Here is a 57671-nt window from a genome sequence, read left to right on the forward strand (position 1 = left end):
GGCGTCGAGCATGGCGATGCGGATCGCCTCGCGCATACCGGGCGCGGACAGGTTCAGGTAGCCCGAGAACGAGGAGGCGTGCTTGAACTGGTCCCGGTGGTAGGCGGCCAGCGCCAGCGCGGCCGAACCGCCCATGGACAGGCCGGCGACCGCGTTGTTGGTCTTGGAGACGCCGTAGTTGGCCAGGAAGTTGGGAAGTTCCTTGGTGAGGAAGGTTTCCCACTTGTAGGTGTACTTCTGGCCGTTGGTGTTGGAGGCCGAGGCCCAGTCCGTGTAGAAGCTGGACTGACCGCCGACCGGCATCACCACGGTGATGTTGTCCTCGGCGAAGGTGGCGAGGGCATTGCCCTCGTCCGGGTTCGACCAGGCGTTCTTGTCATCACCGGCGCGCATGCCGTCGAGCAGGTACAGCGCGGAGGTGCCGCCGTACTTGGCCCACTGCACCTGCACCTTGATCGGTCCCATGCTGGAGGGGACCATCAGTTCTTCGAAACCACCCGCGGGCGCGCGATGCACCGGGCTGAACACCGGAGCCGCCGACGCGATCGTCGGGGTCGCCACCATTGCGGCGGTCGGGATGGCCAGGGCCGCGGCACCCGCGGCGAAAAGTCGTGTGCGCCAGCCGGTGTTGCCGCGACGCAGTCCTGTCTGGGCCCCCTCCGGCATGGCGGACCTGCCGAAACGCATGGATACTGCTCCTCATCTGCTGCTGTGCATTAAGTTGTTCGTCCACGCGCGTCCGAGCCTGTAGAGGCTGCCTATCCGGACACGCGCGTTCGATACCCGCTGCGAATCCCGACAGTCCGAAGCGAGCTGCGCCACCAATGCGGCACTTGCGCTCGCTGGAGACTATTCGACCCCGTAAGGGGTTGGCAAGGTGCTCCATTCGGATGGCGGAAATCCACCGGTGCGCAAGCAGCCGAAATGGTGGCGTGACCATATCGTGAATCGCGGGCAGGCGCGCGGTAACCGGAAAAACCTTGCAGTGAGGGAAGTTTCACACTCGATTCAACCGAGATTCGCACTCAGGTCGGGAAGCATCTTGAAGACCTGGTCCTGCCAGTACTTCCAGGAGTGCACGCCGTCCGGGGTGTAGTCGAACACCGCATTGCACGGGCCGAGCGACTCCATCCGCGCCTGAAAGGCCCGGGTATTGGCCAGCGCCACCGTCTCCAGCCCGGAGGCATTCGTCAGGTTGTAGGCGTCGATCGGCGTGATCACCACATCCCGGGTGCCCGGTATGCCGTTTCCGGTGGAGACCCACAACCGGGTGCCGTTGTCGCGCAGCCGCGGCGCGAAGACCAAAGGATCATTGCGCAGCCACAATTCGCTCCACGGCGGGCCCCACATGGCGTCGATGTTGTAGCCGCCGGCATCCAGCAGCGCCGCCCGCAATGCCTCGCGCATACCAGGCGCCGAAATATTCAAATAACCGGAATACGATGCGGCATAACGGAACTGATCCGGGTGATAGGCGGCGAGCACCAGCGCCGCCGAACCGCCCATGGACAGGCCGAGTACGCCATTGCCGCGCGGGTTGAATCCCAGCCGGGCCGCCATCGCATTGCGCAGATCCCTGGTCAGGAAGGTTTCCCAGGCGTATGGGACAGTTTGGCCATTGGTATTACTGGGGGCCACCCAATCGGAATAGAAACTGGACTGTCCGCCGATCGGCATCACCACATTGATGTTCCACGCGGGCAGCACCCGGGAGATATCGGTGTCGATCTCCCAGCCGGAGAGGTCGTTTCGGGCGCGCAGGCCGTCCAGCGCGTAGACCACGCGCTGGGTATTGCCGTCGTGGGCGCGGAAGATCCGCGTCTTGATCGGGCCCATGCTGGAATCGACCCAGAAATCGTGGCCCGCCGGATCGAACGAGGCTTGCGCGGGCGCGGCCGCCACGGTAAAAGCCAAGGGGAGCGCCAGTGCGCCCACCCCCACGGCCACCCAGCGCCGCAGCCACCCCGACCACTTTCCGCCTACTCGCGCCGACCGCATCGCTCGCCTTCCGCCGATCATCGTTGACCGCAACCGAAATGCTCAGGACTTCCGCTCTTCTATAGGCGCTCGTCCGGGGCCGGACCGGCAGGCCACGCCGGAGATGCCGAAACGTGACTTGCGTCACGTTTCACGGCGATTCGCTCTCACTATCAAGAGAGATCAGGCTCACTGGTGAGTCACTCTCGGCCGCCCCCATCTGGACCGCCGTCCAGGTGCGAAACATGATTCCCGGCAATCGGACCCGATCGGTGTGGCATCCTCGCGGATATGTCGACCCACCTGCTCGTATGCCTCCCGTTCGCCGGAGCGGGCGCCTCGTTCTATCGCAATGAACAGGCACCCGCAGGGGTCGATCTGTTGCCGATCCAATTGCCCGGCCGCGAGGAGCGTTTCGCCGACGACGCGTATCCCGATCTGGCCGCCGCCGTGGCGGATATCGCCGCGCAGGTGCGGAGCAGCGCCGCGCCCGGGCAGCGCGTCCTGCTGCTCGGTCACAGCTTCGGCGCGATCCTGGCCTTCGAAGTGGCCCGGACCCTCGGCTCGGTCGTCGACCACGTGTACGTGAGCGGCTCGCCGGACCCGTGGAATCCGCGCGCCGAACGCGCGGCCGGACTGACCGACGACGAATTCGTCGCGCAGGTCGAGACTTTCGCCGGCTACACCCATCCCACGCTCGCACATCCGGAGTTGCGGCAGATCATCCTGCCCGCGCTGCGCAGCGACGTGGCCATGCACGAGTCGTATCTGGCCGCACCCGACGCGGTCATCGCGGCGCCCATCACCGCGCTGCGCGGCGCCGACGACGTGCTGGTGGCGGAGGCGGATCTGAACGGCTGGAAGCGGGCGACCACGGGGGAGTTCTCGCTGCGAATGTTTCCCGGGGGGCACATGTATCTGGCCGACGGCTTGACCGAAACCCTGGAGTTCATCGCCGCGGCGGCGCGCGTCTCCCATGGCTGATGCGGAGCATCTGGTCGCACTGGTCACCGGTGCGGCCCGCGGTATCGGACGAGCCTGCGCGCTGCGGCTCGCCGAAGCGAATTGCGCACTGGTACTGACGGATATCGGCCACGACACCCCCGGCGTGCCGTATTCGCTCGGATCGGAAAGCCAGCTCGAGCACACCCGGCAGTTGTGTCTCGATGCCGGCGCGGACGCCGAACTGCTGCTCGGCGACGTCCGCTCCGAAGCCGATGTCGAAGCCATGATGAAGCTGGCGCTGCACCGCTTCGGGCGGCTCGACGCGGTGGTGAACTGCGCGGGCATCGTCGGGCCCTCCGGCAAGGGCGTCGACCAGGTGTCCGAACAGGATTGGGCGACCATGCTCGACATCAACCTGACCGGTCCCTTCCGGATCCTGTCCGCCGCCGCGCGCATCATGAAACCGCAGGGTTCGGGCAGCATCGTGAACATCGCCTCCACCGCGGGGTTGGTGGGCTACCGCCACTTCGCCGGTTATGTCGCGTCCAAACACGGCCTGGTCGGGCTGACCAAGGCCGCCGCGCTGGATCTCGCCCCGCACGGCATCCGGGTGAACGCGGTATGCCCGGGCTCCGTGCACGATTCGGCCGAACTCGAAGGCCGCATGCTGCGCGAGGTCGCCAACGCCCTCGACCTGGACGGCGACACCGAACAACTGTTCCTGCGCGACCAACCTTCGAACGCGCTCGTCGACGCCGCGGATATCGCCGAAACCGTCGCCTGGCTGGCCTCCGGCCGCAGCCGCAGCGTGGTCGGCGCGATCATCACCGTCGACGGCGGCTTCACCTCCCGATGATCGCCCCGCGCAGAGAAGGCCGGCCATGACGAAAACGCACCCCGCCCGCCCGGCCGCCGGGCGCGACGCCACCGCCGTCGGCATCGCGGTGCGCTTGCACACCACGCCCACCGACGAAGAACTGACCGGCCTGGCCGCCACCGGCCTCGGCCTGCAACCCGCGGAAATCGGACTTTGGTGCCGGAGTGTGCCTTTCACCGCCGACTCCACACCCGCCGCCAGACTCTCGCGGCAGCAATTGCGGCATGCCCTCGGCAACGATCAGCACGCCCGGCTGACCTGTACCCGCTACCCCGACGGCACGGCGGACGTCCTACTGCTCGCGACGGCGGACCCGCGACCGGCACTGGCCGAATTCGATCGCCTCGGGGCGCGGCCGCTCCCCGCTCTCTCGGAAATCCCCCGCACCGAACTCACGGAAAACTCTGGCGCGCAGGTCGATATCGCATGGGGCGCCGATCACCGAGGTGACGAGCTGGCCGCCGCGATCGTCGCGACGCTGGCCCGCTTCCTGGACACGTCGACACTCGGCGTGGACCTGCGGACGGCGGAAGCGCTACTCACCTCAGCGAACCGACCAGTCGGCGCTAATGGCGGAACCGGCTACGCGGCCTGCGAAATCGACGGCCGCGGATCGATCAAGGACGTGGTGTCGCGACTGGCGGCCGCCGAAGCACCGGCGGACGAACACGAGTCCAGCCGAACGCTGCGGTCGGTACGCATCACCGACTACACCGGCGCACCGGCGCTGTACCTCCCCGGCGCGGACCCGGCACACGACTTCGAAATCGTCATCCGGCCCGCCGCGACGCCGGACGACGCCCCCGGCCCAGCCAGGAACGCGGACGACATCCGGCGCGACTCGGGCAGGGTGACTGTCGAGCCCACCGTGCGCACAGACCCGGCGACCGCCCGGCTCGGCGCGGGCACGGCGACGTCCCCACGAATCGACACGAGCGCGGATACCGTCCGGTCTCGCGAGAATACGGACGCCATCCAGCACAGCTTGGATCCGTATGTAGTCCAGCACAGCTCGGACTGGGGGGCCGTGCGGCTGTGGGTGCGCGGTCCGGCCGGGGAATCGGCGGAACGGCTGCGGTTGCTGACGCGGGCCTTTGCCCATGTCTACGCCCAGCTGCGGCAAGCCGGGCCAGATCTGGCCGTGCGCGATCTCGAATTCGCGGCCCCTTCCGATCCGGCCGTGCCGCCGCCCGCTGGAGGCGGATACGCCGGCGCCGCCGACGGCATGGATCAACCGGCCGATGCGCGCGCGACTGCCCGACCCGAGGCGGTGGCCCCCGTTGACGGAGTGGACACCCCTCCGCTCCGGCGACTCGCGTCGACCGATACCAGCACTGTCCCTCTGGAATTCGGTGCGTCGGCGGTGGCCGGGCGAGTGGAGCGGCGAGTGGTGGCGCACGCTGCGGCGTGTCCCGACAGCGTTGCGGTGGTACACGGGGGCGATGTCATGTCGTTCCGGGAGCTGGACGAACTGTCCGACACCATCGCCGACGGGCTGCTGGAACTCGGTGTGCGGCCGGGGGATTTCGTGGTGGCGGCGGCGGTGAAGTCGGCGCGGTTGTTCGCGGTGATGGTGGGGATCTGGAAGTGCGGCGCGGCGTATGTGCCGGTGGATACCGAATTTCCGGTCGAGCGGGTGCATTACATCATCGAGGATTCGAAAGCTCGGGTCGCCGTGGTCGAGCCGGGGCTGCTGGAAGCGCTGCCGGACGGTACCGCGGCGGTGTCGATCGCGGAGCTGGTGAGCCGGACGCCTGCCGCACCTGAACTGCCGCAGGGGCTTTCGGGTGAGGCGCCCGCTTATGCCATTTATACGTCGGGAACTACCGGACGGCCCAAGGGGACGGTTATCGCGCATCGCAGTGCGCTCGCTCTGATCGACGCGCTGACCGTGGAGTACGGACTTACACCCGCTGATCGCTGGAGCGTTTTCCATTCCCCGGCCTTCGATTTCTCGGTGTGGGAGATCTGGGGCGCGCTGGCCACCGGCGGCGCGGCGGTGGTCGTGGACAAGGACACGGCTCGTGATCCCGCGAAATTCCATGCGCTGCTGCGCGATTCCGGCGTCACGGTGCTGAATCAAACGCCGTCGGCCTTCGCGCATCTGGTGCATCAGGATGCCAAGGCGCCACTGCTGGAGGCGCTGCGGCTGGTGATCCTGGGCGGTGAAGCCTTGCAGGGCGGGAGTGCGTCGGCGTGGCTGGACCGCTATCCGGAGCGGCGCTGCCGGTTGGTGAACATGTACGGCATCACCGAGACCACCGTGCACGTCACGGTTCAGCCGGTCTCCAAGCAGGTCGCGTTGCGGGCCCCGAGTTCGGTGGGCCGGGACATCCCCGGTTGGCGGACCGCGGTCTTCGGTCCGGATCTGCGGCCGGTCGCGCCCGGCTTCCCGGGCGAGATCTTCGTCGCCGGAGCGGGTTTGGCGCTCTACTACTCCGGCAATCCGGCGCTGACCGCCACCCGGTTCGTGGCGGGCCCGGACGGGCAGCGCTGGTATCGGAGCGGGGATCTGGGCCGGGTGCGCCCGGACGGGACGCTGGAGCATCTGGGTCGCATCGACCACCAGATCAAGATCAACGGCTATCGCATCGAACTGGACGAGATCCGCAACAGCATTCGGCGGCAGCCGGGCGTGCGGGACGCCATCGTGGTGTGTAATGCCAACGGCCGCTTCGCGACTCCGCGCCTGGACGCCTACGTCGTCGGCGATCTCGACCTCGCCGAACTGCGCGGCATGGTGGAGCGCACGCTGCCCGCCTACATGCGCCCGGCGACCTACACGCCGCTGCCCGCCATTCCGCTCACCACCAATGGCAAAGCCGACACCGCGCGACTGCCCGATCCGCTCGCACCGGCCCGCCCGGCCGAATCGATCACCGAAATCATGAAAACATCAACGGCACAATCGATTCTGGCTTCGGCATGGCAGACTGTGCTCGGGGCGGAACCGAAGGCCGAGGACAACTTCTTCCTCTCGGGGGGCAATTCGCTGGCGGCGATCCACCTGAGCACCGAACTGTCCGATGCCGGGCTGCCCATGCAATTGATGCTGCTCTATCGGCACCCGGTGTTCCGGGACCTCGCCACCGCCCTCGACAACTGATTATCGAACGACAGGAAAACCATCATGGTGGAAATCATCGGCGTCCTCTTCAACCTCTTCGGCACCGGCGTGGGCATCATTTCCAACGGTTCCGCCGTCATGAACAACCAGCGCTGACGCGCGAGCCGTACACCGGCCCCGTTGCCGGGGCCGGAGCCGGTCAGCCGATATTCGCGGACAGGTCCGGAATCATCCGGTAGGCCTCGTCCTGCCAGTTCGTCCAGGCGTGCAGGCCGTAGGGCGGGAACGAGTACACCACGTTCTGCGCGCCCAGCGTGCTCATGCGGACCTGGAAGGCCCGGGTATTGGCCAGCGCCAAGGCTTCCAGCGGCGCGCCGCGGATCAGTCGATCGGCGGCCGCGCCGAACGGGATGTCGAGATCCTGCTGCATGGGCAGGCCGCTGCCCGCCGCGATCCACAGGCGGGTGTTGTTGGCGATCAGCGTCGGCGCGAACACGAACGGATCCATCCGCAGCCACTGCGGACCCCACGGCGGGGCCATGGAATCCACGTTGTAACCGCCGGCGTCGATCATGGCCGTGCGAATGGCCTCGCGCATACCCGGCGCGGAGATGTTCAGGTAGCCGGAGAAGGAACCGGCGAAACTGAACTGATCCGGGTGGTAGGCCGAAAGCGTCAGCGCCGCACTGCCGCCCATCGAGAGCCCGAACACGCCGTTGCGATACGGGTTGAAGCCCAGCCGATCCCGCAGCGCCCAGCGCAATTGGTCGGTCAGGAAGGTCTCCCAGTCGTACCGGTAGCTCTTGCCCGGCCCGCCGCCCAGCGCCTCGGTCGCGCCCGACCCGGTATTGGCCGCCGAGGAACCGGCGCCCGCCGGAATGCCGAAGAACGAACTCGGCGAATTCCAGTCGGCGTAGAAACTCGACTCGCCGCCGACCGGCATCACCACATTGATGTTCCAGGAGGTCAGCACCTGGGCGACATTGGTGTCGTTCTCCCAGCCGTTGAGGATCTCGGTGGCGCGCTGGCCGTCCAGGGCGTAGACGACGCGATTGGTATTGCCGTCGGCCGCGCGGAAGACGCGGGTCTTGATCGGCCCCATCACCGGGGAGTCGACCCAGAAGTCGAATCCGGACGGGTCGAAGGCCGCAGCGGCGGGTGGCGCTTGATACGCCGTGATCCCGGTCGGCAATAGCAGCGCCGCTGCCGCTATGCCCAATACCGCGCGTTTGACCCCACTACACCGCATCGACCTAGCCCTCTCGTCTGGAGCTTGGACACCGACCCTGCAGAACTGATCTTCGGTACAGAACGAGTATCGGACGCCCATCTCGGCGTGTTCAGCGTGTCGCCACCCGCGAGTCGGGTTGGAGATGGAAAAGAGGCCCCGCGCTCGAAGCGCGGGGCCTCTTCTACAGAGGTTTCGGAGCGGAGCTCCGGCGGGTTGGGTCTAGCCGATGTTCGCCGACAGATCGGGAACCATCCGGTTGACCTCCGCCTCCCAGTTCTGCCAGTTGTGCACACCGGTCCCCGGGAAGTCGTAGGTCACGTTGTTCGCGCCCAGCGTCGCCATCCGGACCTGGAAGGCACGGGTGTTGGCCAGGGCGAGGGCCTCCAGGGGCACACCCTGGATCACCGACATGACGCCGGTGACGTCGCCCGCGCCGGGCACGCCGCTGGCCGCGGAGATCCACAGGCGGGTGTTGTTGTTCTTGAGGATCGGCGCGAACACGAACGGATCCATGCGCAGCCACTGCTGGCCCCACGGCGGCGCCATCGAGTCGACGTTGTAGCCGCCGGCATCGATCATGGCGATGCGCATGGCCTCACGCATACCGGGCGCGGAGATGTTCAGGTAGCCGGAGAACGAACCCGCGTAGCTGAACTGATCCGGGTGGTAGGCGGCCAGGGTCAGCGCGCCGGAACCACCCATGGACAGGCCGAACACGCCGTTGCGGTTCGGGTTGAAGCCGAGGCGGTCGCGCAGCGCGTTGCGCAGGTCCTGGGTGATGAAGGTTTCCCAGGTGTAGCGGTAGGACTTGCCCGGGCCGCCGTCGAACATCTGCAGCGCGCCCGAACCGGACGAGGAGCCGGTGCCCGACCCCGAGGCCGAACCCGAGGAGGAGCCGGCGGGCAGGTTCAGCAGCGCCGAGGGCGCGTTCCAGTCCGCGTAGAACGAGGACATGCCGCCGATGGGCATGACGACATTGATGTTCCAGCTGGTCAGCAGCTGCGCGACATTGGTGTCGATTTCCCAGCCGTTGAGGTTCTGGCCGGCGCGCATGCCGTCGAGGGCATAGACGACGCGAGAGGTATTGCCATCGGCCGCGCGGAAGATTCGCGATTTGACCGGGCCCATGGACGCGGAGTCCACGTAGAAGTCGAATCCTGATGGGTTGAAGGCCGCGTGTGCGGCTCCGGCTCCTGCCACCGACACCCCGAACGGCAGCATTGTCGCCAAAGCGACACCCAGCACCGATCTCTTGAGCCAACCGCTGCGGGATCTCAGACGTCTCTCGCCTCGCATGTTCTGTCCGGCCTTTCCTGTCGTTCTCTCACGCTGTTCCGGTCGTGTGCTCGTGACCACGGGCCGGAGGTCTCGGGGAGCCTATCGTGTGATGGCTAACGGGGCGTTATCAGATCGAGACAATAGTGACCCGCGCCACTCCGGTTCGGAAAAGTGGCGCAGACCTGCGGCTGGATACAAACCGAGGGACAAATCCCGCTTGTCGAATCTCGTCGAATCCATAGCGCCGGGGCATCAGCCGATGTGCGCGGAGAGGTCGGGGAGCATCTTGTAGAGCTGCGCTTCCCAGTTCTTCCAGTTGTGCACACCGAGCGCCGGATAGTCGTAGGTGACGTTCGAACCGCCCAGACTGGCGTAGCGGGACTGGAACGCCTTGGTGCCCATCAGGGATACGGCCTCGATGCCCATGCCCTGCAGGGTGGACATATTGAGCGCGTCGCTGGAGGTCGGCAGGCCGCTGCCCGCGGAGATCCACATGCGAGTTCCATTGGCCTTCAACTTGGGTGCGAAGGTGTAGGCGTCCAGGTGCTGCCACTGGGAGGTGGTCTTGGCCATCGACTCGACATTGAACCCGCCCGCGTCGAGCAGGGCGACGCGGACCGCATTGCGCATGATCGAGTCGGAGAGGTTCAGCGCGCCGGAAAACGAACCGGCATAGCTGAACTGGCCCGGGTAGAAGGCGGCCAGCATGAGCGCGGACGAGCCGCTCATGGACAGGCCGAAGACGCCGTTGCGAGTCGTGCTGAAGCCCAGGCGATCCCGCAGACCGGCGGGAAGTTCCTTGCTGAGGAAGGTCTCCCACTTGTAGGCGTAGGACTTGCCGGGGCCGCCGGCCAGGATCTGCGAGGAACCCGAATTGGTCCGGCCCGCATCGGTTCCGGCGGAGCTGCCCAGGAAGGTGCTGGCCGCCGCCCAGTCGGCGTAGAAGCTGGCCTGGCCGCCGACCGGCATGACCACATTGATGTTCTGTTTGACGAGTTCGCGCGAGACCTCGGTCTCGATCTCCCAGCCGTTCAGGTCGTCGCGGGCGCGCATACCGTCGAGCGCGTAGACCACGCGGTTCGTATTGCCGTCCGCCGCACGGAAGACGCGGGTCTTGATCGGTCCCATGGTCGCGGAATCGACATAGAAGTCGAAGCCGTCGGTATTCAGCGCCGCGCGCGCGGTGGCCGGGAAGGCCAGCGCTCCGGCCAGCAGCGCCGTGCCCGCGAGCGATCCTTTGAGCAGTCCGCGCCTCGTGATCGCGCGTGCGCCGATCGACTGTCCCCCACCATTCACAGCTGCGCCCCGCATCCTTCATCGGCCTTTCGTCTGTTGCGACAACCTTTGCGGCACAAGATCACTCGAGCCGTCAAGAGGTGTGTCCGCGAATGGTATCGCGGAAGATATGCCTTGGCGTTACCGAATCGAGACAGGAGCAGGAAAGCTGCGGGACAAACCGTGACAAACCTGTCAAACGTCCTTACGAACAAGGCAACCCCGCACCCGAGGGTGCGGGGTTGCCAATGTTCTACCCGATCTAGTTGCCCGGCAGGGTGGGATCCACCAATTGGCAACGCTCGATCTCGTATTTCGGCACCCGGTCGATGCGGTACTTGGCGAAGTCCAGGGATTGCTGGACATTGTGCCGCCAGCGATCGAAGGTCAGTGGCGCCCGGGTGGAGGCCAGCAGATCCTGGGTCGCGGGGCAGGACAGGGCGACTCGCGCCTGCGCCGTCCACCGGTCGTCCAGGTACCAGGGCATCCACGGATGCTTGTCCACCATGCCCGCGTCCACGACCACCCAGTCCGGGTACAGGTTCTTGTCGTGCCCGATGCGGCCGTCGGTGAGCCGTTCGGTATGCGCCGCAAGCGGATACGCCAGGCCCATCTGGTCGATGACGCGCACGTCCAGCGGCACGTTCATCGAGGTCATGCCCAGGTTCAGGAAGAACACCGTATGTCCCGCACCGCCATCGGGAATGGGCTGCGGCGGCGGCGCGACGTACCAGAACATGAACGACGGCGAATTGAGCAGCAGTCCGCCGTCCGGGGTTTCGGCGATGTTCTTGACCATGGCCCGCATGCGCGGATAGTCCAGGTAGTCCTCGGCGCGAATCGGGTGATCGTGACCGGTGTTCAGCACGTAGTACACGCGCTCGTCCACGATGCCCGTCGAGCTGATCTTGGTCCCGGTCTTGATGGCCGTGGTGTTGGCCGCGAAAAGCGCCCATCCGGCGGTGCCCAGGAAGGCCGCCAGCACCACCGCGAAAACCCAGTCCGGCTTGCGGTTCTCGGGCAGCCGCAGCGGAATCACCGCGACCGGGAGGATCAGGCAGAACAGCTGCGGCAACAGCATGCGGCCGTGCATGAAGTCGCCGCCGACGCGGATCTCGTAGACGGTGAGCAGCAGACCGCTGCCGACCATCAGCGCCACCACGGCGGTGGGCGTGCGCAGCCAGAGGCTGAAACGGTGAATCCGGGTGCGCAGGTCCGGCTTTCCGCCGTCCGCGGTCCCGGCCGTGCCCAGCGCGTGCCGGCCGCCGCGCGGTGTCGAGCGCCGGGTCCAAGCCAGCGCGCCCGCGGTCACCGTGAGCAGCGCCAGCGGCACCAGCAGCCAGTACGGGCCGACCAGGTTCCAGAAATAGACCAGGCCCTGCGACCATTTGGCCCCGCCCGCGTCCTTGGCGACCGCGGTGTTCGGGTAGGGCAGGCCGTAGTAGCCCATCCGCCAGATCTGGTAGGCCACCGGCAGGATGCCCGCGACCGCCACGATCAGCGCGCGGAACACCCAGGGCCGCAACCGGGTCTCGGGCACCGGCGCCAGGAAGATCATCATCAGCGCCAGCGCGCCCACGAGGGTCATCTCCGGCCGGATCAGCGGCGACAGGCCGGCCCAGAAGACCAGCGCGAAAAAGCCTGGCAGGCGCACCTTCTCGGCCTGCGACCAGCGCACCAGCGCCCACCACAACACCGCCAGCCAGAAGATGACCAGGCTCGATTCCAGCCCGGAGCTGGCGTAGTCACGCGAAGGCGGCAGCGCGATGTAGACGAGCACGCCCGCGGGCAGCAGGAACTGCGAGGACGAACCGCCCCACAGCCGCGCGGAACCCACCATGGCGAACACGACCGCCAGCACCGACAGCGTGAGCGCGATGCCGAGCACCACGTACTCGAGCCGGATCTGGGTGAGCCAGCTGAAGAACCAGACGATGTAGGTCCAGGCGGTGCTGGTGTTCGCCTCGACGCGCTCCCCCGCATTGAAGACGGGACCGTTGCCCGCCAGCAGGTTTCGCACCGTGCGCAGCACGATGAGACCGTCGTCGGCGATCCAGCGGCGCTGCCAGCCACCGGCCGCGAAAAGGACCGCTGTCAGCGCGATCCCACCGACGAAGGTAGCGCGGGATAGTCGAGACAGCCGTGCGTCGTTCGCACGGCGACGGGCGCGACCGACCGGCAACTGTGCCGTCGGCGCGCCCTCTACTCGCTCTTCTCCCTCTACCACGTCAGGTGAGATAGACAGCGACACCTACCGCTCCGATCCAGGCGATTGCGAGGAACTGGAGGATCCGGTCCCCCAGGGCGATCTCTTCCGGTTCACCGGCTTCGCCGCCATCGACATCGACGGCGTACCGGAGGATGGCGATGGTGAACGGGATCATCGACACCGCGAACCAGGTGTTGTTGGCGTGATCCGGTTCGAACGCCCACAGACCGTAGAACACCACCACGGCGGTGGCCGACAGGGTCCACACGAACCGCAGGTAGGTCGGCGTGTAGTACTCCAGCGACTTACGGATCTTGGCGCCGGTGTCGAGCGCGATCTTCAACTCGGCGTAGCGCTTTCCGGCCGCCATGAACAGCGAGCCGAACGCCATGATCAGCAGGAACCACTTGGACAGCTTGATGTCGGCGGCCGCGCCACCGGCGACCGCGCGCAGCAGGAAGCCCGAGGACACGATGGCGATATCGAGCACGGCCTGATGCTTGAGGCCGAAGCAGTAGGCCAGCTGGATGGCGATGTACACGGCCATCACCACGGCCAGATGCCAGCTCGCGGTGAAGGACAACAGGATCGAGCCCGCGAGCAGGACGAACGACAGCCCGTAGGCCAGGTTCACCGGCACCACGCCGGCCGCGATGGGCCGGAAGCGCTTGGTCGGATGCGCCCGGTCGGCCTCCACGTCGAGGGCGTCGTTGACCAGGTAGATACCGGACGCGGCCAGGCAGAACACCAGGAACGCGATGGCCACGTGCCCGATGACGGTCCAGTTCGCGATGATGAAATCGCCGGTGGCGAGGTTCTTGCCGGCCACCATGGGCGCGGCCAGCACCAGCACGTTCTTGACCCACTGCCGCGGCCGCATGGCCTTGACGAGACCACCGGCGAGCGTCTTCGGCGGTCCCTTGATGACCGCCTCGTCTAGGTCGGTGCTGGTCGGCTCTTCGCTCATGTCAACAAGGGCTCTTTCCTGGGCGGTCAATTCGCGAGTCTCTTTTCGGCGGCAAGCACAGCGGCGGCTGATGCGGCACCCAGCGCCGAGCCGGCGAGCACGTCGGAGGGGTAGTGCACTCCGAGGACGAGCCGGGAGAGCAGCATCGGCGGGACGAGCACCGCAGGCAAGGGTAGCCCGGTGAGCCTGCCGAGCAACACAGCCGCCGCCGTGGTGGAGGTGGCGTGCGAGGACGGGAAGCTGAGCTTCGACGGCGTCGACACGTTGACCTGCACCGACGGGTGATGCGGGCGCTTGCGGCGGACGATCCGCTTGATCACCACGGACGCGGCGTGCGCGCCGAACGCGCCGACGGCGACCCCGGCCCACTCGCGGCGGCGCGGCTTGTCGACGAGCGCGCCGACCGCGGCGATGCCGATCCAGCCGAGCGAATGCTCACCGAAATGCGACATCCCGCGCGCGACCTTGATCGCCCCGGGCTGCTGCCCGATGGTGCCCTGCACCAGATTGAGGATCTTGACCTCGCCGGTCGCGGGCGGCACTGTCTCCGGAGTCTCCGGGACGACGTGCAGCCCGCGGTCCGCGTTCGTCGCGGACTCTGCAGCGGTCATTTGCGCTCTTCTCCTGAAGTGGATTCGGTCGAGTCGATTCCGAAGACGTTCTCCCACGCCGACTTGCTCGTGAGATGCGCGTGCGCGCGACGATACTGCTCGCGCACTTCGGGGAAACGCTCGGCCAGCTCCCGGCGCAGGCGCATGGCTTCCTTGAACAGCTCGGCGGCCTTGCGCGGATCGCGCTTGCGGTAGACCACGCCCCGGCCGTCGGCGGTGGTGACGGTGACGCCGTCCACCTGCGACAGCAGGAACCAGCGGGCGTCCAGGGTGGGGACGTTCAGCTGCGGGGTCTCGTGGTGCGCGGGATCGGCCTTGCGGAAGTTGTGCAGCACGCCCTTGCCCAGGCGCACCACCTTGGCGAGCGGATTGCCCGGTTCACCGACCGCGCCGACCGCGGCCCGGGAGGCCATGGGCAGTTCGGTGGAGGACGGGACGACCACGGCGTCCGGGTACTCCTTGCGCATGGCGTGGATCTTGCCGAGCGCGGTGGGGAGCAGGCCGAACAGCTGGTCCGGGCCGGCCAGGTAGTCGCGGATGGCCTCGTTCTGGATGGCCACCGTCGAATATTCCAGGCACAGCAGGTGTTTCAGCGTGGCCTTGACGGTGTTGACGACCATGGGGCGGCCGTCGTTGGGCAGGTGCAGCGAGGCGACGACCAGGCGGTTGCGCAGGTGGAAGTACGCCTGCCAGTCGATGGCGTCGTCCTTGTCGCTCCACGCCATGTGCCAGACGGCCGCGCCGGGGAGGGTGACAGTCGGATAGCCGGCGGCGCGGGCGCGCAGGCCGTATTCGGCATCGTCCCACTTGAGGAACAGCGGCAGCGGCTGACCGATCTCCTCGGCCACCTGACGCGGGATGACGCAGGTCCACCAGCCGTTGAAATCGACGTCGATGCGCCGGTGCAGCAGCTTGGAGTTGTCGCGGTCGCGCAGCGGGTTCTTGGCGAAATCGTGGTCGTATTCGACGTTCGGGGCCGCGGTCCACATGAAGATGGAGCGGTCCACCACCTCACCCATGACGTGCAGGTGCGAACGTTCCTGCAGGTTGAGCATCTGGCCGCCGGTCAGGATGGGCGACTTGGCGAAACGCGAGAAGGCCAGCGCGCGCAGGATGCAGTCCGGCTCGATCTCGATGTCGTCGTCCATGTAGACGATGAACTCGGCGTCGGTGGTCTTGAGCGCCTCGTACATGACGCGGCTGTAGCCACCGGAGCCGCCCAGGTTGGGCTGGTTGTGGATGGCGAGCCGGTCACCCAGCGGCACAACGGCTTCGGCGAAGCCCGGTTCGTCCACGACCTTCTTGGTGCCCTGGTCGGGGATGATGACGGCCTTGATCTTCTCCAGCACCAGCGGGTCAGAGCCCAGCGCCGCAAGGGTTTTCACCGCGTCGGTCGGGCGGTTGAAGGTCGGCATGCCGACGGCGATGCTGCCCTCACCCGGGGCCTCGATCGGCGCGTACCAACCGCCGCTGCGCATTTCGACGTGCGAGTCGGTGGTGATGTCGAACCAGATCCAGCCACCATCCTCGAACGGGCCCAGATCCACCTCGAATTCGATGAACGCCGCGGCCGCCGCGCCATCGCCCGGGGTGGTGAATTCGTTGCCCTGCACGTGGATTCGCGATCCATCAGCCTTGGACCGGTAGACATCCACCCGCCCGTGCCCGGACAGTTCCAGCCGCAGCACGACCGACTTCAGCACGCTCCAGCGCCGCCAGTAGCTGGCCGGGACCGCGTTGAAGTAAGTACAGAACGACACTTCGGATTCGGCGCCGATGGCCAGCGCGGTGCGCGTGATGGCGTGCGCGCGCCGGGCATTGGTCTCGGATTCCTCCAGGTACAGCTTCCGCACGTCCAGCGGTTCGCCCGGCCGGGGCAGGATGATCCGCTGGAGCAGGGACTTGGCGCGGCTGTCGGTGCTCATGGCTTCCAGCTCGAGTTGGGCGGTCATTCGGCGGTGTCCACCAGCGCTGCTCCGGTTTCCAGGTGCGGGCGCAGCACATTGTCGAACATGCTCAGCGCCGCGCCGATCGCCATATGCATGTCCAGGTACTGGTAGGTGCCCAGGCGGCCGCCGAAAAGCACCTTGGCGGAGGCGGTTTCGGCCTTGGCGCGCTCGCGGTAGGCGAGCACCTTGGCCCGGTCCTCGGGGGTGTTGATCGGGTAGTACGGCTCGTCGCCGGTCTGCGCGAAACGCGAGAATTCGCGCTGGATGACCGTCTTGTCCTTGGGGTAATCGCGTTCCGGGTGGAAGTGCCGCGATTCGATGATGCGGGTGTAGGGCACATCCGCGTCGTTGTAGTTCATCACCGAAGTGCCCTGGAAGTCACCGGTGTTCAAGACCTCGGTCTCGAAATCGATGGTGCGCCAGCCGAGTTCGCCTTCGGCGTAGTCGAAGTAGCGGTCCAGCGGGCCGGTGTAGACGATCGGCGCGTCCGGGTTCTGGGCGCGAATCTCCTCGCGCACCTCGAACCAATCGGTATTCAGCCGGACTTCGATGTTCTCGTGCTCGGCCATCTTGGTCAGCCACGCGGTGTAGCCGTTCTTGGGCAGGCCTTCGTAGCTGTCGTTGAAGTAGCGATTGTCGAAGTTGTAGCGGACCGGGAGCCGGGAAATGATGCTCGACGGCAGTTCCTTCGGATCGGTCTGCCACTGCTTGGCGGTGTAATCGCGGACGAACGCCTCGTAGAGCGGGCGGCCGATCAGCGAGACGGCCTTCTCCTCGAGGTTGGTGACGTCCTTGGAGTCGACCTCGGCGGACTGGTCGGCAATGAGTGCTTTGGCCTCGTCCGGGGTGAAATACCGGCCGAAGAATTGCGAGATGAGGCCCAGGCCCATGGGGAACTGGTACGCCTGGCCCTTGTGCATGGCGAAGACGCGATGCTGGTAGCCGGTGAATTCGGTGAACTGGTTCACGTAATCCCACACCCGCTTGTTCGAGGTGTGGAACAGGTGCGCCCCGTATTTGTGGACTTCGATACCCGTTTCGGGTTCCGCCTCCGAATACGCGTTGCCGCCGAGGTGGTAGCGGCGATCAATCACCAGCACGCGCTTACCGAGCTGGCTGGCAGTGCGTTCCGCGACGGTCAGTCCGAAGAAACCGGAGCCGACAACAATGAGATCGAAGGGGGATGCGACGGTCACGGCTGCCCAGACTACCGGCATCTCCGTTCGGCGCGCGTGGGCTCCGGGTGCTGCGGATTTCGGAGGATACGGCGGGACCGGGAGTTCGTCATCTCGCTCACCGGGACGGGCTCCAGAAATTTTGCTCAGAGTTCACCAAAGTGCTGACGGACACGTCATGAGAGCTGTATTACATAGCTGCGAACTGATCGTCCGACCAGTTTCTTACGCCGTGTTGCAGTTGCCCGCCCGCAGCCGACGCTCGACCCGGAAGACCTATCTACATGCGGTTTCACCGTCTCGCCCCGCTAGTCGGCGCGTTCACCCTGTCGGCCATCCTCGGCTCGGCCGCCCTGATTCCCGCCGCCGCGCCCGCCCGCGCCGCCGAGGAATCTCTCGCCACCGTCGAGGTCGCCGACACCGTCGGCCTCTGTGGCGATGGTGCAGCAACCTTCGATGACATCATCACCACGGCCGCCACCGCGATTCGCTCGGTGGTGCCGGCGGGTCAGCAGTCCGCCTACGACCGGCAGGTGAACGATTTCCGGCTGAGCATGGCGCAGGTGGGCGTGCACCGCCGCGGCCTGCCCGCCGATCCGGCCGATTCCGGCGGCCGGCTCCAGTTCCTGGACGACCCGATCGTCACCTACTTGGTCAATACCCTCGACGCGGTCCGCACCGGCAATATCGACAAGACCGTCTCGGTCTCGCAGCTGACCGTCAACGAGGTCATCGAGGTCTTCATCCTGGCCACCCGCATCGTGAAGATCCCCGCCCAGCTCGGCGCCAGCCTGGTCCCCACCGTCGGCTTCGTCCTCAAGCCCATCGTCGGCGCCCTCTTCAACGGCGTGAAGTCCCTGGCCCGCGCCGTCCAAGCCCAGGTGGCCCGCACCTGCAAGGCCCCCAACGCCTACGAAAAGCTCCAACTGGACCTCCCCGACGAACACGTAGCGGTCCCCCAGCCCCTCCTCGACCTCGCGAATCAGCTGGTCAAGGCCGACGGCTCCTGCACTCCCCTGGCCGAACTCAAAACCTCCGACCTGGTCGAACGCACCCGCACCTTCCTCACCACCCACCCCGAACTCGGCATCGACGCCCCCACCGTCCACGCCAACGCCGAAGCCCTCCAAGCCTTCCTGCGCGACAACCGAGTAGCCGAGATCGTCACCCTCCGCCGCATCGAAGAACTCGGCCCCCTCGTCAACGCCATGGACTACGGCCCGCTGACCTTCCTGGCCAACCTCGGCTTCGACATCTACGAAGGCAAAGCCCTCAACACCGTCCCCCTCGGTGAAGTCAAGGTAGAGAACGCCTTCGACCTCATCACCCTCACCCTCGACACCACCAGCCTCCTCCTCACCCTAGGCACCACCATCGCCGGCTTCACCGGCGTAGCCTCCACCATCACCACCCCCTTGGGCATAGCCCAAACCCTCGCCTTCGCCCCCACCACCTACGGCATGCCGATCCTCCGCGGCGTCATGCAATCCATGTGCGCCGCATAGCGAAACGCCGAGCGCCTGCACGATAATGCGGACAAGCAGCATCGTGCAGGCAGTATCCGGGGGTAGAACCTAGGACTCGACGTCCATCGCAAGCTGCTGAACACAACCGAACCCTTCGACATGGAAATCGAACTCATCGGTCTGGGTGATTGAGTGGTCCCGGCCTAGCCGGTCCCGGGTGTAAGAACTCGGGTCAGAGACGGGTGGCGGCGAAGGCCCTCATGGCGTCTCGGACGTATACCGCGGTGCCCGCTTCGTGTTTGTCGTAGTTGGCGGCGAAGCGGGGGTCGGCTACGTACATTTCGCCTAGGCCGGTGAATTCTTCGGGCTTGGGGCGCTTGCCTTGCCAGCCCAGCGTGACCCAGTCGTAGTGGCGCTGGACGATTTCCAGGACTTCGTCGCTGTCCACCGGGAGGCCAGCGGCGTGGGCTCGGCCGTAGTCGGCGGCGATGTCGAGGTGGGTTTGGACGTGGGACTGTTTGTCCGATTCCGTCATGGAGCGCCACCAGCGGTCGCCGCGCTCGTAGGCGTCCCTACCCCACTTCTCGATTACTTCGTCCTTGTATTGGGTGTGGTCGAATCCGTCGAATACTTCATTGGCCATGAGTGGCTCACCTGCTTTCGTTTTGCGCAATGTGGTGCGTACCGAGGCGATCTGACGCGCGAGGCGGGCCTGCTCCTGCTGGAGCAGTTCCAGGTGCGTGTGCAGGGCGGCGGCGGTATCCGTTTGGCCCGCGAGGATTTCGGCGATGGCCGGGAGGCCCAAGCCGAGTTCGCGGAGCAGCAGGATGCGCTGCAAGCGGACGAGCGAATCCTGGCCGTAGTAGCGGTAGCCGTTGTGGCCGATCCGGGTGGGCGGCAGCAAGCCGAGTTCACCGTAGTGCCGCAGGGTGCGGCTGGTGGTTCCGGCGGCTTTCGCCAGTTCCTGGATGGACCATTCGGTCGCCACTGACGGTCCTTTCTTCGCTCGTTCGCCTCGACGAATTCAGGATGCAAGTTGACGTAGCGTCAAGGTCAAGCCTGTTCAGTATGCGCCGGGCAAATCGGTCGGCACATCGGTCACCGACCGGTCCGCTCTTGATTCTGTATGGTTGCCGTGACAAGATCGCCCGGCGCGTTGGGCTACAGTAGTTTTCGTTCGTCCGCGCGAATTCACCTTCTGTTCAACCTTTGGGGAAAAGGCAACACATGTTCACAGCGGGCCGTGCCCGAATTCTGTATCGGGCGGTCGCGCTGGTAGCGGCCATGACTGCGCCGATGCTGGTGCCCACCGGTGGTGCGCAGGCGGCCGGTCCGGCTGCTTTGGGCGGCGGCTCGGGCGTTTACGTCGAGGACCTCACCACCAAGGACCAGGTCTCCGAGTGCACGCTCACCGCCATCGGCTACGACCGGGAGAACCGGCTCGTCGCCATCACCGCGGGGCATTGCGGTGAGGTCGGGGCGCGCCTGCTCGCGGAGAAGTCCACCAAGTCCGGTGTGATCGGCGTGATCTCCGAGAAGAGCGAAGACAACGACTGGGCTGTCATCGAACTCAATGCTGATCGGGTGGCTCCGGTCCGCAAGGTCGCGCAGTCGGTGATCAACGGCATCGGCTCGAACCCGAAGGTCGGCGACACGGTCTGCAAGAACGGCCGCACCACCGGCTACACCTGCGGTCTGGTGTGGGAGTCGAATCCGGAGTACTTCCGCTCGCAGGTGTGCGCCAATCACGGTGACTCGGGCGGGCCGGTGCTGATCGGCGATCGCCTGGTCGGCATGGTCGTGGCGGCCACCAACTTCACCGCCGGGCCGATCAATATCGAACTGCCGCTGTGCAAGGGCGCGGGCGACATCATCCACGAGCCGGAGCTGGCCACCAGCATCACCATGGTGCTCGCGGATATCGACGCGCACGGCAAGGTGGGCGCGGGCTTCCGGGTCTTCTGATCCGCGGCTGAACGACGCAGCAAGGGCGCGACCGGGAATCTCGGTCGCGCCCTTCGTCTTTCCATCCTCCGGGCGTATCTCGTCCCGCCCTTCGTCGTTCCCGGAATCTCCCTAGTACCCGACGGTGAACCGGGTCCGGTGATGCTTGGGCCGCTCCGCCTCGTCCAGCAGGGCGACGGCCATGTCTTCCATCGAAATCGCCGAATTGCCTTCGTCATCCACGATCAGCTCGTCGGCCCCGAGCCGGTAGGAACCGGTGCGCACCCCGGGCTCCAGCATGGCGGCCGGGCTCACGTAGGCCCAATCCACGCTGCCCCCATCGGGCTGCCGCGCCGCGCCCTGGAACACCGCCAGCTGCCGGTTGCAAGCCTCCGCGATCGGCACCCAATCGGCTGGGAAATCCGGCTGCTCGATCACCGTCTTACCGGTCCCCGGCACGGTGAGGCTCCCCGCCCCGCCGACCACCAACAGCCGGATCTCGCTGTCCGCCAATCCTTCCAGCAGCGCTTCCGCCGCCCGCACCAGCTCGCTCTCCTGCCCGGCGACCGGCCGGGTGGCGCTGATGACCAGGTCACTGCCCGCGCTCAATTCCGCGACCTGCGCCGGATCGGACACGTCCCCGGTGCGCCGTTCCGCGCTCGCGGGCAGATCGACCAGCCCGGCGCGCTGCCGCGCCACCGCTACCACCTCGTGCCCCCGCTCGATCGCTTCCCGAACGGTCCGGCTGCCGACTCCACCCGATGCCCCGAAGATCGTGATACGCATGGCTTCTCGTGCTCCTTCGTGTTTCCGTATTGTGCGGTATCGCCAGGTCAGGCGGCGGTCTTGGCGTTCGAGCGGTCCTGTGCGGCAGCATCATTCGTCACGGTGACGACCGCGGCCGGCTTGGGCGCGGCGGCCATCTGCCCGAGCAGCGTGCCGCCCAGCGCGATCACCATGCCGAGCATCTGCAGCGGGGTCAGCGACTGTCCCAGTGCGGCCCAGCCGATCACGGTGGCCGACAGCGGGCTCAGCAGTCCGAGGAAGGCGACCGAAGTGGCATCGGCCTTGGCCAGCCCGCGGAACCAGATGGCGTACGCGGCAGCGGTTCCGATCAGGCCCAGGTACAGGTAGCCGCCGATATTGGTGAGCGACAGCGCCGGCGGCATGCCCTCGACGGCCAGCGCCAGCGGCAGCAGCACGATACCGCCTGCGGTGAGCTGCCAGCCCGTCATGGCCAGGGGGCCAACACCTTCCGGCCGTCCCCAGCGCTTGGTCATCACGGTGCCGGCGGCCATCGAAGCCGCGCCCAGCAGTCCCGCGATCACCCCGACCGTGTCCAGGGCCGCACTGGCCCGCAGCACCACCAGCGCCACACCCGTCATGCCGACGATGGCCGCCACGAGCTTCCGCGCGGTGATCTTCTCGTTCAGCGCGACCGTGGCCAGCCCCAGCGCGATCAACGGAGCCGCGGCCCCGAGCACCCCCGCCACGCCGCCCGGCAGCCGGTAGGCCGCGAGGAACAGCAGCGGGAAGAAGGCGCCGATGTTCAGGACGCCGAGCACGCCGGCCTTCCAGATCCACTCGCCCTGCGGCAGCTTGCGGGTCACGGCCAGCAGCAGCAGGCCGGCGGGCAGGGCCCGCATGAGGGCGGTGAACAGCGGCCGGTCCGCGGGCAGGAACTCGGTGGTGACGGCGTAGGTGGATCCCCAGACCAGGGGCGCGAGGCCGGTCAGTGCCAGGGTTCCGGCGTATCCGGTGCGGCTGATGTTCATCGTTAGCTCCTCATTGATAATCTCAACGTTGAAATAAAAACATCCAAGTACTTCAGTGTCAAGTATATTGATGTTGAGATTTTCAATCGTGAGAGGAGTCGCCGTGTCCGACGCCGTCGATCAGATCCGCGCCGCCTGGAGCCGCATCCACCCTGACGTGGACTGTTCCTATGTGGAGGTGACCGGGCGGGTCACCCGGATCGCCCGCATCATGGACCGCGAGTTCGCCGAGTTCTTCAAGGGGCACGGCATGGAGTTCTGGGAGTTCGACCTGCTCTCCACGCTGCGCCGCAACGGCGGGGACGATGGGCTGACCGCGGGCGCGCTGAACAAGGCGCTCATGGTGACCTCGGGGGCCGTCACCAATCGGATCGATCGGATGGCCGCCAAGGGGCTGGTGGTTCGCGTCGCCGATCCGTCGGATCGCCGTGCCGTGCGGGTGCAGCTCACCGAGGCCGGGCGGGACCTGGTGGACAAGCTGCTGCCCTTGCACGCCGCCAATGCCGAACGGCTACTTGCCGATTTCGCCGGATCCGATCGCGAGGCCATCGTGCCCCTGCTGCGCGCGCTCGCCGAGGCGCTCGGGGACAAATCGCTGTCCTGAGTACCTGCGCGTCAGCCACGCGCCGATGCCCGCGCCGGTCGCGTTCATCAGCACATCGTCGATGGAGGACCAGCGGCCGAGATCCAGGACGTATTGGGCGGTTTCGAGCCCGGCGGACAGCAGCGCGCCGACCGCGAGCATGCGCGGGACGGTACCGAACCACGGAAATCGCAGGGGGAGAAGGAATCCCAGCGGAATGAACAGAATGGTGTTGGCCACCACCTGCACCACGGTGTTGGTCGACGCCTCGAGCAGGGTGTCGATCAGGTCGACCAGCGGGAACAGGATGACCTTGCGTTCGCCGTGCGCCGGGGTGAGGATCATCCAGATCCAGGGCAGTGTGCCGAGCAGTATTCCCGTCTCGGCGACTGTCCATCGAATGGCCGCGCTGCCCTCTTGTCCGCGCCGGATGCGCCACCGCGCCACCCACCACCCGGTCGCCGCGACCACGGGGACCGCCAGCGCCCACACCACGAGCACGGTCCCCCACGCATCCCACACCTGCCGCACCCCATCCAAGGTAGCGGCGGTGTCAGCCCGCGGCCGCCACGTCGAACCCGTCGTCGTCCGTATTCACCTCGAGCACACCGTGTTCCGTGGCCCAGCCGCAGATGGCGGCCAGCGGCGCTTCCAGCGTGCGCCCCAGCGCGGTCAGCTGGTATTCGACGTGCTGCGGCGCCGACTGCTTGTACACCTGCCGCTCCACCAGCCCGTCGGCCTCCATCCCGCGTAGGGTCTCGGTCAGCATCTTCTGCGTGATGCCCGGCAGTCGCCGCCGCAGCGCCGCGTGCCGATGCGGCCCGTCCATCAGCGCATACACCAGCAGCACCCGCCATTTGGCCGCGAACCGCTCCAGCGCCTGCCGAGTCGCACAGGACTCCTCGAGAATGTCGGGAATGACGAGGCTCATCGAAATCTCCACGGAAGGGCACTTCAAAGTGCCTTCTATCGGCACCGAGCGCAGGCTCATACGGTCATCCCTACCGTAACCACGAAAGGGAATCCGGACATGAGCAACGCCTTCCGCATCCACACCTACACCGCCGCCGAATCCGGCATCTTCGTCAACAGCTACCTGATCGAAACCCCCAACGGCGTGGTCCTCATCGACGCCAACCTCCTGGTCTCCGACGCCCACGCCCTGGCCGCCCGAGCCAAGGCCCTCGGCAAACCCCTGCTGGCCGCTTTCGTCACCCACCCCCACCCCGACCACTTCAACGGCCTCCCCTACGTGGTCCCCGAGGACGCCCCCGTCTACTCCACGGCCGAGGTGGCCAAGGTGATCGCCGAATCCGCCGAAGCCAAACGCGCCCAATGGGGCCCGACCTACGGCGCCGAATGGCCCGACCGCTACCGCGTCCCCAACGTGCACCTGGCCGACGGCGAATCCATCGAAATCGACGGCATCACCTTCACCATCCACGAGGTAGGCCCCGCCGAAAGCCACGCCGACAGCTGGATTCTCGTCGAATCCGGCGCCACCCGCGCCGCCTTCATCGGCGACCTCGCCTTCTTCGACGGCATGCACTCCTACCTGACCGACGGCCACTCCACCACCTGGCTCGAAGCCCTCGACACCCTCACCCCCACCCTCACCGGCCTCACCCTCTACCCCGGCCACGGCCCCGCCGGCACCGTCGCCCTCCTCCAGTCCCAGCGCCAATACCTCCTCATGTACCGCGAAACCGTAGCCCGCCTCCTCGGCGACGCCGACTCCCTCACCGACGCCCAAAAGGAGGAGTTGTCCACCCGCATGGCCGAATTCGCCCCCGAAGCCGCCCTCAACTGGCTCATCCCCCTCGGCGCCGACCCCGTCGCCGCCGAACTCACCACGGCCCACGTCCACTGAGCCCGGCAACGCCTACTGCCCGTTGCAGCGCAAGGGTCTCCCAATCCAGGCGGGCGGTCACCGCCTCCGGCAGTACGGCGCGGAGTTCACCGGCTGCGTCGGCTGGACGAGACATAACCTGCCGAAAGTAGGCGTCATGCGGGTTGGGCGGCTCCTCGGCCATAAGGAGGCAACATAGTCGACCTCGATTGCCGCACAGATGCTTTCAGTTGGACGCGCGCTCGCGACACGCATGGTTGGCCCTTCAGGCGGCGACGGAGTGGCCGATGATGATGTTGCCGAGGGTGTTTCGGGCATAGACCTGCACGGTGTCGGAGGCGTTGGGCGACCGGTCGGCCGGTGCGATGTGGTTGTGGACGGCGCCCTGGGCGACGTTGGTTTCGACTCGCGCGGCGCTGCCGGGACGGATTCCGACTTCGAGTTCGCCGACGGAGGTTTCCAGGCGCAGGATGCCCCGGGTGGCCTCGCCGATTCGGATGTCGCCCTTGGCAACCGTGGCGGTGACGGAGCCGACGGGACGCTCGACGTAGATGTCACCGGCGGAGACTTCCAGGTCGGATTCGCCGAGGGCGCCCAAGCCGATCAGGCGGCCGACGCCGGCGGTGGCCTTCAGGGCGGAGCCGGTCGGCACCTCGACGGTGACTTGGATGGACGGGTTGCCGCCGAAGGCGGTTTTCGTCCGCCAGGTCTTCAGCGTCTTCACAGTCAGGACGCCGGCGGTGAAATCGACCTGGGTTTGTTCGGCGGCGCGGACGTCGGCCTTCTTGGCGGGGTCGGCGGGATGGATGTGGACGACTGCGTCGGTGCGGTCGGAGGCAATGACGGTGACCTCGGCGGAGGCGACCTCGACGGTGGCGGTGATCGGGGACTGGGTGTCGAACTTCAGCATTTCGGTGCTCCTTGACGCGGTGTTTTGCGGTTGATGAGGAGTACTTTCACGGGTTCGGCTGATGCCGACCTGATATCGGCCTGACGTGGCTACTGACGTCTTCGACGGGCTTGGTGATGGGTGCCGTCGTTCACCGACCCTCATTCCCTTCCTCTGGCCGACAACGCGCCACTGATGCATAGTGTTTCGCCGAGGGCCTCCGGCCCGAGATCAATCAGGAGTACACCCAGTGACTTTGCGCAACACCGTCCGCACCGTGCTGACCAGCGCCGTCCTCATGTCCGCTGTCGCCGTGGGCGCGGCCGCCCCCGCCGGCGCGGGCGTATCCCCCGCCCCCGTGGCAACCACCGCCGACTCCGGCTCGGCGTCTGGCAGCGCATCCGCCATGCAATCCCTGCTGGACGCGATCACCTGCCCCTTCGTGAAGTTGCACTGCTGAAAGAGGCGCGCCTGGCACCTTCACGGCTCCGTCGATCCCACGCCGCATCACAGATCGGTTGTCCGTGAAGGTGTTGGAGAGTTTCACTTCAACGTTGCGTGCATCAGGTAGACGTTGTAGCTGTTCCAGGCGGACATGGTGAAGTACAGGTCTTTGCTGGTGGACCAGGGGTGGAGGAAGCCGCCGTAGGCCGTCGGGTAGTCGTCGGTGTTCAGGAGTGGGGTGGGATCGGACCAGGCGCCTTGGGGTTCGGTGGCGGTGCGGAGGAGGAATTGGCCTCGGGTGGTGTCGAGGTAGACCATTTGCCACCGGGAGGAATCGGCGTCGTAGCGGATGGAGAGTTCGCTGGCGGTACCGGAAACCAGTGGGGTGGCGTGGAATTCATTGGTGGCGTCGGCGGCGACCCAGGTGCCGTCTATCCAGTATTGGTAGGCGGATTTGTTGAGGACCTGGGTGGAAGGGACCCGGGCCAGGCCGATTACGCCGATGCGGCCGTTGGGGGTGCCGAACATGTAGACGTAGTCGCCCTGGGGAACCATGGTGGCTACCTGGAAGCGGCCGAGACCGAAGAGGTTGTCCCATTGTGCCCATTGGGATTTGGTCCAGGTGCGACCGGCGTCGTCGGAGTAGGCGATGCCGCCGTGGTTGGTCCACCACATGCCGGGGATACGGCTCCAGTGGTTGATGGACATGTAGGTGAGGTACTGGCGGGCGCCAACGGCGAAGCCGGAAGTGGGGATGGTGGTCTGCTCGAAGTTCTTGATTTTGCGGCTGTTCAGGATTTCGGCGGCGTGGCAGCGGCGGTCCTGGGCGAAATCATCGAGGGTGAGGCCGTCGGTGAGGTCGCGATCGGTGCTGTAGGCGATGACGTTGCTGCGCCAGTCCTGTTGATCGGTGCCGGCGCCGCCGGGTTTCCAGCCCTTGCCGAAGGTGTCGCCGAAGACGACGGCGATCTGACCGGGCGCGGATTCCCACATGAGCCCGAGGTCGGTGCCGTCCACCGACCAGCGCATATCGGTACGGTTGGTGGAGCCGGGGCCGGTTATCTGGTTGACCAGGCGCAGCGAATCCAGTTGGGACGGCGCGGGGACCGGGGCAAGCGGTGCGGGCGCGGCGGGCTGTGGATCCGCGATGGGGGCGGGCTGCGGTTCGGGTGTTTCACCGCCGGGCACCACGATCGGGATGGGCTCGGATTCGAGCTTCAGTTCGGGCAGCGTCAGGCTGCCGCCGCCGGGAATTACCGGCGATACGGTGGCGGAATCGCGGACTTCGGGGCAGGGATTGGCGCACGGGTTCTCCGGCAGGGCAGCCGATTCGATGCGGGTGTTGTCCTGCTTCGGCCCCGGAATCTGAACGGTTACCACCTGCGGCACCGGAATCGGGATGGTCGGCGCCGATTGCGGTTGCGGCGACGCCGGATTGGATTGCCGGGCCAGCGGGTCGAGTCCCGTTTCGCCGCAACTGTTCACCGGCGCGGGCGCCCAGGGGTGTGTGGGGGCCGCCGTGGCGGGCGACGCGGGCAGCAGGGTAGCGCCGAGCAGCAGAACACCGGAAATGCCTAGGGCAGCCGAGGTTTCGGCAGCATATTGCGGGCGGCGGGGCCGAAATCCCATGGATGCGCGTCTCCTCCACGATCGAACCGCATCACCGTACCGTCCAGCAGGCGAATTCGAGCGCAGCCGACGCGTTTATCCGACCGGTTGTGAAGGTTTCGACACCGAAGGGGGCCGTGCGGCACGGGCAGGCCGCCGCTGCACGCCGGGGCTTGAAACCTCTACTTCCGCAGCTGAATCAGGGAAATGGGTTGGCGGGTGCGGAGGTGGTGAATGCCGGGTGCTGGGGTGCGGATGGTGGGGTTGGGGTGGAGGCGGTGCTGGGGGCGATGGTGTTGGGGAGGGGTGGTTTGGCGGTGGTTTCGGGGGTGGGGTCGGTGAATCGGTGTGAGTTCGCCAGGAGGCGCAGGGTGGTGGGGCCGGCGGGGAGGCCGGTGGAACCGGAGGGTGGGAGGGGATTGCGGACTCGGGTTCCTGGATTTTGGTGGGGGCGAATTTCGGTGGGGGTGTTGGATTCGATAGGGGGCGTGGGGGTTACGCCGTAAGAGTCTGTCTGGTCCGGATAGGTTTGATCGGAATAGGTGGGGTCGGTGTAGGTGGGGTCGGAGTAAGTGGGATCCGAGTAAGTGGGGGCGGCCGGGTCTGATTCCGATGGTTCGGAGGGGTTCGGATTCAGTAGGTCCGGGAAGAGGGGGAAGGACGGGAGGGCGGGTTGGGCGGCGGGGAAATCGGATAGGGCGGGGCCTATTTCGAGGTTTTCCGCGGGGGTGCCGCCGTCGGGGGAGGCTGAATACTCGGCGCGCAGGACGTGGTTGTCGCGGGAGAGAACGCGGCCGGAGGTGGCCAGGACGGCGTCGGTGGTGCGGGTGTCCTCTTTGTCGGTGCCGGGGTACATCTGGCAGTCGGTGGTGTCGCAGGTTTCGGCGTAGGCGTAGCGGTGTTCGGCGAGGGCATAGGAACGGGCCGCGATGGCTTGGGCGCGTAGGGCTTCCGAGCCGCCCTGGTCGGCCCAGTTGGGGACCATTTCGGCGGGGACCACGCCCATGAGGTAGTCGTCCACGTCCACGTCGTTGACGGTGCGGTACTTGCCGTTTTCGAGAGCTACGCCCAGGACGCCGCGGTAGGCGCTGCCGCCGCACAGCTGGAGGTGTTCGGCGGCGGGGCGGTTCGTGCCTTCCATCGATGGATAGGCCCAGGGGTCGTCGGTGCTGCCCTCCCACAGGGTTTCGCCGTCACAGCCCTGCGTGATGCGCACGTCGGCGCCGGTGGGGGTGGGGGTCAGCACCGCCGCCTGGCCGGGGATCACGCGGCGGCCGGCGACGTAGAAGACGGATTCGGAGATCACGTCCAGGGTGCTGTCGTCCTGGGCTTGCAGGCGGACGCGGACCGTGGTGGGGCCGATGTCGGCCAGCTCGGCGCCGGGGTAGTAGTGGGCCAGGATGGTGTCGGCGGTGTCGCCGCCGACCGAGCGGTCGAAAGCGCCGGTCTGGCTCATGCCGCGGCCGTGACCGGGACCCGCGGTGAAGGTGAAGGAGCCGTCGGGCCAAGCCCAGAGCAGGGCGGCGGTACCGCCGGCCGCGGTGGCGACGGTGACGGACAGGGCGATCAGGCTACGGCGTCTGCGGCGTGCGTGTAGGTACCCGTTCGGCATGTCATACCCGTTCTGTTTGGAGCTGAGGCTACATTCGAGTTACCCAAGGCTAAGCCTCAACCATACGTTCAGGGACTGTGACAGTTGGGACTAGTGTGATCGCTGAGACGCTCGGAAGCAACCTTGCAGGCCGGGTGCCGTTAGACAGATTTACCTGGAATGGGAGATGCACGTGCCGTACAGCAGAGCCAAACACTCGTATGTACTCCCCGTAGTCACCATACTGGCCATTACCGCACCGTTCGGGGTCCTGGCGCTGAGCGACTCCCCGGAAGTCAAACCCGCTGATCAGAGCAATCTGGCAGCAATACCGGCCAAGCTGGCCGAGGTGGCGCTGGCCTCCGCACCGGACGTGGTACTGCCGCTGCGGCAGCTGACCGGATTGAACCTGCCCGACCTACGCCTGTCGGATCTGCGAAAACTACCGCTGCCCAGGTCGATTCCGGTGCCCGCCGGGCTACCCGTGCCGTCCGGGGTCCGACTACCCAGCGAGATACCGCTACCGAATCTCGGCGGTGTCTCGAAACCCAGCGGGTCCCCCGGATTCATCGCCGAACCCGGACCCGTCGCGCCGGCGGAAACCCCGGCCGCACCCCAGCTCGAAGGCGATCCGAACACTCCCGCACTGGCGCCCGGCGCCGTGCCCGGCGACCTGATCGACCAGGTCGGCGCCCAGGTCAAGGAACTCACCCGCGACACGCCCTTCAGCATGGTCGCACTCACCGCCGACAATCTGGCGGGCACCAGCTCCAAGATTCGCGCACAACGCGCCGACGGTACTTGGGGCCCTTGGTATTCCACCGACGAAGCCGACGGACGGCAGCGCGTCGCATCCAAACGCACCGGCACCGAGCCGATCTATGTCGGCAGCACCAAGGCCGTGCAGGTGCTCACCACCCGCAAGCCGGTGTCCGAACCCGCGCCGCTCACCGACCATTCCGGAGATCCCGCGCAGATCAATTGGGAGAAACTGGCCGCGGTACTGATCGATCCGGGCCGGGGGGCCATCGACGAGAACCTCACCCAGGTCGCGGCGGCGCTGCCGGGCGGCGGGCCGAAGGTGATCACGCGCGCGCAATGGGGCGCCGACGAATCGCTGCGCTGCGAGGAACCCACCTACGACGATGCGGTGAATGCGATCACCGTGCACCACACCGCCGGGCGCAATGACTACTCCAAGGCGGAATCGGCGGGCATCGTGCGCGCCATCTACTCGTATCACGCGAAGACTTTGGGCTGGTGCGATATCGGATACAACGCACTGGTCGACAAATACGGGCAGATCTTCGAAGGCCGATACGGCGGGCTGGACCGCGCGGTCGAAGGCGCGCACGCGGGCGGATTCAATATCAATACCGCCGGTGTGGCATTCATGGGCAATCACGAGGAAGAACCGCCGACCGATATCGCCGTGCAAGCCATGGGTGATTTCATCGGCTGGCGCGCCAAGGTCGCGGGAATCCAGCCCGAAGGTTCGACCACCATGTATTCCGAAGGCAGCGATTACACGAAATACGCACTGGGACAAGCGGTCAAACTGCCGAATATCTTCGCGCACCGCGATGTCGGAAATACCTCCTGCCCCGGCGACGCCGCCTACGAATTGATGGACAAGATCCGCGCCATCGCCGAGAAGACCGCCGGCACGGTGCAGGGCGGTTCACGGGCGCCGTCCCGGCCGAAACCGGAACAGCAGGCCGGGAATCAGCACACCGCGCCGCAGACCCAGAACGACACCGAAGCCGATCTGGCCACGCTCGCCGATCTCACCGGCAAGCTGCTGGACATGGTCGGGCGGAATCCGGTGGCCGGGTATTGGAATCAGCAGGGCGCGGCGAACGGTCCACTGGGACAGGCGAAGTCGGAGCCGATCGCGACCGAGGACGGCGGGCAGTACGCCGAATTCGTGAACGGGTACGTGTATTCGACGCCGGACGGGCGGGTGTTCGCGGTGGTCGGGAAGATCCTGGAACGCTTCCGGCAGCTGGGGGCGGGTACCGGGATGCTCGGGTTGCCGGCCAGCAACGAATATCAGGTGCAGGACGGCGTGCGCGCCGACTTCCAGCGTGGGTCACTGATTTTCAACCGGCTCACCGGAATCGTCACCACCGTGCTGAAGAACTTCGGCAGCAATCCGGTCACGGTGCCGGGCGGGTCGCCCATCCCGGACACGCTGCAGAGCGCGCCCGCGGCCGGATCCGAGATTCCCGCACCGCTGCCCGAGGCCGCACCACCGGCCCCGGCCGCACCGGAACAGCCCGCGGTACCGGAACAGCCTGCGGCGCAATAGCATCCGTCACACGGACGAGGAGGCTACGTCCACCAACGCTCGAGGACCTGCGCCACGCCGTCCTCGTGGTTGGGGGCGGCCACCTCGTCGGCGGCGTCCTTGGCCTCCTGATGCGCATTGCCCATGGCCACCCCGTGCCCGGCCAGCCGCAGCATCGGAACGTCATTGGGCATATCGCCGAACGCGATCAGCGCCGAATGCTGCACGCCGAGCCGCTGCGCCACCGTCGCCAGCCCGGTGGCCTTGGTGACGCCCGGCGCGGACAGTTCGATCAGCCCGTGATCGGTCGAATAGGTGAGATCGGCCCGGCCGCCCAGGGCGGGCTCCAGCACGGCCCGCATATCGCCGCTCAGCGCCCCCGGCAACCGGATCAGCATCTTGATGGCGGGCGAGGCGATCACCTCGGACCGCGACACCCGGGTGTCGTCCGGGTTCAGCCAGGCGTGCTCGTACTCCGGCGAACTCACGAACTGCGGGGTGGCGGCATCGTGGGCGCTCTGCCCGACGCGTTCGGCCGCCAGCCCGCACCCGGGTAGCAGCCGTTCCGCCAGGTCCGCGGCCCAGGCCAGCGTCTCCACATCCAGGGTCCGCGCCGACAGGATCCGATCGGAGGCGCTGTCGTAGATGACGGCCCCGTTCGCGCACACGCACAACGGCGCGTAGCCGAGACCGTCCACCACCGGATCGATCCAGCGGGGCGGTCGGCCGGTGGCGAGCACGAACGGCACACCGTCCGCGATAAGGGCGTCTACCGCGGCTTTCGTGCGCGTGCTCACCTGCTCACCATTGTCGATGAGCGTGCCATCGACATCCGTGGCGACCATCTTGGGTTTGGGCAGGTGAAAGAGAGTCACCGCTATGACTGTAGCGCGAATGAACGGTCCGTTACCGGGACTGCGATCGCCTCGTCACCACATCGGAAGCATTGCCGGACAATCGCGGGCTCGATGGCGCGGACCGGCGCGGGAAGCGGGGGAGAGCTAGCATCCGGCTGGTGGATGTACAGGTGATTCCCGGCCGGATGGTCGAAGTGCCGACGGCGGACGCGACCGGCATGGACCGGCGGGCGTTCGGCGAGTTCATCGGACCGCAAGGCGAACTGGCGTCCTACGCGCTCGGCTGGATCACCGGCGGCGACGAACAGGCCGGGCGGATGAGCGTCGGCATCGGGGCCGGGAACGAAGGCGGCGGGACCTTTCACATCGTGGTGTTCCCGCACGACGGCACCCACGCGTACGGGCTCGTGGACACGCCGTTCGAATCGGTTCCGCAGGGCGGGCGGGACTTCACCCGCGCGGAAGGCCTCGCACACCACGACCTGCCGTTCATCTGGTGGGTGGTGGACCGGGTGATGGAACGCGATCCGCGCGCCTGGTGGATGAAGCATTGGATCTGGCGCACCAATTGCATTCAGACCAAAGAGGTCTTCGAACAACAGGAGCCGGTGCTGCTCGTCACCCACGACGCGGACGACGGCATGTGGCAGCTGATCGGAAGCTCCGACGCGGGGCCCGGGGCGAAGCTCGGGCACCTGTGGCATGCCATCGACGAGGACCCGACATTGATGGAAGTGCTCGACCTCGAAGCGGGGCAACGCGCCACGCGCGACGGTGCGGGGGAGCGATGGACACGCGGTACGGGGCAGTGGTCCCTATGATCTGGGGCTAAGACTCGACCCCGGAAGGGAATGATGGCCGGTTTTCTGCTGCGACGTGCGCTGAACTATGTCGTGCTGCTGGTGCTGGCGTCGTTCCTGGTTTTCTCGTTGGCGTCATGGTCGTTCCGGCCGCTGGACAGTCTGGAGGCGCGGAATCCGCGGCCCCCGCAGTCGGTGATCGATGCCAAGCGAGTCGAACTGCATCTGGATGATCCGATTCCGCAGCGGTATCTCACCTGGGCCAAAGGCGTGGTGACGGAGGGCGACTTCGGGACCACGCTGGCCGGGCAGCCGGTCAGCGAAGAACTGCCGCGCCGGATCGGGGTCAGCCTGCGACTGCTGATCATCGGATCCCTGCTGGGCACGCTGCTGGGCGTGCTCGTCGGCGCGGCCGGAGCGATCCGGCAATACAAGTTCAGCGACTACTTCACCACCGTGCTGTCATTGCTGATCCTGAGCACCCCGATCTTCCTGCTCGCGACTCTCCTGAAATACGGTGCGCTGGAAGTCAATACGCTGACCGGCAAACAGATCTTCCTCTATACCGGGGAAACCTCAGCGAATCCCGTACACGGGCTGTGGAATCAGATCGTCGATCGGATCCAGCACATGGTGGTGCCGACGCTGGGCCTGATTCTCGGCGGAATGGCGGCTTACAGCCGATACCAACGCAATGCGATGCTCGACGTGCTCCAGAGCGACTTCATTCGCACCGCCCGCGCCAAGGGCCTGACACGCCGCCGGGCGCTGTACAAGCACGGTCTGCGGACCGCGCTCATCCCCATGGCCACCCTGTTCGCGTACAGCCTGGCGGGGCTCATCACCGGCGCCACGTTCACCGAGAAGATCTTCGGCTGGCACGGCGTGGGTGAGTGGCTGATCGACTCGATCAATCGCCAGGACTTGTATCCGGTGGTCACCATCGCCACCTTCGCCGGACTGATGGTGCTGATCGGCGGGCTGCTGTCCGACATCGTCCTGGCCATTCTCGATCCCCGGGTGCGTGTGGCATGACCGAAACCGAGATCATCGTCCAAGGCGCGCCGGAACCCGCCGCGGCCGGTCGCGGCAAGCTGGTGCTGCGCCGATTCCTGCGCAACAAGGCGGCGGTTTCCGGCGCGGTAATCCTGTTGACGCTGCTGGTAGGAAGTTTCGTGCTGCCGCCGCTGCTGCCGTACGACTATCAACAGCTCGATTACACGGCGCTACTGAAGCCGCCCAGTGCCAAGCATCCCTTCGGGACCACCCAGATCGGCCAGGACGTGCTCGCGCAAACACTGCGCGGCCTGCAACGTTCGCTGATCATCGGCTTCAGCGTGGCGTTCATGTCGGCCATCATCGCCACCATCGTCGGATCGGTGGCCGGCTTGATCGGCGGCTGGCCCGACAAGGCCCTGATGTGGGTCGTCGACCTACTGCTGGTGGTACCGAGCTTCATCATCGTGGCCATCTTCGCTCCGCGCACCAAGGGCAATGCCTCGATCGTGCTGCTGATCCTGCTGCTCGGCGGCTTCGGCTGGATGATCAGTGCCCGCATCGTGCGCGGGCTCACGCTGAGCCTGCGAGAACGCGAATTCGTCCGCGCCGCACGGTACATGGGAGCCTCGACCCGAACGGTGATCGTCTCGCACATCGTGCCCAATATCGCCTCCATCCTCATCATCGACACCACGCTGGCGGTCGGTGCGGCCGTCCTCGGCGAAACCGGCTTGAGCTTCCTGGGATTCGGCGTGCAGCCGCCGGACGTCTCACTGGGATCGCTGATCGCCGCCGGCACCGCCTCCGCGCTCACCTACCCGTGGCTGTTCATGTTCGCCGGTGGCCTGCTGATCACGACGGTGCTGTGCGCGAACCTGGTCGGCGACGGGCTGCGTGACGCCTTCGATCCCACCGCGCAACGGGCTCGCTCGCGGCGCAAGGAACGCAAGGCCGGGGACGGCGCTGCTGGAAAGGCGAAGGCATGAGCGAGAATTCGGCCCCCAACCTCCGTAAGACCACCACCGCGCCGCTGCTGGAGGTCTCGGACCTGCACGTCTCTTTCCCGAGCGAAGAAGGCCGAGTCGACGCTGTGCGCGGCGTCAGCTATACCGTGAACGACGGTGAGGTACTGGCCATCGTCGGCGAATCCGGTTCGGGCAAGTCGGTATCGTCGCTGGCGGTCATGGGCCTGCTCCCGGAACAGGCCCGCATCCGAGGTTCGATCCGGCTGCGGGGCCGGGAGCTGCTGGGCTTGGGCGACAAGCAGTTGTCCACCCTGCGCGGCAGCAGCGTGTCGATGGTCTTCCAGGACCCGCTGTCGGCGCTGACCCCGGTCTATCGGGTGGGCGACCAGATCGCGGAAGCTCTGCTGGCACACGGCAAGATGAGCCGGTCCGAGGCGAATGCCAAGGCGGTGGATCTACTCGGCCTGGTCGGCATTCCCGATCCCGAACTGCGCGCGCGGGCCTTTCCGCACGAGTTCTCCGGCGGCATGCGGCAGCGCGTGGTGATCGCCATCGCGATCGCCAACGACCCCGAGCTGATCATCTGCGACGAGCCGACCACCGCGCTGGACGTGACGGTACAGAAGCAGATCCTCGACCTGCTGCGCAAGGCGCGCGACATCACCGGCGCGGGCGTCGTGATGATCACCCACGATATGGGGATCGCGGCCACGCTCGCCGACCGGGTGGCCGTCATGTACGCGGGTCGCATTGTCGAAACCGCAGCCACCACAGAGCTTTTCCGATCTCCCCGGATGCCGTACACGGTGGGCCTGCTGGGCTCGATTCCCCGCCTGGACGGCCCGCCGCGCACGCCGCTGATCCCCATCGTGGGGTCGCCGCCCGCGATGCACGCACTGCCTGGCGGCTGCCCCTTCGAGCCGCGCTGCCCTATCTCGATCGATGACTGCCGCGCGGCCGAGCCGCCGTTGCAGGACACCGAACCCGGACATCGCGCCGCCTGCATCCGGACCGCCGAGGTCGGGACCCGGGAGCTTTTCACGGCCTATCGCAAGGAGATTCCGGAGCCGGACGAGGTCGCGGAGATCGACGCCCGCGATGTCGTGATGAAGGTCAGCGACCTGCGCAAGACCTTCCCGCTCACACGGGGCGTGGTGTTCAAGCGGCGCATTGGTGAAGTGAAGGCAGTGGACGGCATCGGATTCGAACTGCACGCGGGCCGCACCCTGGCCATCGTCGGCGAATCCGGATCCGGCAAGTCGACCACGCTGACCCAGATCATGGAGTTGCTCCCGCCGGAGAGCGGCAGCATCGAGATCCTCGGCAAGGACGTCGCCACCCTCACCAAGGCGGACCGGCGGAACATTCGCCGTCGCATGCAGATCGTCTTCCAGGATCCGGCATCCGCACTGGATCCCCGGCTGCCGATCTCGGACGCCATCGCCGAGCCATTGCGGATCGACGGTCGTTCCCGTGACGAGATCTCCCGTCGCGTACCGGAATTGCTGCGTCAGGTCGGGTTGCGGCCCGAACACGCCGACCGTTATCCGACCGACTTCTCCGGCGGGCAGAAGCAGCGCATCAGCATCGCGCGGGCGCTGGCGCTGGAGCCGGAGATCCTGGTGCTGGACGAGCCGGTTTCCTCGCTGGACGTTTCCATTCAGGCCGGCGTGCTGAATCTGTTGCGCGACTTGCAGATCGAACGTGGCCTGTCGTATCTGTTCGTCTCCCACGATCTTTCGGTGGTGCGCAATCTGGCGCACGACATCGCCATCATGAAAAGCGGGCGAATCGTGGAATACGGTCCGGCCGAACAGATCTTCTCCGCTCCCCGCGACGAGTACACCCGTGCCCTCATCGACGCCGTCCCGCTGCCGGTGGTCACCGGATGAGCGGACCGCAGGTTTCCGAAGTGATTCAGTACAACTCCGACGGAAGGGGCGACCGATGAGGAAACGCTCGACAGGTATGCGGCTAGCGATTCCCTTGGTCGCGGTGGCATTGGCGGTGGCCGGCTGCGGCGGTGACGATTCCAGCGCTCCGGCGGGTTCGGCGGCCTCGCTGGGCACCACCAACGACATCAATCCCCACGATGTCGCCGACCTGCGTGACGGCGGAAATCTGCGGGTGGCGCTGACCGCGTTGCCGCAGAACTGGAACGGCATGCAGAACGACGGCAACGACGTGGACACCGGTGCGCTGCTGAAGGCCACCATGCCGCGCGCTTTCAAGATCGACGCCGCAGGCGTGCCGACGGTGAACACCGACTACTTCACCTCCGTGGAGTTGACCAACACCAACCCGCAGCAGGTCACCTACACGATCAATCCCAAGGCTGTCTGGTCCGATGGCAACCCCATCACCTGGGAGGACATCGCCGCTGAGGCGCAGGCGCTGAACGGCAAGAACAAAGAATTCCTGATTGCCTCCAGCAATGGATTCGATCGGGTCGAGAAGGTCGAGCGGGGCGTAGACGACCGTCAGGCCGTCCTGACCTTCAACAAGCACTTCTCGGATTGGAAGGGCCAGTTCGCGGGCAACTCCTTCCTGTTCCCGAAGTCGGTGTCGGCGAATCCGGAAGTATTCAACAAGGGCTATGTGAACGACCCGACGCCGAGCGCTGGGCCGTTCATCGTCAAGACCATCGACCGTGCGCAGAACCGCGTCATCCTGGGCCGCAATCCGAACTGGTGGGGTGCGACGCCCAAGCTCGACACCATCACCTACAGCGTGCTGGACAGCGCCGCACAGGTTCCGGCCTTGCAGAACAACGAGATCGACGCGGTCGGCATCGGCAATCGTGACGAGCTCAAGACCGCCAAGAGCACGCCCGGCGTAGTCATCCGCCGCGCGCCCGGCATGTCGTGGTCGCATCTCACGTTCAACGGCGCACCGGGCTCGATCCTCTCCGATCCCGCTGTGCGCGTTGCCATCATGAAGGGCATCGACCGACAGGGAATTGTCACCGCCATCCAGAACGGACTGGTGGAGAACCCGAAGCCATTGCAGAACCACATTTACATGGCGGGTCAGAAGGGCTACGAGGACAATTCCTTCGCCTTCGACAGCCAGGCGGCGGCCAAGGCGCTGGACGACGCCGGTTGGAAGCTGAACGGCGATGTACGCGAGAAGGACGGCCGCAAGCTCGTCGTCCGCAACATCATGTACAACGACCCGAACTGGGTGCAGATCGCGCAGATCATCCAGCAGAACCTGGCCCAGATCGGCGTCAAGACCGAGATCGTCACCAAGCCCGGCAAGGGCTACTTCACCGACGTGATCCAGCCGGGCGATTTCGACATGGCGTTCTGGGGCTGGCTCGGCGACCCCTTCCCGTTCGGCAGCCTCACCCAGATCTGGGGCTACGACCCCAATGATCTGCAGGGCAACTACGGCCGGGTGGGCAGCCCGGAAGTGAATGCCAAGATCGAGGAGACCATCTCGGAGCTGGATTCCGAGAAGGCCGTCAAGCTCGCCAACGAACTCGACAAGATGATCTGGGCCGAAGGCCACTCCACGCCACTGTTCCAGTCGCCCGGCAATGTCGCGGTCCGCGACAACCTCGCCAACTACGGTGCGGTCGGCATGGCCAGCGTCGACTACACCAAAATCGGCTTCCTGAAGTGATTCCCCGGATGGGTCACCCCCTGGCCTATCCGCTGCTCGTGACGATCGGCACCCTGGTGAGCATGCTCGCCTGGGTGCCGTTCGCCGATCCGGAGCAGTTCGGGATGCTGCTGGCGCTGGCCGTAGTGGTGCTGGGCTACAGCGGAATTCGGTTCGCTGTCGCCTTGGGCCGGCTGCCGTTCGGGATGCCGGCGGCGGAGCATCGGCATGTGGCGGTGCGGCGGGTGCGGCAGCAGTACCGGCTGACCAGCCGGAGCTGGCTGGAGTTCACGTTGGGCGGGAAGACCCGATGGCTGCCGGTGTATTTCGATCCGGCATTGACCACGCTGACCCAGGAGGATGCCGAATTGTCCTCGCGCAGTGTGCATATCGGCGGTGGACGGATCTATCCGTCAGGGCGCGTGCGGGACCGGGAACCGGTGGGCCGGTTGATCGACAATCCGACGCGGCCGGATCCACAGGCGGTGGCGGTGGCGGGGCAAGCCGCTCGGGTGGGGCGGCGTTTGCTGCTGGATGCGCAGTCTGCAGTGGTGGCGCCCATCGCGGCGTTGTTGTGGGTTTATGTGGCGGGTGGCGGGACCGGTGCTTTCGTCGCGGCGACGGCGGTGGCGGCGGCCACCGCGACTTGGTTGGCGGCCATTCGTGGGTCGGATCCCAGCTGAGCCCTGTCCTGAGCGAGGAGGCGACGCCTCAGCTCGACGGTTCCGGACCATCGAACACATTGCGTTCACGCAGTTCGGTGGCCAGTCCCGCCGCGGTCACGAAGTCCTTGTCGTCGTGAACCACGACGAGTCCGTGATAGGCGGCCGTGGCGCAGATCTGCAGATCGACGGCTGAGAATGCCTGATGGCTGCCGTTTTCGGCGGCACGCCATTGAAATCCGGCAATCCAGGTGCCGGCGGACTTCGGTACGGTGACCTCGTTGTAGAGCTCCTCGTACATCCGGCAGTACTCGGAGTACTCCTTCAGATTTCTTGCCGAGCGCAGGAATTCGATGCGCTGTGGATAGCAGTGATGCAGTTCGCCGTCGAGTGCCGGAACACGCCACTGTTCGAATGCGGTGCGGTCTCGGAGAATTCGCCGAAGAGCTGAGGAATCGAGCAAGTAGCCGATCACGGTTGCGGGGGCTCCTTTTCGGCTCGGTGTGCGGCTTCCGCACCTTCCAGATCCCATGCCTGAGCGAGCTCGAAGTAGCGATCGTAGGCAGTTGCGCGGGACAGGCGCTGGTTGTACTCCCGCAGGGCGGCGGCAACGGCCGCGGTCTTGGTGCGGTGCCCGCCGAGCCGCTTGGCGGTTTCGAGTTCCTCGTCGTCGATCTCGATGTGCGTTAGGGACATGCCGCCTCCTTGTACATAAAACTGCCCTATCACTCCACAGAATTGTACATAGATCCGAGTTCAGGATCACGGGTTGCCGATGTCCACTGTGAGGAAACGCGCCGATAGGATCGGGGGATGAGTGCTGGGGCCGAGGATCGGGAAGTGCCGGCGGATACGCCTACCGGGGTGGATCTGGAGCGGGTGATCGGGCGGCAGGTGCGGGCGCTGCGGGTGGCCAGTGGGTTGTCGGTGGGGGATATGGCGGCCAAGGTGGGGATTTCGAAGGCGATGCTCTCGAAGATCGAGAATGCGCAGACTTCTTGCAGTCTTTCCACTTTGGCTCGGCTGGCCGCGGGGTTGGATGTGCCGGTGACCTCGTTGTTCCGCGGGGCGGATACGAAGGGGGAGGCGGTTTTCACGCGGGCGGGGCACGGGTCGGCGATCGTGGGGCGGGGGTCTCGGGTCGGGCATCATTACGAGTTGCTGGGGGCATTGCGTGGGCAGCACAAGCGGCTGGAGCCGGTGCTGGTGACGTTGACGGAGGCCAGTGAGACGTTTCCACTGTTCCAGCATGCGGGGACGGAACTGCTGTACATGCTGGAGGGGGTGATGGTCTATGGGCACGGGGACGCGGAATACACGCTGCGGACGGGGGATTCGCTGCTGCTGGACGGGGAGAAGCCGCACGGGCCGCACGAATTGGTGCGATTGCCGATCCGGTTCCTGGCCATCACGGCATATCCGGACAACTATGTGGAGGATTGAGTCACCCAGGCGGTCATGACGTCGGCCAGGGCGGCCGCGCCGCGGTGGCAGTCGATGGGTTCGGCGTGTTCGGCGGGGGAATGGGAGACGCCGGTGGGGTTGCGGACGAAAAGCATGGCGGTGGGGACGATTTCGGAGAGGATGCCCGCGTCGTGACCGGCGGCGGTGGGGATGACGGGGAGCTCGCCCAGGTGGGATAGGGCGCGGGCCAATCGATTTCGGGGACCGTCGGGGAATTCGACTATGGGGGTGATGGATTCGGGGGTGACCGTCAAGGCCGTGCCCTCGGCGCGGGTGTGGTCGTGTGCGAGGGCGGTGATGCGCGCTACCAGGGCTTCCAGGGTGGGCTGGTCGGCGGCCCGGGCGTCGAGCCAGGCCCGGACCCGGGAGGGGATGGCATTGGTGCCGTTGGGGGAGACCAGGACCTTGCCGAAGGTCGCGACCGCTTGTCGGGCGGCGGCTTCCGTGCGGGCGGTGTGGACGGCGGCGGCGAAGGCCAGCATGGGGTCGCGGCGGTCGACGAGCCGGGTGGCGCCGGCATGATTCGCCTCGCCGGTGAAATCGAATTCCCAGCGGCCGTGCGGCCAGATGGACGAGGCCAGCGCCAGCGGATGGTCGACCAGGTCGAGGGCTCGGCCCTGTTCGATATGCAGTTCCACGAAGACGCCCACGCGATCGGCCAGGGCGGGGTCGGGGCCGAGCTGTGCGGGGTCGCGGCCCGCCCGGGTCAGCGCCTCGGCGAGGGTGATGCCGTCGATATCGCGCAGCCCCAGGGCGCGACCGGGGTCGAGCACACCGGTACTCAGCTGAGAGCCGATGCAGGCCACGCCGAACCGAGCGCCCTCCTCGTCCGAAAAGGCCACTACGGCAATGGGTACGGCCGGTTCGACACCTCGGACGCGCAGCAGGTCCACGGCCGTGAACGCGGACACGATCCCCAGCGGGCCGTCGAACGCGCCACCGTCCGGAACCGAATCCAGGTGCGAGCCGGTGACGAACGCGCCCTTCGGATCACCGACCCAGCCGCGCGGGAGCCACCACGCCCACAGGTTCCCGTTCCGGTCCTCCTCCACCTCCATGGAGCGGGTCGCCGCACAGCCCCGGAACCATTCGCGCAGTGTGAGATCCGGGTCGGACCAGGCATAGCGGCGATAACCACCGGTGCCCGCCCGGCCGACATCCAGGATCTCCGTCCACAGCGGGTCGAATGCCTTCGCCGCACCGCCGGTATCGAGCACGTCGGTCATGCCACCGCTCCCGGAATCCAGCTGGTCCCGGCCAACGGCACCCGCGCCATGGCGGCCGCCTCCACGGTCAGCGCCACCAGATCCTCCGGTTCGAGATTGCGCAGATGCGATTTCCCGCAGGCCCGGGCCAGTGTCTGCGCTTCCATGGTGAGCACCCGCAGGTAGTTGGCCAGCCGCCGCCCGCCCTCGACCGGGTCCAAAGTGGCCGCCAGTTCCGGATTCTGGGTGGTGATGCCCGCCGGATCGCGCCCGTCCTGGAAGTCGTCGTAGAACCCGGCCGCCGAACCCAGGGCCGCGTACTGCGCGGCGAAGCGCGGACTGTTGTCGCCCAGGGCGATGAGCGCCGCCGTCCCGATGGCCACCGCGTCCGCGCCCAGCGCCATCGCCTTGGCCACGTCCGCGCCGGTCCGGATACCGCCGGAGACAATGAGCTGCACCTTGCGATGCATCCCCAGCTCCTGCAACGCCCGCACCGCCTGCGGAATCGCCGCCAGGGTCGGAATACCCACGTGTTCGATGAAAACGTCCTGGGTGGCGGCGGTTCCGCCCTGCATGCCGTCCACCACCACGACATCAGCTCCGGCCTTCACCGCGAGTTTGACGTCGTAGTAGGTCCGGGTAGCGCCGATCTTGATGTAGATCGGCTTCTCCCACTGCGTGATCTCCCGCAGTTCGAGAATCTTGATGGCCAGATCGTCCGGCCCGGTCCAGTCCGGGTGCCGGCAGGCGCTGCGCTGATCGATGCCCTGCGGCAGGGTGCGCATGGCCGCCACCCGATCGCTGATCTTCTGCCCCAGCAGCATGCCGCCGCCGCCCGGCTTGGCCCCCTGCCCGAGCACGACCTCGATGGCATCCGCCTTGCGCAGATCGTCCGGATTCATGCCGTAACGTGACGGAAGATACTGGTACACAAGGTACTTCGACTGCCCGCGTTCCTCGGGCGTCATGCCGCCGTCACCGGTGGTGGTCGAGGTGCCGACGGCGCTCGCGCCCCGGCCCAGCGCCTCCTTGGCCTGACCGGACAGCGCACCGAAGCTCATACCGGCGATGGTCACCGGAATATCCAGGTGCAGTGGATGTTTCGCGAACCGGTCGCCCAGCACCACGTCCGTGTCGCAACGTTCCCGATAGCCCTCCAGGGGATAGCGGGACATGCTCGCGCCGAGGAACAGCAGGTCGTCGAAGTGCGGGAGGGGACGTTTCGCACCCCAGCCGCGAATATCGTAGATGCCGGTGTCGGCGGCGCGCTGGATCTCGGCGATGGCCCGGCGGTCGAAGGTCGCCGATTCGCGTAGGGCGGGGTCGATCTGGGTCATGGTCAGTACGCTCCGGCATGGTCGACGTGGAAGTGATACAGCTTGCGCGCCGATCCGTACCGGGTGAAATCGGCGGGATCGGCGTCGAATCCGGCTGCTGACAACAGTTCTCGCAATTCCGCGAGGTGCTCGGCGCACATGGGTTTGCGCACGCAGTCCGCGCCCAGCGAGGCCACCGTGCCGCGCACGTAGATGCGCGCCTCGTACAGCGAATCCCCCAGCGCCTCACCGGCATTGCCGAGCACCACCAGGCGGCCGGCCTGCCCCATGAAGGCGCTCATATGCCCGATATCGCCGCCCACCACGATATCGACGCCTTTCATCGAAATCCCGCACCGCGCACCGGCATTGCCGTCGATGACCAGCAGGCCGCCGTGTGCGGTCGCGCCCGCCGACTGGGAGGCGTCGCCGTGGACCCGGACGCTGCCGGACATCATGTTCTCGGCCACGCCGACGCCCGCACTGCCGTTGACGGTGACGTTCGCGTGCTGGTTCATGCCCGCGCAGTAGTAGCCGACATGCCCGTCGATGGTCACCTCGAGCTCGCGGTCCAGCCCGCAGGCCAGGGCGTGCGCGCCGCGCGGGTTCGTCAGGGTGACGGGTCCGGGCGCGGTCAGGAGCGCGGAATTGACCGCGCGCGTGCCGGATTCGGCCACATCCAGGACGGTGCGTTCGCTCACGATCGCCGCCATACGTACACCTCTTCCGGTTCGGGTTCGAAGATCCGGGCCTGTTCGATGCCCGGTAGATCCGCCAGCGCGCGGTATTCGGAGGCCATGGCCACCCAGCGCTCGGTTTCGGCGATGATCGCGGGCTTGCAGGCGATGGCATCGCGGACCACGGCGAAGGAATCGCTGGTGGAGACGAGCAGGGTGTAGAAGCCGTCGAACACATCGTTGAGCAGCAGCAGGGATTTCTCCAGGTCCGCGCCCTGCGCCAGCTGGCGGGCGACGAAGCGGGCGCCCACCTCGGTGTCGTTGGCGCTGTCGAATTCGACTCCGGCGCGCTCCAATTCGTGCTTGATGCTCATGTGATTGCTGAACGAGCCGTTGTGCACCAGGCATTGGCCGGGGCCGACGGAGAACGGGTGCGAGCCCTCGGCGGTCACGGCGGATTCGGTGGCCATCCGGGTGTGCGCCACGCCCTGCCAGCCTTGGGCCTGCGGAAGGCCGAAGCCGTGAGCCAGGTCCGTCGGATTGCCGATGCCCTTGAGCACGGTGAGGGTTTCGCCGAAGCCGATCACCCGCACGCCCGGGACCAGGGCACGGATCGATTCCGCGAGCGCGTACGCCTGACCGTCCGCGCAACTGCCGACCTCGGCGGGGCCATTGACCAGCATGGTCGGCGCGAACTCGCGTGCGGTGATGGGCACGCCCAGCCCGGCCGTCAGCTGCTCGGCGAGTTCGCCCGCCGGCAACGGACTGTCCAGCAGCGTGACCGTGACCGTGCCGGGCGGCGACCACACCGGATCGCCGTACACCGCCATTCCGGCGGAATCCGGTCCCCTGTCACACATTTGATCCAGCATCCCGGTGAGCAGTTCACCCAGCCGGGGATACAGCGCGGGATCGCGCAGGTGCAGGCCGACTATGCCGCACATATTGTCCTCCGATACCTGTGGGTTTCAGGGGTTTCAGGGGTTTCAGGGGCGAAGCCCCTGAGAGCCCCGAGAGTTGAAACGATCAGAAAGCCGTCAGATAGTGCTCGATCTCCCAGGCGGAGACCGTGTTGTGCCAGGCGAAGAACTCCTCGCGCTTGCGGGCGGCGAAGTACTCGGCCACGCCCGGACCGGCGATATCCAGCGCACCGGTGAGAATCGGATCGGATTCCAGCGCGTCCATGGCGTGCACCAGCGTCATCGGCAGCATGTCGCCGCGCTGCTCGCCGGGCGCACCCGGATCGAGCGCACGATCGATACCGTCCAGCCCCGCCGCCACCGAAGCCGCAATGGCCAGATAGGGATTCGCCGAACCGTCCGCGCCGCGCAATTCGACCCGGTGCTGATCCGGCACCCGCAGGTAGTGCGTGCGATCGTTCCCCCCGTAGGTGGCATAACGCGGCGACCAGGTGGCACCGCTGGCAGTGCTGGTCGCGCCGATTCGCTTGTACGAGTTGACCGTCGGCGCGATCACCCCTTGCAGCGCGCAGGCGTGCTCCAGCAGCCCGGCGAGGAATCCGTACGCCGTCGGCGACAATCCCAGCCCGCGCGGATCGGCGGCATCCGGGAACAATGCCCGGTCCCCGTCCCACAGCGACAGGTGCATGTGCATGCCCGAACCGGTCCGGTCGGTGAACGGCTTGGGCATGAAAGTGGCCTTCATCCCCCGCTTCTCGGCGATCACCGACAGCAGATAGCGCGCGGTGATCACCCGATCCGCTGTCACCATGGCATCGGCATAGTCGAAGTTCTGCTCGAACTGCCCGTTGCCGTCCTCGTGGTCGCTGGCGTAATTGCCCCAGCCCAGCGAGTTCATCGCCGTCGACACCTCGGCCAGATGGTCGTACATGCGGGTCACGTCGCGGGCGTCGTAACACGGTTGCAGGCTGACGTCGGCGGTATCGGCGGGCGTCAGGCCCCCGGCCGCCTTGTCCACCAGGAAGTATTCGATCTCCGCCCCGACGTTCACGGTGTAACCGCGTTCGGCGGCGCGGGCCAGGGTGCGCTGCAGGATCACCCGCGGCGCGAACGGCCACGGCTCGCCTTCCACGTGCGGCGTGCAATGCACCATGGCCAGACCGGGTTTCACGAATGGGATCGGGGTGAAGGTCTCGGGATCTGGGATCGCGATCAGGTCCGGATCGCGCGGCTGCTGCCCGATCATCCCGGCCGCGTATCCGGCGAAACCGACGCCGTCGGCGGCCAGCTGCTCGACCGCCTGCACCGGAACCAGCTTGGCGCAGGGTTTTCCGGACAGGGTGGTGAAGACCGCCAGGATGAAGGTGGTGTCGGTGAGCCGGGCCTGTTCGGCCAGGCTGCGATGGGTTGCGATGGGGGTGACGGTGGCGGCGGTGTCTATGGCCATGTCGGCTCCTGGAACAGGGATCGGATAGCGGTCAGCGCATTTCGCCCGCGCCCCGATAGGGGTGGGGGCTGAGCAGGGGTTTTCCTTCGGCGAAGCGTTCGTAGCGGAAGTCGGCGGGATCCACGTCCGGCAGTTCGGTGCGGCCGTGCAGCAGCAGATCGGCGACCAGGCGGCCGACCGCGGGCGAGATCTTGAAGCCGTGGCCGGAGAAACCGGTGGCCAGGAACAGGCCGGGCACGGGGGCGGGGCCGATGATCGGGTTGTAGTCGGGGGTGACGTCGTACGCGCCGACATAACTGCCGGTGACGCGTGGATCGGGCATGTGCGGCAGGCGGTGCCCGAGTTTGGCGATGACCTTGTCGACGGCGTGCGCGTCGGCGCGGTTCACGAAATCGTCCGGGTCGAGGTATTCGGGGGCGGCGTGATCGCTGTTGCCCGCCAGCACTTCGCCGTTCGGTTCGCGGCACAGGTATTGCAGGCTCGCCAGATCCGACAGCACCGGGACCTGGCCGAGCGGTTCGCCCTGGTCGATCAGGATGAGCTGGGCGCGTTGGGCTTTCACCTTCACCTCGACGCCGGCGGTGGCGGCCAGCTCCGGGGTCCACGGTCCGGCGGCCAGCACCACCGTGCCCGCGTGCACTTCCGTCCCGTCGGCCAGCTGCGCGCCGGTGACCCGGCCGGCATCGGTCAGCAGCTTCACCACCTTCGCCTGCTGCCGGATGCGCACGCCGCGCTGCCGGGCGGCGGCCGCGAAACCCATTCCGGTCAAATAGGCTTCGCCGCGCCCGCCGCGCGGTTCGTAGGCCATTCCCGCGAAGTCGTCGGTGCGCAGTCCGGGCCAGAGTTCGGCCATCTCGCCGGGGCCGATGAAATCCACCTCGATGCCCAGCGCGCGTTGCATGGCCACGTTCGCGCGCAGCGGTTCCAGATTGTCCGCGCCCACGCCGACCACATAGCCGCACTGGCTGAATCCCAGGTCGTCGCCGAGGATTTCGCGGGCGTTCTCGAAGAACGGCACCGACCACCACGACATGGCGGCCAGCGACGGCGCGCCGTAGTGGCAGCGGACCACGCCGCTGGATTTGCCGGTCATGCCCGAGCACAGGGTGGCACGTTCCAGCACCAGGATGTCGGTGGCGCCGCGCTCGGCCAGGGACCAGGCGATGGCCAGGCCCTCCAGGCCGCCCCCGATGATCAGGAACTCGGCGGTATCGGTCATGCGTGTCCTCGGTTTCCGATCTGTCTGCTGTGGTGAATCGCTGTTGATTGATAGGAAACCAAGGATTCGTGTCGGCGGCATTACGCGGGCATCACGCGACCGTGTCCAAGTCCGCACCGCAATGGGCTCGCCACGCCCGAGTCCAGGCGTTCGGGTTTACCCACCTTTCACAGCGGCGTACCCCGGCGCAATACGCGGGGTGGTTCACTGCGACGCAACGGTGATTCCTACGAAGGAACGCCGTTCGAATGGAATCTCTAAGTCAGGTGAACTATGGAGCAAGCAGTAGCCGCGGCCGATACCGCATGGATGCTCGCCGCCTTCGCCGCCGTGTCGATCATGGTGGCGGGGCTGGCGCTGTTCTACGGCGGCATGGTCAGCGTCAAGAACACACTCAATATGGCCATGATGGTCTTCGGAGCACTGGCCGTGGTGGGCGTGCTGTGGATCGTCGTCGGCTACTCGGCGTCCTTCGGCGATTCCCTCGGGGGCGCCGGCTTATTGGGTGATCCGACCGAATACTTCGGGTCGTCCAAATTGCTCGACGCACCGACCACGCCGGGCTTGCCGCCGGCCATCTTCTCGGCCTTCCAGCTGCTCTTCGCCGCCATCACGGTCGCGCTCATCGCGGGCGCGGTCGCCGATCGCATGAAGTTCGGCTCCTGGATGATCTTCGCCGGGGTGTGGGCGCTGCTGGTGTACTTCCCGGTCGCGCACTGGGTCTTCGCGTTCGACAGCAAGGACGGTTCGGTCCACGGCGGGTGGATCGCCAACAAGCTCAAGGCCATCGACTTCGCGGGCGGCACCGCCGTGCACATCAATGCCGGTATCGCGGGCCTGGCGCTGGCGCTCATCCTCGGCAAGCGCAAGTCGTTCCCGAATCCGCCGCGGCCGCACAACCTTCCGCTCACCATGCTGGGCGCGGGCATCCTGTTCTTCGGCTGGTTCGGGTTCAACGGCGGTTCCGCGCTGTCGGCCGGCAATTCGGCGTCGGTGGTCGTGCTGAACACCATCGCGGCCTCGTGCGCCGGTATGTGCGGGTGGCTCGCGGTGGAGAAAGCCAAAGCGGGACACGCGACTTCGCTGGGTGCGGCATCCGGTCTGATCGCGGCGCTGGTCGGCATCACCCCGGCCTGTGGGGCGGTCACGCCGATCGGCGCGCTGATCGTGGGCGCGCTCTGCGGTGCGGTGTGCTGCCTGGCGGTCTCGCTGAAATACCGCTTCGGGTTCGACGATTCGCTCGACGTGGTGGGCATTCACCTGGTGGGCGGCATTCTCGGCACCGTGCTGATCGGCTTCCTGGCCTCGGGCGCCGCGCCGAACGCGGTGTCGGGCCTGTTCTACGGCGGCGGCGTGGATCAGCTGTGGCGGCAGAGCGTGGCCGCGCTGGCGGTGCTGGTCTACACCTTCGTGATGACCATGATCATCGCCAAGGTGATGCAGCTGTTCGGCGGCATCCGGGCCGATGAGGATCACGAGGACACCGGGCTCGACCTGGCCGTGCACGGCGAGACCGCGTACGTGCTGGACCACAGCGAAATGCCCGCCGCCAAGCCGGAACCGGAAGACGCGGTGGCGGCGGCCGAAGCCATCACCACCCAGGCGGCGGTCGGCGTCGAATAACAGTGGCCCGCACCATCGTTCGGATTGGTCCTCCTCATCGGCCCGAACGATCGGTGTGCAGGTCTGGGAGGGGTGTGATCAGCACGGGAATGCCGGACCGTGCCGGTCCGCCCCTTCCAGGTCACCGTTGTGACGAACCGGGGGTTCGGGGGTGATACCCCCGAGCCCCCTTTTACTTGCGCGAAGCGGTCATTCGGAACGCTGGGCGCGGCGCGCGGCCTTCTCGGCCGCTTCCGCCTGATCGAGCGCGTTCGCCTCTTCGAGAGTCGGTGCGCTGCCGCCCAATCGCGCGGGGACCCAGTACGCGCCCTGCTCGTGCTTGTAATCCTTTTGCAGGTCCAGGAGCATTTCCTGCATCGTCCGGTGCAGCTCTTCGGTCAGCGCCGACGCCGGTTCATACGGCTGGATCGGCTTGCCGACGGCGATCGAGATGGGAGTGTTGGTGCGGCCCAGGCGCTTCGGGAAGCCCTTGGTCCAGACCCGCTGCGCGCCCCAGATGGTCATCGGGATGATCGGCACCCCGGCCTCGATCGCCATCCGCGCCGCGCCCGACTTGAATTCCTTCAATTCGAAACTGCGGCTGATGGTGGCCTCCGGGTAGACGCCCACCAATTCACCGGCGCGGAGCCGGTTCACGGCCTCGTGGTAGGAGTCGGCGCCCGCGGCGCGATCGACCGGAATATGCTTGAGCGCCCGCATGATCGGGCCGCCCACCGGATTGTCGAAGACCTCCTTCTTCGCCATGAACCGGATATAGCGCTTCGTCGTACGCGCGGGCAGGCCCGCGTACGTGAAGTCCATGTAGCCGGTGTGATTGATGGCGATGACCGCGCCACCGGTCGCCGGAATGTTTTCGTCGCCCTTGACGGTGAACTTCAGGCCCTGCAGCGCGAAGACGGTGCGAGCCAGCCCGATGACGGGGAAGTAGACGGGTTCCACAAGTCCGCTAGCCTAGTCGCTGCTTCACCGCAGGCCAGTGACCCAGGCAACACCCGCACCCGGCTGTGAGTCCGACCGGCCATCAGGACACGAAAGAGGTTCGTACGAGTGGAGAAAGCCCGGACTGCACGGCTCGGTCGCGGACGCGGCGGATGGTTGGGCGGGGTGGCGGCGGTGGCCTGCCTGCTGGCGGGATGTGATGCGGCGGTCGGGGTGCCGGGCGAGGGATATGACAGCGCGCGGGCCGAGGCCGGCGCGAGCGCTACCGGCGGTCCGGCCCAGCCGCAGTACGGAGTGGTCATGTCGGAGGTACGGGACAGCCCGGGGGCGGTGCGGGCCATCGCCGGGTTCGCGGTGCTGGTGCGGACGCAGAGCATCGCCGAATTGACCGAGCGCTGCTGGAACATGGCGCCCAAGAACGTGCGCGATATGTACGGTGATGCGCAGGCCATCATCGATGCACTGGGCGTGCAGGGCGTGGCCGAGGATTCGACGGTGCGCTGGTACGGGGAGAAGGTCACCGTGGTCCTGCCGGATCGGGCCATCGCCACCGGGCAGACGGTGTGCCCCTATGTGTACAAGGCGGGCGCGCCGATCGCGGTGAACGATGCCGACGCGCGGCACACGGTGCGGCGCTTCCTGGCCCGGTCGATCGGGAAGCCGCTGTCGCCGGAGGATCAGGAGAGCGCGTATCCGCTGGTGTGCGCCGCGACACCCGGCTGGAATCCGAACCGGACCGGCGCGTCGGGCCTGCCGCCGCTGGCGGGCAATCCGGGGCGTACGACGGGGGTGGCGGCGTTCGTGGACGGCTCCATCGAATCCGAATGGCCGCGTGGGAAATACATCACCGTGACCGTTCCGGTCACCACCACCGCGGGAATTACGAAAAAACAGACATACACCCTCGAGTCGGGCGCCGAGGGTTACTGCATCGGCGACCTGTCGGGGTAGCCAGTAGTCTTGGTGGCTGGTAACGGTCAGGGAGGAAGAAGCTCGTGCAGATCACCAGCGTCGGACACGCCGGTTTCCACATCCGAACCGCGGCCGGGACGATCCTCTGCGATCCATGGGTCAACCCCGCGTATTTCGCCTCGTGGGTTCCCTTTCCGGACAATACCCAGCTCGACTGGGACGACTTGGGCAACTGCGATTTCCTCTACGTATCGCATCTGCACCGCGACCACTTCGATGCCGAGCATCTGAAGCGGCACGTCAACAAGGACGCGACGGTGCTGCTGCCGGACTATCCGGTGCCGGACCTCAAGCGCGAGCTGGAAGCGCTCGGGTTCCACAAGTTCTTCGAGACCGAGGACTCGGTCAAGCACACCGTGACCGGGCCGGGCGGCGACCTGGACGTCATGATCATCGCCCTGCGCGCGCCCGCGGACGGGCCGATCGGCGACTCCGGGCTGGTGGTCTCCGACGGGGAGACCGTGTGCTTCAACATGAACGACGCGCGGCCGGTCGACATGGATGTGCTGCACGACGCGTTCGGGCACGTCGACATTCACCTGCTGCAGTACTCCGGGGCCATCTGGTACCCGATGGTGTACGACATCCCGGCCAAGACGAAGGCCAATTTCGGCAAGCAGAAGCGCCAACGCGGCATGGACCGCTGCCGCTCCTATATCGAGCAGGTCGGGGCCACCTGGGTGGTGCCGTCCGCCGGGCCGCCGGTCTTCCTCGACGACGAGCTGCGCTACCTGAACGACGATCACGGGGACGAGGGCAATATCTTCCCCGACCAGATCGTGTTCCTGGAGCAGATGAGCATCCACGGCAATGACGGCGGACTGCTCATGATTCCGGGCTCGACGGTGGATCTGACCGGCAAGACGCTGAATTCGCTGTCGCATCCGGTGGTGCCGGACACCATCTACGGTGACAAGGCCGCTTACATCGAGGCCATGGCGCAGCGGTTCGCGCCGATCATCGCCGCAGAGAAGGCGTCCTGGGCGAACGAGGACGACGGGCCGCTGCTGGGCCGGCTCAAGGATCTCTTCGAGCCGATCATGGCGCAGAGCGATCTCATCTGCGACGGCATCGGCTATCCGGTCGGGCTCGTCATGGGCGCGGAGACCGTGGTGCTGGACTTCCCCAAGCGGGTGGTGCGCGAGCCCATCGAGGGAGAAGGCAAGTACCGCTACGGGTTCCGGATCGACCCGGTGCTGGTGCGGACGGTGCTGCGCGACAACGAACCCGACTGGGTGAACACCATTTTCCTGTCCACCCGATTCACCACCTGGCGGATCGGCGGCTACAACGAATTCCTCTACACCTTCTTCAAATGCCTGACCGACGAGCGCATCGCGTACGCCGACGGCTGGTTCTCCGAAGCGCACGACGATTCCGCGTCCACCGAGCTGGCGGGCTGGGAAGTACAGCGCCGCTGCCCGCACCTGAAGGCCGATCTGTCGAAATTCGGCGTGGTGGAAGGCAATACCCTCACCTGCAATCTGCACGGCTGGCAGTGGGATCTGGAATCGGGGCGTTGCAAGACGTCCAAGGGCCACGAACTGCGCTCGCGCAAGCTCTGATCACACGACTCCGGCCGGCGCAGGGCGTAGGCCGGAGGAATTCGTCACCGCCGGGGGCTATTTCGCGGGCCGGACCGCTGCTACGGCGACCGCGACGAAGGTCAGTGTGCATCCGAGGACGGTGGTTACCGACAGGCCCGGGCCGGTCGGCACGATCAGGTCGAGCAGCAGCGACATGAACAGCTGACCGGCCACCGAGGTGAGGCCCAGCAGCAGTACGCCGATCCACCGCACGGCCAATACGGCGGCGGCGATGAAGACGACGCCGATCGAGCCGCCCAGGTAGAGCCATGGTTCGGACGGGAATCGCATCGACCAGCCGGAGCGCGATCGCAACAGCGCTTCGGCCAGCAGTAGCGCCACCGTGCCCACGGCGAAATTCGTGAAGGTCGCCGAGAGCGGGCCGCCGACCGCGCCCACCCGGCCGTTCACCGCCTGCTGCCAGGCCAGACCGATACCGGCCAGGGCGGGCAGGATGATCAGGATCGCCGTGGGTGTGCCCCGCAGCAGGTCCGAAGCGGGCCCCGCCACGGCGTGACCCGCGCGGCCCGCCGCCGTCAGCGCGACCGCCGCCAGGGCCAGGATCGCGGCCACCAGTCGCCAGACCGTCACCGGGGTGCGCCCGGCCGGGCCCAAGCCCAGCCGATCCACCACCAGACTGCTCACCAACTGCCCGGAGACGGCCGCCACGGTGAAGACGGTGACGCCGAGCATCACCACCGTAAGTCCCTGGGAGGCAACGAAGAACGCGCCGCACAGGCCGCCGAGCAGGTGCCACCAGTGCAGGCGCGGTTCAGCTCTGCCCGAATCGACCGAATCTCGATCGGCGCTCAGGGCTGCGCGGACTTTACCCAGGCCGGCTCGCAGGTTCGGGCTGACGGACAGCAGCAGAAGCAGGACGGCCAGGCCGGAACCGAAGCTGATCGCCGCGGCGGCCACGCCGTCGCCCAGGCGCTCCCCCAATTCGCCGTTGACCCGGGCCTGCACCGCCACCCCCGCGCCGATGGACAGGCCCAGACCGAGCCCGGCCCAATAGCGGCGGGGATCGGTCTGGGAACCGGGCAGTCTGGTCGAACCCATTGGTCGATTCTGCCCGGTTCGATTCCGGGCTACTTCCGCGACTCTGGATTCCACCGGAACAGTCGAGATCGACACCTGGCATGCGGTGGCGGCGATTCGGGGACCGCCGGGGAATTCCGCGAAAGGCACCGGCGTACCCGGGAAGCCAGCGCGCCCACGGTATTTCGACGGCGCTCGGGGTGGGCGCCGTGACAACCGATGCGGCACGGCCGAATACCGGTTGCGGCGCATTCGGGAATTGGCCGGGCGCAATGCGCGGACCGTGAGAGACCTGGTGGAACCGCTGGTCGCCATCGAATTACAGGAGACGCGGCGGGGCTAGCGTGAATGAAACGCATTGCCTCAGTACGGTTATGCCCGTGAGCGAAACGAGAACTTACGCACTCCACGGGGTCGCGACCTGGGACGCGCTCGATAACGCCTGGAATTCGTGGGGGCGCAAGGACCGCCGGGTCATCGCGCAGCAGAACAGCCCGGGTTTCATCGACGGACCGGAATGGCCCGCATTGCGCCAGGCGCATCTGATCGTGCGCCGCGAGGATGCGGTGATGGTGGCCAGCAGCGGGCTCTCCGATCCGGCCGAATGGGATAATTCACCTAATACCAACGGTTTCGAGCTCGAGGTCTACGCCATCTCCCCCGATGTGCCGGTCGACGCCACCACCGCCGAAGTGGCGGCGTCGTGGCTGGGACAGACGGTCATGACGGTGTCGAACGTGGTGGCGCGGTACGGGTTTCAGGTGATTCAGATGCTCGAGCACTACGGGCTCATCACCATTCCGGTCGACAATGCCGTATTGCCGCGCGAGGCCGCCGATATCTATCTGGATGCGGACGGGCAGATGGTGGTCATGCTCGGAGTCACCGACCGGTCGGTCCCGACGTTTGTCGAAGGACCGCTTTCCCGGATCCGGCTGGTCAATATCAAGGTCCTGACCGCCGCCGAGGGACAGTTCTGCGTCGACTCCGAACTGGGTGAGATCGAAGCGCAGCAGGAGCTAGCCCGGCGCTTCGCCGCCCAGGGCGATCCGCTCTGGTCCAGCCTGCACCGGCCCTCCGTCGCCTGAACCCCGCTCCCCCGCCGTCTCCTCGTGCTCCGGACGCGGCGGCAACCAGGCGGGGATCAGCAGGGCGATGAGCAGCAACGGGATACCGAGCACGGCCACCACGACCGGGATCGACAACCACGTGGACGCGACGCCCACGAACGCGAACACGATCAAGGCGATCACCTCGGTGACGACACCCGACACCGAGGTGACGGTGGCGCGCGCCGGACCCGCGATGGCGTCCTGCAGGCGCGCCGCGGCGATCACCTCCGCGTTGTAGTCGATGCCGTAGGCGACGCCGATCGCCGAAAAGCCGGTCAGCACCAGCACATACGTGAACTCCGGTGCCGTGGTCGCGGCGCCGGCCACCAGCGCGCCGGTGATGAACAGCGCGCCGGCCACCGCGACGGCGAGGGATACGGTGCGGGTGCGCAAGCCTTCGGTCCGGCCCGCCAGGGCGGCGCCGGCCAATGCGCCCGCAACCGTCAGACCGACCAGTAGCGCGGTGATCGATGGTGCGACGCCGGTGGAATCGGCCAGCAGCGCGAAGTATTCGTCATAGGCGGTAATACCGTTCAGCAGCGCGGCCAAGATGACGCCGCGGCGAACCATGCGAACCCGGAAGGCTTCGCGGACTCCGGTGCGCAACATGGTGAGGTACCGTGAACCGGCGCTCCGCGGATCCGCCGTAATCGTGAATTCCCGCTCGGATTCCCCGATGCCGGAATCGAACTCGATGCCGGGGTCACTCGGCACGACATCCGCGCCCGGGCCGGCCGACGCGGACTCGGCGGCTTCCAGTCCTTCTTCCAGGTCCTCGATATCGCCGGCGGACACCGCCTTCGGCGCGCTCGGCAGCGCGATCGCTGACAGCGTGTGTACAACCGCGATCAGCACGCTCACCCAGCCGACCAATGCGTAACCGCCCCGGGCATAGAGCGGTGCGGCGGCGAGAATGCCGATCAGCGCGGCGAATTCGGTCGCGGCGCGAATATAGCCCGCGATACGGGGATATTCCGCCGTCGCGTGGCGCGCCGCGAGGTCGTCGTAGAGCAAGGCTTCGAAGGTGCCGGAACGCAATGCGCCGGAGGTTCCCCACAGCACGAAGCCGACGGCGAAACCCAGGTAGGACGGCAGCACGGTCCAGACCGCGAAGCCTGCCGCGAGCAGTACGCCGGACAGGATGAGCAGGCCGCGGCGGGAGACGGTGTCGGCCCAGGCTCCGGACGGGATCTCGAGGATGAACGCGGTCGCCGACCAGATGGCCAGCAGCGAGGAGATCTGGGCGGTGCTCAGGCCGTATTCGGCGAACAGCAGCGCATACAGCGCGTAGAGCGGAATGAGGTCGGCGGTGAGGGCGAACAGCACCGCGCTGACCGTGAGTGCGCGCACCGAAAGCGCGCCACCGTTTTCAGAACGGCGGGCGGCGGTACGAAGGGCGGTGAGGAATCAACAGCCGTAGACGAGCAAACGCATGCGGTCAGCGTCGCGCGCGCTCACTCGTCCGTCAAGGGGTTATCGATCGGGATCCAGCCGTTGGTGTTCGGCTCGTGGTCGGCCAGCGCCGCGCCGACCAGGCCGTGCCGGTCGTTGAGGTCGTTGATCAGCTCCGACACCGGGTGCGAATCGCTGTAGTGGTAGCCCTGGGCGAGCGCGAAACCGAGTTCGGTGAGCACGGCCGCCTGGTGTTCGGTCTCCACGCCCTCGGCGATGACCTGCAGGTCCAGGGACTTGCTCAGCGCGGCGATGACGCCCAGCAGCGGCGGCGCGGGGGAATCGGAGCGGATGGCGGCCACGAAGGACTGATCCACCTTGAGGATGTCCGACGGCAGCGTGGCCAGGCGGCTCAGCGAGGAGTAGCCGGTGCCGAAATCGTCGATGGCGATCCGGACGCCGCGCTCGCGCAGCTTGTGCAGGTTGGCGATGGCGGTATCGGATTCGGCGGCCAGTTCGGACTCGGTCACCTCCAACACCAACTGGTCCGCGGGCCAGCCGGTTTCGGTGAGGATGCCGGAAACCCGGTCCGCGTAATCGGTTTCGGCCAGTTCGAGACCGGACACATTGACGTTCAAGGTCAGGTCCAGCTGCGCGAAGGTCTCCTGCAAGCGGGCCGCGTCGGCGCAGGCGCGGCGCAGCACCAGCTCGTCCAGATCGGAGATGAGGTCGTATTCCTCGGCGACCCGGATCAGGCCCTCGGTGGTCACCTCCGGCTGCGCCTGCGAGGACCAGCGCAGCAGCGCCTCCACGCCGACCGCGCGGGTGGCGCCATCGGTGAGCGAGACGATGGGCTGGTACTGCACGTCGAG

52 protein-coding genes (2 of these 52 only partly in view) are annotated in these 57671 nt (G+C 66.7%); 20 read left to right on the forward strand and 32 right to left on the reverse strand.

Annotated features, from left to right (window positions below):
* Together LTV02_RS30805 and LTV02_RS30810 are read right to left on the reverse strand one after the other, a co-directional pair.
* Nucleotides 1-666 carry the 5' portion of an alpha/beta hydrolase gene (locus LTV02_RS30805; RefSeq protein WP_408639433.1) on the reverse strand. It extends 339 nt beyond the left edge of the window, so 666 of the gene's 1005 nt are visible here — the first part of the coding sequence; its start codon is at nt 664-666; the stop codon falls past the left edge of the window.
* Nucleotides 667-1008: 342 nt separating this feature from the next.
* Nucleotides 1009-1998 carry an alpha/beta hydrolase gene (locus LTV02_RS30810; protein WP_233035259.1) on the reverse strand — a complete coding sequence of 330 codons (990 nt, stop codon included), beginning with the start codon at nt 1996-1998 and terminating at the stop codon, nt 1009-1011.
* A gap of 270 nt (nt 1999-2268) precedes the next feature.
* On the opposite strand from LTV02_RS30810, the gene LTV02_RS30815 reads away from it, so the two are divergent.
* Genes LTV02_RS30815 through LTV02_RS30825 form a run of 3 tightly spaced genes read left to right on the forward strand, consistent with a single transcriptional unit; the run spans nt 2269 to nt 6905 of the window.
* Nucleotides 2269-2961, forward strand: a complete 693-nt coding sequence (locus LTV02_RS30815) for a thioesterase II family protein (protein WP_233035260.1) — start codon at nt 2269-2271, stop codon at nt 2959-2961.
* A complete protein-coding gene (locus tag LTV02_RS30820) occupies nt 2954-3778 on the forward strand; it encodes an SDR family oxidoreductase (RefSeq protein WP_233035261.1) in 825 nt (274 codons plus the stop codon). The genes LTV02_RS30815 and LTV02_RS30820 overlap by 8 nt, the downstream gene beginning before the upstream one ends.
* 25 nt (nt 3779-3803) lie before the next feature.
* Nucleotides 3804-6905, forward strand: a complete 3102-nt coding sequence (locus tag LTV02_RS30825; protein ID WP_233035262.1) for a non-ribosomal peptide synthetase — start codon at nt 3804-3806, stop codon at nt 6903-6905.
* Between the two features lie 160 nt (nt 6906-7065).
* Here the strand turns inward: LTV02_RS30825 and LTV02_RS30830 are convergent, their stop codons facing one another.
* From LTV02_RS30830 to glf, 8 genes are all read right to left on the reverse strand, one after another.
* Nucleotides 7066-8115, reverse strand: a complete 1050-nt coding sequence (locus LTV02_RS30830) for an alpha/beta hydrolase (protein ID WP_233035263.1) — start codon at nt 8113-8115, stop codon at nt 7066-7068.
* 201 nt (nt 8116-8316) lie between these two features.
* The gene (locus LTV02_RS30835) at nt 8317-9393 is read right to left on the reverse strand and encodes an alpha/beta hydrolase (RefSeq protein ID WP_067718156.1); all 1077 of its coding nucleotides are present in this window, start codon (nt 9391-9393) and stop codon (nt 8317-8319) included.
* Nucleotides 9394-9627: 234 nt separating this feature from the next.
* Nucleotides 9628-10671, reverse strand: coding sequence for an alpha/beta hydrolase (locus LTV02_RS30840; protein ID WP_269821572.1), 1044 nt, complete (start codon nt 10669-10671; stop codon nt 9628-9630).
* A gap of 241 nt (nt 10672-10912) precedes the next feature.
* Nucleotides 10913-12877, reverse strand: a complete 1965-nt coding sequence (gene zomB / locus LTV02_RS30845; RefSeq protein WP_408639279.1) for a flagellar motor control protein ZomB — start codon at nt 12875-12877, stop codon at nt 10913-10915.
* Nucleotide 12878: 1 nt separating this feature from the next.
* On the reverse strand, nt 12879-13826 hold the full coding sequence (locus tag LTV02_RS30850; protein ID WP_233035264.1) for a decaprenyl-phosphate phosphoribosyltransferase: 948 nt from the start codon (nt 13824-13826) through the stop codon (nt 12879-12881).
* A gap of 26 nt (nt 13827-13852) precedes the next feature.
* The gene (locus LTV02_RS30855) at nt 13853-14437 is read right to left on the reverse strand and encodes a phosphatase PAP2 family protein (protein ID WP_408639280.1); all 585 of its coding nucleotides are present in this window, start codon (nt 14435-14437) and stop codon (nt 13853-13855) included.
* On the reverse strand, nt 14434-16389 hold the full coding sequence (locus LTV02_RS30860; RefSeq protein ID WP_233035265.1) for a glycosyltransferase: 1956 nt from the start codon (nt 16387-16389) through the stop codon (nt 14434-14436). Before LTV02_RS30860 ends, LTV02_RS30855 begins: the two co-directional genes overlap by 4 nt.
* A complete protein-coding gene (glf, locus tag LTV02_RS30865; RefSeq protein ID WP_233035266.1) occupies nt 16386-17582 on the reverse strand; it encodes a UDP-galactopyranose mutase in 1197 nt (398 codons plus the stop codon). Before glf ends, LTV02_RS30860 begins: the two co-directional genes overlap by 4 nt.
* 263 nt (nt 17583-17845) lie before the next feature.
* Here glf and LTV02_RS30870 point away from each other — a divergent pair, with 263 nt between their 5' ends.
* On the forward strand, nt 17846-19066 hold the full coding sequence (locus LTV02_RS30870; RefSeq protein ID WP_233041923.1) for a hypothetical protein: 1221 nt from the start codon (nt 17846-17848) through the stop codon (nt 19064-19066).
* Nucleotides 19067-19259: 193 nt separating this feature from the next.
* Here LTV02_RS30870 and LTV02_RS30875 read toward each other — a convergent pair whose 3' ends face one another.
* A complete protein-coding gene (locus LTV02_RS30875; protein ID WP_233035267.1) occupies nt 19260-20015 on the reverse strand; it encodes a MerR family transcriptional regulator in 756 nt (251 codons plus the stop codon).
* Nucleotides 20016-20311: 296 nt separating this feature from the next.
* Between LTV02_RS30875 and LTV02_RS30880 the strand changes: the two genes are divergently transcribed.
* Nucleotides 20312-20992 carry a S1 family peptidase gene (locus LTV02_RS30880; protein ID WP_233035268.1) on the forward strand — a complete coding sequence of 227 codons (681 nt, stop codon included), beginning with the start codon at nt 20312-20314 and terminating at the stop codon, nt 20990-20992.
* A gap of 111 nt (nt 20993-21103) precedes the next feature.
* Here the strand turns inward: LTV02_RS30880 and LTV02_RS30885 are convergent, their stop codons facing one another.
* A complete protein-coding gene (locus tag LTV02_RS30885) occupies nt 21104-21757 on the reverse strand; it encodes an NAD(P)-dependent oxidoreductase (RefSeq protein ID WP_233035269.1) in 654 nt (217 codons plus the stop codon).
* Between the two features lie 47 nt (nt 21758-21804).
* A complete protein-coding gene (locus LTV02_RS30890) occupies nt 21805-22746 on the reverse strand; it encodes an EamA family transporter (protein WP_067718128.1) in 942 nt (313 codons plus the stop codon).
* 103 nt (nt 22747-22849) lie between these two features.
* Here LTV02_RS30890 and LTV02_RS30895 point away from each other — a divergent pair, with 103 nt between their 5' ends.
* Nucleotides 22850-23350, forward strand: a complete 501-nt coding sequence (locus LTV02_RS30895; RefSeq protein WP_233035270.1) for a MarR family winged helix-turn-helix transcriptional regulator — start codon at nt 22850-22852, stop codon at nt 23348-23350.
* Here LTV02_RS30895 and LTV02_RS30900 read toward each other — a convergent pair.
* Nucleotides 23258-23860 (reverse strand): VanZ family protein, encoded by a 603-nt coding sequence (locus tag LTV02_RS30900; RefSeq protein ID WP_233035271.1) that lies wholly within the window; start codon nt 23858-23860, stop codon nt 23258-23260. The two genes, LTV02_RS30895 and LTV02_RS30900, sit on opposite strands and share 93 nt — an antisense overlap.
* Nucleotides 23861-23882: 22 nt before the next feature.
* Nucleotides 23883-24260: a winged helix-turn-helix transcriptional regulator gene (locus LTV02_RS30905; RefSeq protein ID WP_233035272.1), complete on the reverse strand. Its 378-nt coding sequence runs from the start codon at nt 24258-24260 to the stop codon at nt 23883-23885.
* A gap of 99 nt (nt 24261-24359) precedes the next feature.
* On the opposite strand from LTV02_RS30905, the gene LTV02_RS30910 reads away from it, so the two are divergent.
* Nucleotides 24360-25199, forward strand: a complete 840-nt coding sequence (locus tag LTV02_RS30910; RefSeq protein WP_233035273.1) for an MBL fold metallo-hydrolase — start codon at nt 24360-24362, stop codon at nt 25197-25199.
* Here LTV02_RS30910 and LTV02_RS39720 read toward each other — a convergent pair.
* Nucleotides 25177-25362 carry an Rpn family recombination-promoting nuclease/putative transposase gene (locus tag LTV02_RS39720; protein WP_408639281.1) on the reverse strand — a complete coding sequence of 62 codons (186 nt, stop codon included), beginning with the start codon at nt 25360-25362 and terminating at the stop codon, nt 25177-25179. The two genes, LTV02_RS30910 and LTV02_RS39720, sit on opposite strands and share 23 nt — an antisense overlap.
* Before the next feature lie 81 nt (nt 25363-25443).
* Nucleotides 25444-26088, reverse strand: coding sequence for a DUF4097 family beta strand repeat-containing protein (locus LTV02_RS30915; protein WP_233035274.1), 645 nt, complete (start codon nt 26086-26088; stop codon nt 25444-25446).
* A gap of 229 nt (nt 26089-26317) precedes the next feature.
* On the opposite strand from LTV02_RS30915, the gene LTV02_RS30920 reads away from it, so the two are divergent.
* Nucleotides 26318-26527: a hypothetical protein gene (locus LTV02_RS30920; protein WP_233035275.1), complete on the forward strand. Its 210-nt coding sequence runs from the start codon at nt 26318-26320 to the stop codon at nt 26525-26527.
* A gap of 83 nt (nt 26528-26610) precedes the next feature.
* Here LTV02_RS30920 and LTV02_RS30925 read toward each other — a convergent pair whose 3' ends face one another.
* Together LTV02_RS30925 and LTV02_RS30930 are read right to left on the reverse strand one after the other, a co-directional pair.
* Nucleotides 26611-28140 (reverse strand): DUF4185 domain-containing protein, encoded by a 1530-nt coding sequence (locus tag LTV02_RS30925; protein WP_233035276.1) that lies wholly within the window; start codon nt 28138-28140, stop codon nt 26611-26613.
* Nucleotides 28141-28318: 178 nt separating this feature from the next.
* Complete coding sequence (locus tag LTV02_RS30930; RefSeq protein WP_233035277.1) at nt 28319-29731, reverse strand: SpoIID/LytB domain-containing protein; 1413 nt, start codon at nt 29729-29731, stop codon at nt 28319-28321.
* Nucleotides 29732-29897: 166 nt separating this feature from the next.
* On the opposite strand from LTV02_RS30930, the gene LTV02_RS30935 reads away from it, so the two are divergent.
* On the forward strand, nt 29898-32021 hold the full coding sequence (locus tag LTV02_RS30935; RefSeq protein ID WP_233035278.1) for an N-acetylmuramoyl-L-alanine amidase: 2124 nt from the start codon (nt 29898-29900) through the stop codon (nt 32019-32021).
* Between the two features lie 23 nt (nt 32022-32044).
* On the opposite strand, the gene LTV02_RS30940 is transcribed toward LTV02_RS30935, so the two are convergent.
* Nucleotides 32045-32845, reverse strand: coding sequence for an HAD family hydrolase (locus LTV02_RS30940; RefSeq protein WP_233041770.1), 801 nt, complete (start codon nt 32843-32845; stop codon nt 32045-32047).
* Nucleotides 32846-33015: 170 nt separating this feature from the next.
* On the opposite strand from LTV02_RS30940, the gene LTV02_RS30945 reads away from it, so the two are divergent.
* The 6 genes from LTV02_RS30945 to LTV02_RS30970 are packed head-to-tail and all read left to right on the forward strand — an operon-like array spanning nt 33016 to nt 39910.
* The gene (locus LTV02_RS30945) at nt 33016-33678 is read left to right on the forward strand and encodes a hypothetical protein (RefSeq protein WP_233035279.1); all 663 of its coding nucleotides are present in this window, start codon (nt 33016-33018) and stop codon (nt 33676-33678) included.
* A 33-nt stretch (nt 33679-33711) separates the two neighbouring features.
* Nucleotides 33712-34692 carry an ABC transporter permease gene (locus LTV02_RS30950; protein WP_233035280.1) on the forward strand — a complete coding sequence of 327 codons (981 nt, stop codon included), beginning with the start codon at nt 33712-33714 and terminating at the stop codon, nt 34690-34692.
* Nucleotides 34689-35642, forward strand: a complete 954-nt coding sequence (locus LTV02_RS30955) for an ABC transporter permease (protein WP_233035281.1) — start codon at nt 34689-34691, stop codon at nt 35640-35642. The genes LTV02_RS30950 and LTV02_RS30955 overlap by 4 nt, the downstream gene beginning before the upstream one ends.
* A complete protein-coding gene (locus LTV02_RS30960) occupies nt 35639-37513 on the forward strand; it encodes an ABC transporter ATP-binding protein (RefSeq protein WP_233035282.1) in 1875 nt (624 codons plus the stop codon). Before LTV02_RS30955 ends, LTV02_RS30960 begins: the two co-directional genes overlap by 4 nt.
* A gap of 55 nt (nt 37514-37568) precedes the next feature.
* Nucleotides 37569-39248: an ABC transporter family substrate-binding protein gene (locus tag LTV02_RS30965; RefSeq protein WP_233035283.1), complete on the forward strand. Its 1680-nt coding sequence runs from the start codon at nt 37569-37571 to the stop codon at nt 39246-39248.
* 8 nt (nt 39249-39256) lie between these two features.
* Entirely contained in the window at nt 39257-39910 is a 654-nt protein-coding gene (locus LTV02_RS30970) for a hypothetical protein (protein WP_233035284.1), read from the forward strand.
* A 28-nt stretch (nt 39911-39938) separates the two neighbouring features.
* Here LTV02_RS30970 and LTV02_RS30975 read toward each other — a convergent pair whose 3' ends face one another.
* Together LTV02_RS30975 and LTV02_RS30980 are read right to left on the reverse strand one after the other, a co-directional pair.
* A complete protein-coding gene (locus tag LTV02_RS30975; protein ID WP_233035285.1) occupies nt 39939-40364 on the reverse strand; it encodes a PIN domain-containing protein in 426 nt (141 codons plus the stop codon).
* On the reverse strand, nt 40361-40585 hold the full coding sequence (locus LTV02_RS30980) for a type II toxin-antitoxin system VapB family antitoxin (protein ID WP_067718086.1): 225 nt from the start codon (nt 40583-40585) through the stop codon (nt 40361-40363). Before LTV02_RS30980 ends, LTV02_RS30975 begins: the two co-directional genes overlap by 4 nt.
* Before the next feature lie 117 nt (nt 40586-40702).
* Here LTV02_RS30980 and LTV02_RS30985 point away from each other — a divergent pair, with 117 nt between their 5' ends.
* The gene (locus tag LTV02_RS30985) at nt 40703-41332 is read left to right on the forward strand and encodes a helix-turn-helix domain-containing protein (RefSeq protein WP_067718084.1); all 630 of its coding nucleotides are present in this window, start codon (nt 40703-40705) and stop codon (nt 41330-41332) included.
* On the opposite strand, the gene LTV02_RS30990 is transcribed toward LTV02_RS30985, so the two are convergent.
* The 6 genes from LTV02_RS30990 to LTV02_RS31015 all read right to left on the reverse strand — a co-directional run bounded on the left by LTV02_RS30990 (nt 41317) and on the right by LTV02_RS31015 (nt 48137).
* Nucleotides 41317-42579 (reverse strand): allantoate amidohydrolase, encoded by a 1263-nt coding sequence (locus LTV02_RS30990; RefSeq protein ID WP_233035286.1) that lies wholly within the window; start codon nt 42577-42579, stop codon nt 41317-41319. The genes LTV02_RS30985 and LTV02_RS30990 overlap by 16 nt on opposite strands.
* Nucleotides 42576-43895, reverse strand: coding sequence for an FMN-binding glutamate synthase family protein (locus tag LTV02_RS30995; RefSeq protein ID WP_233035287.1), 1320 nt, complete (start codon nt 43893-43895; stop codon nt 42576-42578). The genes LTV02_RS30990 and LTV02_RS30995 overlap by 4 nt, the downstream gene beginning before the upstream one ends.
* A 2-nt stretch (nt 43896-43897) precedes the next feature.
* The gene (locus LTV02_RS31000; protein ID WP_233035288.1) at nt 43898-44587 is read right to left on the reverse strand and encodes a GltB/FmdC/FwdC-like GXGXG domain-containing protein; all 690 of its coding nucleotides are present in this window, start codon (nt 44585-44587) and stop codon (nt 43898-43900) included.
* Entirely contained in the window at nt 44572-45495 is a 924-nt protein-coding gene (locus tag LTV02_RS31005) for a class II glutamine amidotransferase (protein ID WP_233035289.1), read from the reverse strand. Before LTV02_RS31005 ends, LTV02_RS31000 begins: the two co-directional genes overlap by 16 nt.
* Before the next feature lie 82 nt (nt 45496-45577).
* Nucleotides 45578-46918: a type III glutamate--ammonia ligase gene (glnT, locus tag LTV02_RS31010; RefSeq protein ID WP_067718070.1), complete on the reverse strand. Its 1341-nt coding sequence runs from the start codon at nt 46916-46918 to the stop codon at nt 45578-45580.
* A 31-nt stretch (nt 46919-46949) separates the two neighbouring features.
* Nucleotides 46950-48137 (reverse strand): NAD(P)/FAD-dependent oxidoreductase, encoded by a 1188-nt coding sequence (locus LTV02_RS31015; RefSeq protein WP_233035290.1) that lies wholly within the window; start codon nt 48135-48137, stop codon nt 46950-46952.
* Nucleotides 48138-48410: 273 nt separating this feature from the next.
* Between LTV02_RS31015 and LTV02_RS31020 the strand changes: the two genes are divergently transcribed.
* Nucleotides 48411-49760 (forward strand): ammonium transporter, encoded by a 1350-nt coding sequence (locus LTV02_RS31020; protein WP_233035291.1) that lies wholly within the window; start codon nt 48411-48413, stop codon nt 49758-49760.
* Nucleotides 49761-49949: 189 nt separating this feature from the next.
* On the opposite strand, the gene LTV02_RS31025 is transcribed toward LTV02_RS31020, so the two are convergent.
* Entirely contained in the window at nt 49950-50699 is a 750-nt protein-coding gene (locus LTV02_RS31025) for a lysophospholipid acyltransferase family protein (protein WP_233035292.1), read from the reverse strand.
* 108 nt (nt 50700-50807) lie between these two features.
* Here LTV02_RS31025 and LTV02_RS31030 point away from each other — a divergent pair, with 108 nt between their 5' ends.
* Together LTV02_RS31030 and LTV02_RS31035 are read left to right on the forward strand one after the other, a co-directional pair.
* Nucleotides 50808-51650, forward strand: a complete 843-nt coding sequence (locus tag LTV02_RS31030) for a hypothetical protein (RefSeq protein ID WP_233035293.1) — start codon at nt 50808-50810, stop codon at nt 51648-51650.
* A gap of 44 nt (nt 51651-51694) precedes the next feature.
* A complete protein-coding gene (locus LTV02_RS31035) occupies nt 51695-53236 on the forward strand; it encodes a Rieske 2Fe-2S domain-containing protein (RefSeq protein ID WP_233035294.1) in 1542 nt (513 codons plus the stop codon).
* A gap of 57 nt (nt 53237-53293) precedes the next feature.
* On the opposite strand, the gene LTV02_RS31040 is transcribed toward LTV02_RS31035, so the two are convergent.
* Nucleotides 53294-54316 carry a DMT family transporter gene (locus LTV02_RS31040; protein WP_233035295.1) on the reverse strand — a complete coding sequence of 341 codons (1023 nt, stop codon included), beginning with the start codon at nt 54314-54316 and terminating at the stop codon, nt 53294-53296.
* A gap of 359 nt (nt 54317-54675) precedes the next feature.
* On the opposite strand from LTV02_RS31040, the gene LTV02_RS31045 reads away from it, so the two are divergent.
* Nucleotides 54676-55383, forward strand: a complete 708-nt coding sequence (locus LTV02_RS31045) for a hypothetical protein (protein ID WP_157762467.1) — start codon at nt 54676-54678, stop codon at nt 55381-55383.
* Here LTV02_RS31045 and LTV02_RS31050 read toward each other — a convergent pair.
* Nucleotides 55315-56757, reverse strand: a complete 1443-nt coding sequence (locus LTV02_RS31050) for an MFS transporter (RefSeq protein ID WP_233035296.1) — start codon at nt 56755-56757, stop codon at nt 55315-55317. The genes LTV02_RS31045 and LTV02_RS31050 overlap by 69 nt on opposite strands.
* Nucleotides 56758-56861: 104 nt before the next feature.
* On the reverse strand, nt 56862-57671 hold the end of the coding sequence (locus LTV02_RS31055; protein WP_233035297.1) for a putative bifunctional diguanylate cyclase/phosphodiesterase. Its footprint extends 1041 nt past the window's final position; the window shows 810 of its 1851 coding nt (coding positions 1042-1851); the start codon falls outside the window, past its right edge; the stop codon is at nt 56862-56864.

It is taken from the genome of Nocardia yamanashiensis, from assembly GCF_021183565.1.
Lineage (GTDB): Bacteria > Actinomycetota > Actinomycetes > Mycobacteriales > Mycobacteriaceae > Nocardia > Nocardia yamanashiensis.

Bases quoted from the DNA above. Each gene is read 5' to 3' on its own strand.
- glnT (WP_067718070.1), bottom strand. From the start codon at position 46,918: ATGGCCATAGACACCGCCGCCACCGTCACCCCCATCGCAACCCATCGC.
- LTV02_RS30850 (WP_233035264.1), bottom strand. From the start codon at position 13,826: ATGAGCGAAGAGCCGACCAGCACCGACCTAGACGAGGCGGTCATCAAG.
- LTV02_RS30835 (WP_067718156.1), bottom strand. From the start codon at position 9,393: ATGCGAGGCGAGAGACGTCTGAGATCCCGCAGCGGTTGGCTCAAGAGA.
- LTV02_RS31015 (WP_233035290.1), bottom strand. From the start codon at position 48,137: ATGACCGATACCGCCGAGTTCCTGATCATCGGGGGCGGCCTGGAGGGC.
- LTV02_RS30915 (WP_233035274.1), bottom strand. From the start codon at position 26,088: ATGCTGAAGTTCGACACCCAGTCCCCGATCACCGCCACCGTCGAGGTC.
- LTV02_RS30985 (WP_067718084.1), top strand. From the start codon at position 40,703: ATGAGTGCTGGGGCCGAGGATCGGGAAGTGCCGGCGGATACGCCTACC.
- LTV02_RS30955 (WP_233035281.1), top strand. From the start codon at position 34,689: ATGACCGAAACCGAGATCATCGTCCAAGGCGCGCCGGAACCCGCCGCG.
- LTV02_RS30925 (WP_233035276.1), bottom strand. From the start codon at position 28,140: ATGGGATTTCGGCCCCGCCGCCCGCAATATGCTGCCGAAACCTCGGCT.
- LTV02_RS30810 (WP_233035259.1), bottom strand. From the start codon at position 1,998: ATGCGGTCGGCGCGAGTAGGCGGAAAGTGGTCGGGGTGGCTGCGGCGC.
- LTV02_RS30870 (WP_233041923.1), top strand. From the start codon at position 17,846: ATGCGGTTTCACCGTCTCGCCCCGCTAGTCGGCGCGTTCACCCTGTCG.
- LTV02_RS30890 (WP_067718128.1), bottom strand. From the start codon at position 22,746: ATGAACATCAGCCGCACCGGATACGCCGGAACCCTGGCACTGACCGGC.
- LTV02_RS30905 (WP_233035272.1), bottom strand. From the start codon at position 24,260: ATGAGCCTCGTCATTCCCGACATTCTCGAGGAGTCCTGTGCGACTCGG.
- LTV02_RS30990 (WP_233035286.1), bottom strand. From the start codon at position 42,579: ATGACCGACGTGCTCGATACCGGCGGTGCGGCGAAGGCATTCGACCCG.
- LTV02_RS30825 (WP_233035262.1), top strand. From the start codon at position 3,804: ATGACGAAAACGCACCCCGCCCGCCCGGCCGCCGGGCGCGACGCCACC.
- LTV02_RS30960 (WP_233035282.1), top strand. From the start codon at position 35,639: ATGAGCGAGAATTCGGCCCCCAACCTCCGTAAGACCACCACCGCGCCG.
- LTV02_RS30885 (WP_233035269.1), bottom strand. From the start codon at position 21,757: ATGCGTATCACGATCTTCGGGGCATCGGGTGGAGTCGGCAGCCGGACC.
- LTV02_RS30820 (WP_233035261.1), top strand. From the start codon at position 2,954: ATGGCTGATGCGGAGCATCTGGTCGCACTGGTCACCGGTGCGGCCCGC.
- LTV02_RS30855 (WP_408639280.1), bottom strand. From the start codon at position 14,437: ATGACCGCTGCAGAGTCCGCGACGAACGCGGACCGCGGGCTGCACGTC.
- LTV02_RS31020 (WP_233035291.1), top strand. From the start codon at position 48,411: ATGGAGCAAGCAGTAGCCGCGGCCGATACCGCATGGATGCTCGCCGCC.
- LTV02_RS30830 (WP_233035263.1), bottom strand. From the start codon at position 8,115: ATGCGGTGTAGTGGGGTCAAACGCGCGGTATTGGGCATAGCGGCAGCG.
- LTV02_RS30910 (WP_233035273.1), top strand. From the start codon at position 24,360: ATGAGCAACGCCTTCCGCATCCACACCTACACCGCCGCCGAATCCGGC.
- LTV02_RS30940 (WP_233041770.1), bottom strand. From the start codon at position 32,845: ATGGTCGCCACGGATGTCGATGGCACGCTCATCGACAATGGTGAGCAG.
- LTV02_RS30880 (WP_233035268.1), top strand. From the start codon at position 20,312: ATGACTGCGCCGATGCTGGTGCCCACCGGTGGTGCGCAGGCGGCCGGT.
- LTV02_RS30970 (WP_233035284.1), top strand. From the start codon at position 39,257: ATGGGTCACCCCCTGGCCTATCCGCTGCTCGTGACGATCGGCACCCTG.
- LTV02_RS30965 (WP_233035283.1), top strand. From the start codon at position 37,569: ATGAGGAAACGCTCGACAGGTATGCGGCTAGCGATTCCCTTGGTCGCG.
- LTV02_RS30980 (WP_067718086.1), bottom strand. From the start codon at position 40,585: ATGTCCCTAACGCACATCGAGATCGACGACGAGGAACTCGAAACCGCC.
- LTV02_RS30860 (WP_233035265.1), bottom strand. From the start codon at position 16,389: ATGACCGCCCAACTCGAGCTGGAAGCCATGAGCACCGACAGCCGCGCC.
- LTV02_RS30930 (WP_233035277.1), bottom strand. From the start codon at position 29,731: ATGCCGAACGGGTACCTACACGCACGCCGCAGACGCCGTAGCCTGATC.
- LTV02_RS39720 (WP_408639281.1), bottom strand. From the start codon at position 25,362: ATGGCCGAGGAGCCGCCCAACCCGCATGACGCCTACTTTCGGCAGGTT.
- LTV02_RS31005 (WP_233035289.1), bottom strand. From the start codon at position 45,495: ATGTGCGGCATAGTCGGCCTGCACCTGCGCGATCCCGCGCTGTATCCC.
- LTV02_RS31000 (WP_233035288.1), bottom strand. From the start codon at position 44,587: ATGGCGGCGATCGTGAGCGAACGCACCGTCCTGGATGTGGCCGAATCC.
- LTV02_RS30815 (WP_233035260.1), top strand. From the start codon at position 2,269: ATGTCGACCCACCTGCTCGTATGCCTCCCGTTCGCCGGAGCGGGCGCC.
- LTV02_RS31040 (WP_233035295.1), bottom strand. From the start codon at position 54,316: ATGGGTTCGACCAGACTGCCCGGTTCCCAGACCGATCCCCGCCGCTAT.
- LTV02_RS30935 (WP_233035278.1), top strand. From the start codon at position 29,898: ATGCACGTGCCGTACAGCAGAGCCAAACACTCGTATGTACTCCCCGTA.
- LTV02_RS30950 (WP_233035280.1), top strand. From the start codon at position 33,712: ATGGCCGGTTTTCTGCTGCGACGTGCGCTGAACTATGTCGTGCTGCTG.
- LTV02_RS30995 (WP_233035287.1), bottom strand. From the start codon at position 43,895: ATGACCCAGATCGACCCCGCCCTACGCGAATCGGCGACCTTCGACCGC.